This is a genomic window from Stenotrophomonas sp. GW821-FHT09E08 (assembly GCF_059416125.1).
The window spans coordinates 73,698-128,806 of record NZ_JBWKOO010000014.1 but is presented as its reverse complement, the minus strand read 5'-3'; the positions used below and the strand labels follow the sequence as shown (position 1 = coordinate 128,806).

Below are 55,109 nucleotides of genomic sequence, written 5' to 3'. Positions count from 1 at the left end.
GTTGGGCAGGACGCCCAACCCCGGTCTTGCCGTGTGCGCAGGACAGCGCACACGAGCAAGGCGCCATCGAGCCCCCAGGGGTGAGGGCGCTTTGCTTGCGAAGCACTGCTTCGCAAGCGCCCGAACGCACAGCCGCCAGCGGCTGGGCCGGACCCCGGAGGGGGATTCACGGCGTGTCCTGCCAACCCACACCGCCCCGCCCAACCCACAGAAACCCAGAGCCGCTTTGGCTTTGGCTTTGGCTTTGGCTTTGGCTTTGGCTTTGGCTTCTGCCCGCCGCAGGCGGACCACCGCGCGTCAGCGCGGCGCCTCCACATCCAACCCGATCGGGCAGCTCACGCCGGTACCGCCAATGCCGCAGTAGCCGTTCGGGTTCTTGGCCAGGTACTGCTGGTGATAGTCCTCGGCGTAGTAGTACGTCGGTGCCGGATACACGATCTCGGTGGTGATCGGGCCATACCCCGCTGCAGCCAGCTGCGCCTGGTAGGCCTCGCCACTGGCCAGCGCCGCGGCGTACTGGGCCTCGTCGGTGGCGTGGATCGCCGAACGGTACTGGGTGCCGGTGTCGTTGCCCTGGCGCATGCCCTGGGTCGGGTCGTGGCTCTCCCAGAACAGCTGCAGCAGGCGCTCCAGGCTGACAACCGCCGGGTCAAACACCACCTGCACCACCTCGGTGTGGCCGGTCAGGCCCGAGCAGACCTCTTCGTAGGTCGGGTTCGGGGTGATGCCACCGGCATAGCCCACGGAGGTGCTGTACACGCCCGGTTCGGTCCAGAACTTGCGCTCGGCGCCCCAGAAGCAGCCCAGCGCGAAACGGATCTGCTGCAGGCCGGCAAAACGGTCCTTCAGCGGATGGCTGTTCACGAAGTGCTGGTTGCTGTGCAGCGGCAACGGCTGCTCTCGGCCCGGCAGCGCCTCTTCCGCGCGCGGCAGGCGCTGCTTGAAGGCGCCGATGCCAAGGATGCCCTGTCCGATTCCCAACATGATGCGCTCCTACGCCGGAAGGCCGGCAATGTCGTCTGCATCTGAAATGGGGTCGTCCGGGGCGTGGCCCAAGTCCAGCGCGGCCACGATGTCCTCGGCCTGCGGCCGTGCCGCATCAGGGATGCCCACCCGCAGCACGCCGAACAGCGGCAGCTCGCCCATGCCGCCCAGCAACGACTCGCCGAACACAAAGGCCGGGATGCCGGCATCCTCCAGCGCGTGCTTGACCAGGTGGGCGTCGAACAGGTTGTCGGCCTTGTACACGATGTGCATGCGGCGGCTCCGTGGGACAGGATTCCAGCATACGCCCGGGGGCTGAATGGTGGTGGTGACGGCCCATGACCGTTCTGCCGGCCAGCGGCCGGCACTACCCATCTGTACGTCGATCCACATTTCGCCGGCCGCTGGCCGGCAACCCCGATCGCCACCGGGCAGCCCCGCCCCTTACGCGCTAAACTGTTGGTCTTTCTGCCTTTCTCTTCGCCGACTCATGTCCGAGCACACCCCCGCCAGCCCCGAGACCCCCGCCGACAGCCACGAAAAGCGCGATTTCATCCGCCAGATCGTGCGCGAGGACCTGGCCAGCGGAAAGCACCAGGCGATCAAGACCCGCTTCCCGCCAGAGCCCAACGGCTACCTGCACATCGGCCATGCCAAGTCGATCTGCCTGAACTTCGGCATCGCCGGCGAGTTCAGCGGCGTCTGCAACCTGCGCTTCGACGACACCAACCCGGCCAAGGAAGATCCGGAATACGTGGCCGCGATCCAGGACGACGTGCGCTGGCTGGGCTTCGAGTGGAACGAGCTGCGCCACGCCTCGGACTACTTCCAGACCTATTACCTGGCCGCCGAGAAGCTGATCGCCGACGGCAAGGCCTATGTCTGCGACCTGTCGGCCGAGGAAGTGCGCGCCTACCGCGGCACCCTGACCGAGCCGGGCCGCCCGTCGCCGTGGCGCGACCGCAGCGTCGAGGAAAACCTCGATCTGTTCCGTCGCATGCGTGCCGGCGAGTTCCCCGATGGCGCGCGCACCGTGCGCGCGAAGATCGACATGGCCAGCGGGAACATCAACCTGCGCGATCCGGCCCTCTACCGCATCAAGCACGTCGAGCACCAGAACACCGGCAACGTGTGGCCGATCTACCCGATGTACGACTTCGCGCACGCGCTGGGCGATTCGATCGAGGGCATCACCCACTCGCTGTGCACGCTGGAATTCGAAGACCACCGCCCGCTGTACGACTGGTGCGTGGACAACGTCGATTTCGCCCATGACGACGCGCTGACCCAGCCGCTGGTCGACGCCGGCCTGCCGCGCGAAGCGGCCAAGCCGCGCCAGATCGAGTTCTCGCGCCTGAACATCAACTACACGGTGATGAGCAAGCGCAAGCTGATGGCGCTGGTCACCGAACAGCTGGTGGACGGCTGGGAAGACCCGCGCATGCCGACCCTGCAGGGCCTGCGTCGCCGTGGTTATACCCCGGCCGCGATGCGCCTGTTCGCCGAGCGCGTGGGCATCAGCAAGCAGAATTCGCTGATCGACTTCAGCGTGCTGGAAGGCGCGCTGCGCGAAGACCTGGACAGCGCCGCACCGCGTCGCATGGCGGTGGTCGATCCGGTCAAGCTGGTACTGACCAACCTGCCGGAAGGCCATGAAGAGCAGCTGACCTTCAGCAACCACCCGAAGGACGAGAGCTTCGGCAGCCGCGAAGTGCCGTTCGCACGCGAGGTGTGGATCGACCGTGAGGACTTCGCCGAAGTGCCGCCGAAGGGCTGGAAGCGCCTGGTGCCGGGTGGCGAAGTGCGCCTGCGCGGCGCCGGCATCATCCGCTGCGACGAAGTGATCAAGGATACCGGCGGCACCATTACCGAGCTGCGCGGCTGGCTGGATCCGGAATCGCGTCCGGGCATGGAAGGCGCCAACCGCAAGGTCAAGGGAACCATCCATTGGGTCAGCGCCGTGCATGGCGTGCCGGCCGAGATCCGCCTGTACGACCGCCTGTTCTCGGTGCCGAACCCGGACGACGAATCGGAAGGCAAGACCTATCGCGACTACCTCAATCCGAAATCGCGCCACACTGTCACCGGCTATGTCGAGCCGGCCGCAGCCAGCGCCGCGCCGGAGCAGTCGTTCCAGTTCGAACGCACCGGCTACTTCGTCGCCGACCGCCGCGACCACACCGAAGCCAAGCCGGTGTTCAACCGCAGCGTGACCCTGCGCGACACCTGGTCGGCCTGAGGACCCGAGCGGGCGCCAGCACGGCGCCCGCACGCCCCCGACGATGATCACCGCCCTGTCCGCCCTGCTCTGGTTCATTTCGCAGCATCCGCTGCTGACGTTCTTTGCAGCGATGGTGCTGGCCGGGCTGGTCTCGTGGTGGCGGCGCTTTCCGGGCTACGCCATCGTGGTGTTCCCGCTGGCGATGCTCAACATCTTCCTCGGCCACTTCCTCAACGCCGCCTTCCTCAACGTGGTGGGCGAGCGCGGTGAAGCGGTGATCGTCAAGGCCGAGGAAACCAGCTCTACGCTCAACGAGCAGTACATCTGGCGTTACGAAGCGGTGCTGCGCACGGCCGAGGGCCGCGATGTGGAAGTGGTGTTCCACACCAACACCGCCTCGCTGTGGCCGCTGGAGAACGCGATCCGCATCCCGGCACCCGACCAGCCATTCGTGGTGAAGTACACGGCGGGCTTCCCGCGCAACTTCGTCATCCTCACCAACGAATCACCGCACGGCATCGCCCAGGCCCGGGCCAGCGCGCGCGAGCGGGTGGAAGTGGCGGCACGCAAGCTGCATTTCAGCCCGGACAACGCCGATTTCCGCGCGGACTATCGCCGCGAACTGGAAGCCTGGCTGCGCGACCACGGCAACGACCCGCAGCAGCAGCCCGATGCGCAGCGATATCGCGCCGAACTCGACGCGCTCGAGCGCTAGTTCCAGGCCCTGCCTGGATGTTCCGCCCCATCCACAGGCCTGACATGACCACGACCTCCACTGATCTCCTCCCGCTGCTGCAGCAGGTGCTGCAGGGCGCCGGCATCGCCAGCCGCGCCGACGGTGGCGCGCTGCTGCTGGACAGCGGCCTGCGCCTGACCCCGCATGCGATGGCCGCGCAGGAGCGCGACAACGGCGGCTGGCAGACCTCCACCGTCATCGAGAGCCAGCATCCGGTGCTGTTCGCCGACGGCCTGTTCGAGTACCAGCACGCCAACGGTGCCGATGAGCAGGCATCGCTGCTGTCCGGCTTCCAGACCTGGGTGCGGGTGGACCTGGCGACGCTGCAGACCGCGATCGGCGCCGAAGACGCGCAGGGCCTGCCGATGATGGGCCTGACCTATCCAGCCAGCGACGACGGCGAAGAGCACCACCGCACTGTCGTACTGGGGCCGCTGGCGCACTACCGCGCGCAGGAGGTGGATGCATCCACCTGCGGCGAGGACGACCACGGCTCCTGCCCCTGCTGCCTGTTCACCCGCAGCATGGACGCCTTCGACGCGCTGCTGAAGGCGCGCCAGTTCCTCGCCATCCGCCTGTTCGCCTCACGCGATGCCGACGGCCTGTGCGAGGCCGATTGCCGGGTCAACGGCCACGACTTCGGCGCCGCTCTGCCCCTGCTGCGCACCTACGCCGCCAGCTGGCCGCAGGCCGGACTGGAGTTCCGCAAGCAGTACGTGGTGATCCGCACCGGCTCGCCGGGCTGACCCACCGCCACACCCGATACAGGCCGGTGCAGCTACACTGCGCGCCGGTTTCCCAAGCAACCGCACCTTCTTCCATCCCATTACGAGGCACCCCCGCGATGCTGTACGCGCAAGTCCACCTGACCCTTCCCGCCTGGATCCACGACCAGATCGACCTGGATCGTCGATATCCGGGCGATGAGGCCAAGGTCGCGCTGGCGATCGAGCTGTCGCGGTTGAACGTCGAGCACGCCAGTGGCGGCCCGTTCGGTGCCGTGGTGTTTGGCCCTGAAGACAAGGTCATCGCCGCCGGCGTGAACCGGGTCATGCCGCACTCGACCTCGCTGGCGCATGCCGAGAACATGGCCTACATGCTGGCCCAGCAGCGCCTGCAGACCCCGCGCCTGAACGCGGTGCTGTCGCCGGTCACCCTGGCCACCAGTTCGCAGCCGTGCTGCCAGTGCTACGGCGCCACCGTGTGGGCCGGCATCGACCGCCTGCTGATCGGTGCCAACTCGGCCGACGTCGAAGAACTGACCCCATTCGATGAAGGCCCGCTGCCGGCCGACTGGGTCGGCGAACTCAACAAGCGCGGCATCGAAGTGGTGCAGGGCCTGAACCGCGACGCCGCACGCAGTGTGCTGCGTGCCTATGGGGAAAGCGATGGCGCCCGTTACTGAAACCGGCATCGGCCTGCTGTGCCTGTGCCGGCAGGGCTTCGAGCCCGAGCTGGCCGGCGAGCTGCAGTTCCGCGCCGGTGAAGCCGGTTTCGCCGGTTATGCGCGCACCCAGCGCAATGACGGCTACGTGTTGTTCATGTGCGACGAAGCTGCCGCGCTGGCACCACGGCTGCGCTGGCGCGAACTGATCTTCGCGCGGCAGAAGCTGGTGGTGCTGGCCGAACTGCCGCAGCTGGACCCGGCTGATCGCATCACCCCGATGCTGGAGGTGCTGGCCGATGCGCCGCGCTTCGGCGACCTGTGGGTGGAGCACCCCGATTCGGACGCCGGCAAGCCGCTGTCCGGGCTGGCCCGCGCCTTCGGCAATGCGTTGCGCCCGGCGCTGCGCAAGGCCGGCAAGCTCACTGACAAGCCAAACAATCGCCTGCCGCGCCTGCATGTGGTATTTGTCGACGGCACCCATGCCTTCGTCTGCGTGGCCGACCCGGCCGACAGCGCACCGTGGGCATTGGGCATCCCGCGCCTGAAGCTGCTGCCCGAAGCGCCGTCGCGTTCGGCGTTGAAGCTGGACGAAGCGCTGCTGACCCTGCTGACCCCGGAAGAACGCGAGGCACTGGCCAAGCCCGGCATGCGCGCGGCTGACCTGGGCGCCGCGCCGGGCGGCTGGACCTGGGTGCTGACCCGCCAGCACATGCACGTGCTGAGCATCGACAACGGCCCGCTGCGCCAGCACGTGCTGGACACCGGCCTGGTCGAGCACCTGCGCGCCGACGGCTTCCACTGGCACCCGGAACAGCCGCTGGACTGGATGGTCTGCGACATGGTCGAGCAGCCGCGCCGCGTGGCCGAACGCATGGCTACCTGGTTCCGCGAAGGATGGTGCAGGCACGCGATCTTCAATCTGAAGCTGCCGATGAAGAAGCGCTGGGACGAAACCCGCTTGTGTTTGGATCTGTTCCAGGAGCAGGCCGGCAAGCCATTGGTGGTGCGTGCCAAGCAGCTGTATCACGACCGTGAGGAGATCACGGTGTTGGCCTCGCCGCTGCGGTGAGGCCATCGCGCCCGCCGGGCGTGGCCCGGCGCTACCGAGGAATGGCAATCATGCGATACCGCTCGATTCCGATACTGATCGCGCTGCTTGCAACGGCGCCGGCCATTGCACAGCAGTTGCCGCCCATGCCGGCGCAGAGCCAGCCGCTGGGTCCGACCGGCGGAGCGATCCGCCAGCAACCGCTGGATGCCGGCCGGGTCAGTGGCAGCGTCGAGATTGCAAGGCCGGCCGGCGAGGCACAGGTAACCGTGCGCTCGCTGGAGCCCAGCAGCGTGGTCGGCCAGTACCGCATCCACTTCGCTGCGCTGGATGTGAACAGCGATGGTTTCATCAGCCGCGAAGAAGCGCAGGCGAATCCGGCGCTGGCCGATGAGTTCAATGCGTTGGACGTGAAGCGTCGCGGCAAGCTGGACCGTGCCGATCTGGCCGGTTGGCTGGTTGATTGATTCACCGGCGCGATCTTCATCCACGCATGGCGTGGAGCTACTGGATCAACGGCGGTAGCGGAGCCCGCTTCTGGTAGGTGCCAACCTTGGTTGGCACATCCATCAGGCATCCTGGACCCAGATGAGGCGAGGCTGTTTCCAGCCTTGTGCCAACCAAAGTTGGCACCTACCAGAGCGGCGTTGGCACGTACCAGAGCAGCCTGTATTCCGATCAGACCCCGGCAGCGCGCTTCCAGAACGCCTGCACCAGCGGCGGCCATTTGCCGACGCAGCCCAGCGCGCGGCCGCGGGCCAGGGTCAGGTGCATCTCGTCGTTGGAGAACAGCCGATTGATCGCATCGAAACTGTAGGCGGCGATCTGGTTGTCACTGCGCCGTTCCCGTGCCCACCGCTGCAGGCGCTGCGGCGACAGCCGTGGCTGTCCGCGACGTTCGGCCGACGGCGCCAGCCACTGCTGCAAGGCGGCCACGTCGCGCAGGCCCAGGTTCACGCCCTGCCCGGCCAGGGGATGCACCACATGCGCGGCATCACCCAATGCCAGCACGCGGCCGGCCACGTAGTGACGGGCCAGCTGCCGACGCAGCGGGAACGCCGCACGCGCTGATGCCAGCCGCAGTTCGCCCAGGCGCGCGGCGAACGCACGCGTCAGTTCGCGGTTGAAGGCGTCCTCGTCCAGCGCCAGCACGCGCGCTGCTTCATCCTCGGGCAGAGTCCAGACAATCGAACTGCGACGCTCGGCCACCGGCAGCAGCGCCAGCGGCCCGGTCGGCAGGAAGCGCTGCCATGCGGTGGCCTGGTTCGGCAGTTCGCTGTCCACATAGGCCACCACGCCACGCTGGTGGTAGTCATGCCGCTCCACCTCGATCCCGGCCAGCTGGCGCAGGGTCGACTCGGCGCCATCGGCCGCCACTGCCAGCGCTGCTTCCAAGCGGCGACCGTCGTCCAGGCGCAGGCGAACACCGTCATCATCCTGTTCCAGCGCTTCCACCCGTGCCGGGCAATGCAGCTGCACGCCCGCCGCTGGCAGTGCCGCCCACAGGCGGTCCTGCAACAAGCCGTTCTCGACGATGTAGCCCAGCTCGCGACGACCGAAGCGGTCGGCATCGAACAACAGATCCTCACCGCCGGCGGCATCCCACACCTGCATGCGCCGGTAAGGCCAGGCGCGGGCCTGCGCGATCACCGGCCACACGCCCAGGCGGTTCAACAGTTGTACGTTGTCAGCGGCGAAGGCGAACACGCGCAGGTCCGGCTGGGCGGCCTGCCACGGTGCCGGTTCACGGCCTTCCACCAGCGCAACCGACAGGCCGGCATCGGCCAGCGCCAACGCACACGCGGCACCGACCACGCCACCACCAACGATGGCCACATCAAGACGCATGCGCCGGCTCATGCAGCTTCTCCGCGGCATAGGCGCGGCACGTCGCCACGGAAGCCCATCGCGCCACCGACCAGCATCGACTGCACCGACGCGCGTTGTGCGGCCACCAAGCCGAGGCTGCGCAGCGGCCGCATCAACGGTGCCGGGTTGCTGGTCAGGCGCGCCAGGCCACCGGAGAACGCCACCGTCTGCCGGCGGTCTTCCTCGCGGCGCGCGACATAGGCCTGCAGCAATGCATCACTGCCGGCATCCTCATGCGCATCCTCCAGCAGTTCGGCCAGGGTCAGCGCATCGCGCAGGCCCAGGTTGAAGCCCTGTGCACCCAACGGATGGATGGTCTGCGCGGCATTGCCGAGCAACACCGTACGCTCACCGGCCAGCGCGCGCGCCAGCACCTGTATGAGCGGATAGGCGCTGCGCGGGCCGGACTCGAGCAGGCGGCCGGCACGCCAGCCGATCGCGCTCTGCAGGCGTTGCAGCCAGGCGGCATCGTCCAGCGCCATTACTGCATCGGCCTGATCGCGCGCTACGCCGTGCACGGTGCCGAAGTGACGATCGCCACGCGGCAGCAGGGCAGTCGGGCCGGTATCGGTGAACCGCTCCCAGGCGGTGCCGTCCGGCGCGCGCTGGCTGCGCACGCGGGCCACGAACAGGGTCTGCTGGAAATCATGGCGGTCGACCTCGATGCCCAGCGCGCCACGCACGCCGCTGGTGGTGCCATCGGCCCCCACCACCAGACGTGCCAGCAGCACGCGCTCGCCGGCCTCGTCAGCCACCCGCACCTGGCGGTAGCCGTCGACCACGTCGCCCAGCCCCAGGAACCGCATCGGCCGGTAACGGCGCAGGCGCGGAAGTTCCAGAAGCCGCGCTTCCAGCGCCTGGCCGAAATCCCGCGCGACTACTACCTGGCCAAACCACGGCCTGTCGTAATCGGCCGCTTCGAGCTGTACCCGTCCGAAGTCGCCGGCACGGCTGACATGGATGCGGCGGATCGGGCCGGGGCCCATCGACAGCTTCTGCATCACCCCCAGCGCGGTCAGCGCATTGACGGTGGCGGCGGCGAAACTGAGGTTGCGCTGGTCGAACACCGCCGGCAGCTCACCTGCCGGGCTGGCCTCGAGCAGGCCCACGTCGCGGCCCAGGCGGTCCAGGGCAATGGCCAGGCTGGCGCCGACCAGCCCGCCACCGACGATCAGCACGTCATGTCGTTCACTCATGGGCTCATGATACGCGCTCACCCCCACTGCAAGCCCAATGCATCCCGCCTGCGCCAACCCGCGCGGCGGGCTAGAATGAAACCTGAATCCGCTCCGGGCCCGCTGCCATGTCCGACACCGCCAACCGCGCCTTCGTCCTGTCAGTACTCGTACTGCTGCTGGCGGCGACCCGCGTCAACCACTTCGCGGCGATTCCCGATGCCTCCTGGGCCGTGTTCTTCATCGGCGGCTTCTATCTGGCGCGCTGGACGCGCTGGGCGTTCCCGCTGCTGATGCTGTTCGCGGTGCTGGTCGACTGGATCGTGATCCGCAGCAGCGGCCTGGACTTCTGGCAGCACTACTGCGTGTCGCCGGGCTACTGGCTGCTGCTGCCGGCGTACTTCTCGCTGTGGGCTGGCGGGATGCTGCTGGGCCGCAACTACCAGAGCGCGCGCTGGTCGGTGCTGGCCAAGGGGGCGCTGCTGCTGGTCGCCTCGGTGGCGGTCTGCCACTTGTTGGCGCAGGGCGGCTTCTACTGGAGCAGCCGCAACGTGGCCGAGCCGACCCTGGCCGGCTGGGCACAGAACTACGCGCAGTGGTTCGGGCCCTACCTGCGTACCACGGCGATCTATGTGGCGCTGGCCGCCGCCCTGCAGCTGGCCGTGGAGCAGATGTTGAAGCTCCAGCAGGCCCGCCGCGACATCCGCCACTGAGCCGCACCATGGGTCATCGCCTCTCGCGCATCTACACCCGCACCGGCGACGACGGCAGCACCGGCCTCGGTGACGGCCAGCGTGTGGCCAAGGATGACGCCCGCGTTGCCTCCTACGGCACCGTCGACGAAGCCAATGCCGCGCTCGGCCTGCTGCTGGCCGCCCCGTTGCCCGAGGACGTGCGCGCGCTGGTCGTGCATCTGCAACACCAGCTTTTCGACCTCGGCGCCGAGCTGTGCATCCCCGGCCATGCTGCGATCCACGCCGCCGATGTCTCCGCGCTGGAGCAGCAGCTGGACCACTACAACGCCGGCCTGCCAATGCTGAAGGAGTTCATCCTGCCGGCCGGCGGCGAGGCCGCTGCACGCTGCCACCTGGCGCGCACCATCGTCCGCCGCGCCGAGCGCGAGACGGTCACCCTGGCCCGCCACGAGGCTGTGCGCAGCGAGGCGCTGCAGTATCTCAACCGGTTGTCGGACCTGCTGTTCGTGCTGGCCCGGGTGCTGGCCCGTGCCGATGGCCACGGCGAAGCGCTGTGGCAACCACAGCAGCGCCAGCGCTGAGTCGGCACGATGCTGGTCTATACCCATCCGTCCTGCCTGCTGCATGACCCCGGCCCCGGCCATCCCGAGTGCCCGCAACGCCTGCAGCATGTACTGGACGCACTCCACGCTGCCTTCCCCGGCCAGCTGGACTGGCGCGAGGCGCCGCCAGCCAAGTTCGGTGAACTGACCCGGGTCCACGACAGCGCCCTGCTCGACTTCGTGCTGCAGCCGCAGACCGCGCCGCTGCGCCAGCTGGATATGGACACCTGGACCTCGCCGGGTTCGGCCAGCGCCGCCGTGCACGCCGCCGGTGCCGGCGTGGCCGCGGTCGATGCGGTGATGCTGGGCGAGGACCCGCTGGCCTTCTGCGCGGTACGCCCGCCGGGCCACCACGCCACCAGCAGCACGGCGATGGGCTTCTGCCTGCTGAACAACATCGCCATCGCCGCCGCCTATGCCCGCGACCGCCATGGCCTGGAGCGGATCGCGGTGGTCGATTTCGACGTGCACCACGGCAACGGCACCCAGGACATCTTCCAGCACGACGCCCGCGTCTCTTACTACAGTACCCACCAGGCCGGGCTGTTCCCCAACTCGGGCCTGCGCCGCGACCGCGGCGCGGGCAACCTGATGAACATCCTGCTGCCGCCGGGCAGTGGCGGCTTCCGCTTCCGCAACGTCTGGGCCGACGAGATGCTGCCAGCCATCGACGACTTCCGCCCGCAGCTGCTGCTGATCTCGGCGGGCTTCGATGCCCACCTGCGTGATCCGCAGGCGGACCTGATGCTGGAGACCGACGATTTCGCCTGGATCACCCGTGAACTGCATGCGCTGGCACGCCGTCACGCCGCCGGCCGGGTGGTCTCGATGCTGGAGGGAGGCTACGACCTGCAGGCCCTGGCGGAGTGCAGCGTGGCCCATGTCCAGGCCATGATCACCCCCTCTGCGGGTGCCTCCGCCGGATGAACCCGAACCGGCAGCCTCCCGCGCCCTTCATTGCCCCTATGCAAGGGATGGGGCAAGCTACCGTCCGTTTTCGCCCGAATCCGAACCGCGTGCGCCGAGCCCTCCGCCTGCTTCCCCTGCCTCTGAGCATCGCCATCAGCCTGCCGGCGATGGCCGATGATAAGCCGCTCAACTGGGGCCTGTGCCCGGCCACCGACGTCATTCCCGCGTTCACCGACGCCCCCACTCCGGTCCCCGCCCAGGACAAGGCTGCCGCCGCGGCCGCCCGCGAGAACCAGCCGACCGACATCGAAGGCGACCAGCTGCTGGGCACCACCACCGTGCCGCAGTACGAGGGCAACGTGGCGCTGCGCCGGGGTGACCAGTTCGTCGGGACCGACAAGCTCAGCTTCGACACCGAGACCGGCAACTACATCGCCGACGGCAATGTCCGCTACCAGGACGGGTCGATCCGGATGGTCGCCAAGCGCGCCGAAGGCAACCAGGAAAGCGACACCCACAAGATCTCCGACATCAAGTACCAGCTGGTGTCGCGCCGGGGCAACGGCGATGCCGAATCGGTCGACCTGCAGGGCGCGGTCGGCCAGATGCACCGCTCGACCTACACCACCTGCGACCCGTCGCAGCCGGTGTGGAAGCTGTCGGCGCCGCAGATCGAGGTGGACAACGACGAAGGCTTCGGCACGGCCCGCAACGCCGTACTGCGCATCGGCAAGGTGCCGGTGCTGTGGGCGCCCTACTTCAAGTTCCCGATCGATGACCGCCGCAAGACCGGCCTTCTGTTCCCGCAGCTGGGCATGTCCGGCCGCAACGGTGTCGACTACGCGCAGCCGATCTACTTCAATCTGGCGCCGAACTACGACGACACCCTGACCCCGCGCTACATGAGCCGGCGCGGCCTGCTGCTCGACAACGAGTTCCGCTACCTCTACAACGGCGGCCGTGGCGAGGTGCTGACCAGCTACATGCCCAACGACAAGCTCCGCGACCGCGACCGCGGCCGGGTCATGTTCGACGGCTACCACAACGTGAACAGCCACTGGCAGGCCCGCGCCAACCTGGCCTGGGTCAGCGACGAGCGCTATGTCGAGGACTTCGCCAATCGCCTGGTGGGCGTGACCGCCTCCAACCTGCAGAGCACCATCGGCCTGTACGGCACCGGCCAGAACTGGACGGCCGGCATCATGGCCGACCGCTGGCAGCTGACCGACTACACGCTCAACGAAAGCGCCCTGCCGTACAACCGCCAACCGCGCCTGTTCTTCAACTGGAACAAGCCGGTGCTGCCGTGGCTGGAGACCGGCGTCTACACCGAAGCCGTGCGCTTCACCCACGACGACATCAACTTCAAGTACGACACCAGTGCCGGCACCGACCTGCAGTACACCCGCACAGGTCAGGTCCAGCGCATGTACGGTGGTTCGCGCCTGGACGTGAAGCCCTACGTGTCATTCCCGATCAGCGGCGCAGCCTGGTACGTGACCCCGACCCTGGCCTACCGCTACACCGGTTATGAGCTGGATCGCGGCCTTGCCGACAGTGTCCGTCGTACCGTGCTGAGCTCGCAGGGCATCGACCCGAACACAGCCACGCCCGAGCAGCTGCGCGGCAACACCTCGCCCAGCCGCAGCCTGCCGATCGGCAGCATCGACGCCGGCCTGTTCTTCGATCGCGAGACATCGATCGGTGGCAAGTCTTTCCTGCAGACCCTGGAGCCGCGCCTGTTCTACCTGCGCACGCCCTACCGCAACCAGGACGAGCTGCCGATCTTCGATACCCGCGACTTCACCTTCAGCTGGGGCCAGCTGTTCCGCGACTCGCGCTATACCGGCGCCGACCGCCAGAACGATGCCAACCAGCTGACCCTGGCGCTGGGCACCCGCTTCATCGACCAGACCACCGGCAAGGAACGCTTCTCGGCCGCGATCGGCCAGATCCAGTACTTCGATGAATCGCGGGTCAGCACCACGCCGGGCGGGGCGCCGGTGGAGAAGGGCAAGTCGGCCTGGATCGCCGACGGCAACTACATGATCAACGACCGCTGGACGCTGGGTGCCACCTACCAGTGGGACCCGAAGTACAAGCGCGAGGACCTGGCCAGCGTCCGCGCCCGCTACCTGATGCCCAACGACGGCGTGGTCAACCTGAGCTACCGCTATCGCATCAATGCGGGCGCCCCGGCGACCGCCAACAAGCATGACCGGACCCTGCTGGAGCAGGCCGACCTGTCGTTCCTGTACCCGCTGAATGCGCGGTGGAGCCTGGTCGGCCGCTATTACTACTCGCTGCAGGACAAGGAACCGCTGGAAATCATCGCCGGCGTGCAGTGGGACAGCTGCTGCCTGGCCGTGCGCGCGGTGGCCCGTCGCTACGTGCGCAACCGCGAAGGCGACATGAACAACTCCATCCAGCTCGAGTTCGTGCTCAAGGGCTTGAGCTCCATCGGCCAGGACACGGACCGCACTCTGCGCCGTGCTATCCTCGGCTATAACCGCGACGACCTCTATCTCGTGCCGCCCAGCAACACCGGAGTGACCCGCGATGACTACGATCCGAATCTGATCCCATGACCAAGCGCTTCCCCGTTCTTCTCGCCTCGCTGCTGGCGGTGTCCAGCGTGTCCGCCCCCCTGCAGGTGCTTGCCCAGGAGGCGCAGCCGCTTGACCGCATCGCCGCCGTCGTCGATGAAGACGTGATCCTGCAGAGCGAACTCCAGCGTGCGATCGCCAACATCAAGGCGCAGTACGTCGGCCGTGAGGCCCAGCTGCCGCCGGAAGACGTGCTCAGCCGCCAGGTGCTTGAGCGCCTGGTGCTGGTCAAGCTGCAGGTGGCCCGCGCCCAGGGCAGCGGCATCCGGGTCAGCGACCAGGAGCTGAACCAGGCGATGAATGCCATCGCCCAGCAGAACGGTTCGAACCTGGACGCGCTGCGCCAGCGCCTGGCCCAGGACGGCATTGATTTCGCCGATTTCCGCGCCTCGGTGCGTGATGAGATCACCGTGCAGCGCCTGCGCCAGAGCTTCGCGCAGAGCCGCATCAGCGTCAGCGAGGGTGAAGTCGATGCCGCGCTGAAGCAGCAGGCCACGGTCGGCAACCAGTACCACCTGGCGCACATCCTGATCGCGGTGCCCGACGGTGCCAACGCCGACCAGATCGCCACCGGCCAGAAGAAGGCCGACGGCGTGAAGGCCCTGCTGGACAAGGGCGAGCTGGACTTCAATGCGGCTGCGGTGCGCTATTCGGACAGCCCCAACGCGCTGGAAGGCGGCGACCTGGGCTGGCGCAGCCTGGATGAAATCCCGGCCGCATTCGCACAGACGATGTCAAAGATGAAGGCCGGTGAAGTGGTCGGCCCGATCCGTGGCCCCAGCGGCTTCCAGCTGCTGAAGCTGGTGGAAGTGCGCGATGCCAGCGCCGCCGGTGCGGGTGAACATACGGTCACCGAATACCACGGCCGCCACATCCTGGTGCGCGTGGACGATCACCAGACCGACGCCGCTGCCAAGGCCAAGATCGATACCCTGCGCGCCCGCATTGCCGGTGGCGCCGAGTTCGAGGCCGTGGCCAGGGAGTCCTCCGAGGACAACAACACCAAGGGCCAGGGCGGTGATCTGGGCTGGTTCCCGGCCGATGCGTTCGGCCCGGCTTTCGGCCAGCAGGTGGAAGGCGTGCAGGATGGCGGCATCAGCCAGCCGTTCCGCACCGATGCGGGCTGGCACATCGTGCAGCGCGTGGCCACCCGCCAGACCGACGTGACCACCGACAACCAGCGTGCCCAGGTCCGCGAGACCATCGGCCGCCGCAAGCTGGAAGACGAGTACAACCGCTTCCTGCAGGAACTGCGTGGCGAAGCCTACGTCAGCTTCCGCAGCGGCGACCGCGCGGAAAATACCGCGACCCCGCCGCAGTCCTGACCGATGCGCCCCGAGCTCGCTCTGGTACCGGGCGAGCCCGCCGGGATCGGCCCGGAGCTGTGCGTCCGCCTTGTCCAGCAGCTGCGTGAAGATTGTCGGCTGCTGGCCTTCGCCGACCCGGACACCCTGCGCGCGGCCGCTGCCGCGCTGAATCTGCCGCTGCAGCTGCTGCCCGAAGACGCCGAAGCACGCGTCCCCGGCGATCTGCGCCTGCGCACCGTCCCCAATGCCGTAACCAGCCATTTCGGCCAAGCCGATCCGGCCAATGCCGGCGCGGTCATCAGCGCCCTGCTCGGTGCCGGCCAGGCCTGCCTGTCCGGCGAGCTGCATGGCGTGGTCACCGGCCCGGTGCACAAGGCGGTCATCAACGAGGGCGGCATCGCCTACAGCGGCACTACCGAACTGCTGGCCAACCAGGCCGGGGTAAAGGTGGTGATGATGCTGGCCAACCACATCGTCCGCGTGGCGCTGGTCACCACCCACCTGCCGCTGCGCGACGTGGCCGATGCGATCACCGCGCCCGGCCTGGAACGCACCCTGCGCACCGTGCATGCCGCGCTGCGCCGCGAGTTCGGCCTGGCCGCGCCACGCATCGCCGTACTCGGCCTGAACCCGCACGCCGGCGAAGACGGCCATCTGGGCCGCGAGGAGCTGGACCTGGTCATCCCCCTGCTGCAGCGCCTGCGCGCCGAGGGCATGGACCTGGTCGGGCCACTGCCGGCCGACACCGCCTTCCTGCCCGCCAAGCTGGCCGGCTTCGACACCGTGCTGGCGATGTACCACGACCAGGGCCTGCCGGTGCTGAAGTACTCCGGCTTCGAGCAGGCGGTGAACCTGACCCTGGGCCTGCCCTACCCGCGCGTGGCCGTGGACCATGGCACCGCGCTGGATCTTGCCGGCCGCGGCATCGCCGATCCCTCCAGCCTGCAGGCGGCAACGACGCTGTGTGCGCAGCTTGCGCGGCAACGTACACTGAGCGCATGAATTCCCCGCATTCCCCCTCCGGCCCGGTGTTCACCGCACCGGCCAAGAAGCAGCTTGGCCAGCATTTCCTGGCCGACCGCCACTACATCGACAAGATCGTGATGGCAGTCAACCCGAAAGACGGTGACCGCCTGGTCGAGATCGGCCCGGGTCAGGGTGCGATCACCCTGCCGCTGCTGCGCGTGCACCCGAAGCTGACGGTGATCGAGTTCGACCGCGACCTGATCGCGCCGCTGACCGCGGCCGCCGAGCCGCTGGGCGAGCTGACCATCGTCCACCGCGATGTGCTGCGCGTGGACTTCACCGAACTGGCCGACGGCCAGCCGATCCGCCTGGTCGGCAACCTGCCCTACAACATCTCCTCGCCGATCCTGTTCCATGCGCTGGAACATGCCGCAGTGATCCGCGACATGCACTTCATGCTGCAGAAGGAAGTGGTCGACCGCATGGCCGCCGGCCCCGGCAGCAAGGTGTTCGGCCGTCTCAGCGTGATGCTGCAGGCGTACTGCGAGGTGACCTCGCTGTTCGTGGTGCCGCCGGGCGCGTTCCGGCCGCCGCCGAAGGTCGATTCGGCCGTGGTGCGGCTGGTGCCTCGTGACCCGGCCACGATCAACATCCGCGATCACAAGCGTTTCGCCGAAGTGGTCAAGGCCGCCTTCGGGCAGCGCCGCAAGACCCTGCGCAATGCCCTGAACAACGTGGTGTCCGCCGAGCAGTTCGCTGCCGCCGGCGTGCGTCCCGATGCCCGTGCCGAACAGCTGGACGTGGCCGAATTCATCGCTTTGGCCAATGCCTCCTGATTACACTGCCGGTATGGAAGACGCTGACGTTTACGCCATCTCCGTCGAAGTCGCACCGCGCTTCCTCGACGATCAATCCGCGCCGGAAGACGGCCGCTATGCGTTCGCCTATACGATCCGCATCCACAACCAGGGGCAGGTCGCCGCGCGCCTGATCGCACGCCATTGGCGCATCACCGATGCCAACGGCCGCGTCGAGCACGTCGATGGCGATGGCGTGATCGGTGAGCAGCCACGCCTCCGCCCCGGTGAAGACTTCCGTTACACCTCCGGTGTCATGCTGGGGACCGATCACGGGACCATGCAGGGGCACTACGACATGGTTGCCGACGATGGCACCGAATTCGCTGCGGCGGTCGCACCTTTCGTGCTGGCCATCCCGCGCACCCTGCACTGACACGGAGGCCGAACGATGAGTGTGTGGGCGATCGGCGACCTGCAGGGCTGCTATGACGTCACCCAGCGATTGCTGGAGAAGATCCGCTTCGACCCCGCGCAGGACACCCTGTGGTTCTGTGGCGACCTGGTCAACCGCGGCGGCCAGTCGCTGGAAACGCTGCGGCTGGTGCACTCGCTGCGCGAGCACAGCGTGGTGGTGCTGGGCAACCATGATCTATCGCTGCTGGCCGTCGGTGCGCGCACCGAAGAGGAACAGCGCAAGGTCAATCCGGACCTGCTGCGCATCGTGCAGGCCGAGGACCGCGACGAACTGCTGGACTGGCTGCGCCTGCAGAAGCTGGTGCACGTGGACCGCGAGCTGGGCTGGATGATGGTGCATGCCGGCCTGGCGCCGAAGTGGACCACGCAGATGGCCGAGCGGCATGCCGCTGAAGTCGAGGTGCAGCTGCACGGCGCCGGCTACCGCAAGCTGTTCCGCAACATGTATGGCGACAAGCCGAGCTGGGCACCGAACCTGTCCGGCTACGACCGCTCGCGCGCGATCATCAACGTGCTCACCCGCATGCGCTACTGCACCCCGCGTGGGCGCATCGGCATCGAGGACAAGGGCACGCCGGGCACGCAGGAACAGGGGCTGTACCCCTGGTTCGAAGTGCCGGGCCGGGTCGAGCGCGACCTCAAGATTGTCTGTGGCCACTGGTCGGCGCTCGGCCTGACCATCACCCAGGGCGTGCACGCCATCGATACCGGTGCGGTGTGGGGCGGCAAGCTCACCGCGATCCAGCTCGACACCGAAGAACTGCGCGTGGTGCAGGTACCGGGCCGCGATGTGCCGGCACCGGTGCCGCATGCACGTCCGCCGGCGCGACCGGCGCACGAGCGGCCCGCCGCTGCGGCGCAGGGCAAGGAACAGGGCGGCGGCAACACGCCCGCTGCCAACCCGGGCAACCGTGGTCCGCGTCGACGTCGCCGTCGTGGCGGCGCTGGCGGTAGCGGCAACGGCGGTGGTGGCAACAACAACGGCGCACCACCGCAGGCATGACACGACCTGGCTGCGCACCATGGATGGTGCTGCTGCTGACGCTGGCTCTGGCCAGCGGCTGCCAGCCCGGCTCGCCGCCTGCTTCCACCGCTGCGGGCAGCGCTGAACGCGCACCGACGCAACCGCAGGCCGCTTCACCGCCACTGGTGGATGCGGCACGCGCGCAGGTCGGCGTCACCACCCGCTACGACCCTGCTTACCAGGTGCTGGCCTATCCCGGCGGCGACGTCCCGCTGGATCGCGGCGTCTGCACCGACGTGGTGGTGCGCGCTCTGCGCAGCCAGGGCCTGGACCTCCAGGCCCGCGTGCACGAAGACATGCGCGGCAACTTCAGCGCCTACCCATCGATCTGGGGCCTGTCACGGCCGGACCGCAACATCGATCATCGTCGCGTACCGAACCTGATGCGCTGGTTCGAGCGGCAGCGCTGGCAGCAGCCGATCAGCACCGCCGCCGCCGACTACGCAGCCGGCGACATCGTCGCCTGGAAGCTCAACGGCAACGGCCTGCTGCATGTGGGCATCGTCTCCGACCGGCGCTTGGCCGATGGCACGCCGCTGGTGCTGCACAACATCGCGCGCGGCACGCGGGAAGAGAACCTGCTGTTCCAACACACGATCATCGGGCATTACCGGATGCCGTAGCGACAGTCCCGGTAGAGTCGACTGTCAGTCGACTATCGCGAGCAGCGCGGGGGGTTCGGGGGACCGCTGAGAGCAGTCGACTAACAGTCGACTCTACCCCGTCGATATCCCCGTCAGTGTTTTCGTTGGTATTTCCGCTCTCAACGGCGCACGTAGTGCACGAAGCGGAACGCGTAGGCGTGGCGTTCGTCGGCCGCGTGCGGCTCGCTGCTCACTTCCCGCCAGTCACGCGCGTCCACCTCGGGGAAGTGGGTATCGGCAGGCACTTCGGCATCGACCCAGGTCAGGTACAGGTCGCTGGCCTGGCCCAGCAGCTGACGGAAGATCTCGCCGCCACCGATGATGCACAGTTCGCTGGCGCCCTCGCCTTCGGAAATCGCCTTCGCCTCGTCCAGCGACGCCACCGCGCGCATGCCCTCGAACGGCACCTGGCTGCTGCGGGTCAGCACCAGGTTGGTCCGCCCCGGCAGCACACGGCCGATCGATTCGGCGGTCTTGCGCCCCATCAGGATCGGCTTGCCCAGGGTGAGCGCCTTGAAGTGCTTGAAATCATCCGGCAGATGCCAGGGCATGGCATTGCCCTGGCCGATGCCACGGTTGCGGTCCAGCGCCACGATCATCGACAGCTTCATCAGTGCGATCTCCTCAGCTGGCGTCGATCTGCAGGCGTTCGCAGGCAGCGTTCGCGGCACTGGCGGCCCGCAATGCTGCAGCCAGCGCCGGACTCGACGTGGACTGCTCATCCAGGCCGCTGATGATCTTCTGCTTCTGCGCTTCCTCGATCTCCTTCAGGCCCGGCCCCGACAGGATCTCCGCCGACAACGCCGCATTGTCGGTGCCGGCACCACGCGCGAGGAACGCCTTCAGCTGGTCGCTGGAGTAGACGGTGGCCAGGCGCTGTTCAAGCTCACGCTGATAGGCCGGATCCTCGACACCCGCCTTCAGGTGCTCGGTCATCGCCGCGTACATGCCGGTTACCGCCTCACGCATCTGCGCCCGGCACCCTGCCGGCACATCCTGAGGCAGCATCGTGCTGCCGTTGAATGCTCCGGCGAACACCTGCACTTCCTCGCGCATGTGCTTGTGCACGATCTGCTCATTGACCTGCCTGGCCAGCGACAGTGTATCCGCCGCTGCGGCCTGGGCCATGCCCAGAGGGAGCGCAACGCACAGCGCCAACAGGCAGCGGGAAAGCATGCGCGCGCTCATACCGCCACCGGCGCCTTGATCGCCGGATGCGGATCGTAGCCGTCGATGCGGATGTCGTCGAACTGGAAGCCGAACAGATCGGTCACCTCCGGGTTCAACCACAGCGTCGGCAGCGCGCGCGGTTCACGCGACAGCTGCTCGCGGGCCTGCTCGAAGTGGTTCGAATACAGGTGCGCGTCGCCCAGCGTGTGCACGAAATCGCCCACGCCCAGGCCGGTGGCCTGCGCCACCATGTGGGTCAGCAGCGCGTAGCTGGCGATGTTGAACGGCACACCGAGGAAGATGTCGCCGCTGCGCTGGTACAGCTGGCAGCTGAGCTTGCCGTCCACCACGTAGAACTGGAACAGGTTGTGGCACGGCATCAGCGCCATCTGCGAGAGCTCGCCCACGTTCCAGGCGCTGACCACCAGCCGACGCGAATCCGGGTTGCGCTTGATCTCATCCACCAGCCACTGCATCTGGTCGATCTCACCGCCATCGGCAGTGGCCCAGCTGCGCCACTGCTTGCCGTAGACCGGGCCGAGGTCGCCGTTCTCGTCGGCCCACTCGTCCCAGATCCGTACCTGGTTGTCCTTCAGGTAGCCGATGTTGGTGTCGCCCTTCAGGAACCACAGCAGCTCGTGGATGATCGAGCGCAGGTGCAGCTTCTTGGTGGTGACCAGCGGGAAACCGTCTGCCAGGTTGAAGCGCATCTGCCAGCCGAACACGCTGCGGGTGCCGGTACCGGTGCGGTCGCTCTTCTCGGCGCCGTGCTCAAGCACGTGCAAGAGCAGGTCCAGGTAAGCCTTCATGCCTTGCCCTCGGCAGTCACCGGCAGCTGCGGCTGCAGCACCGGCGCGCGGCGCGACATCGCCAGCAGCACCAGGCCGAAGACGATCAGCGGCACGCACAGGATCTGGCCCTTGGTCAGCCAGCCGAAGGCCACGTAGACGCCGTTGTCCGGCATGCGCACGAATTCCACCGCGAAGCGGAAGACGCCGTACAGCAGTGCGAACAGGCCACCCACCAGGTAACGATGGCGCGGCTTGGCCGACACCGCCCACAGCACAACGAACATCACCAGGCCTTCCAGCAACGCTTCATACAGCTGCGAGGGATGGCGCGCGAACTGGTTCAGCGCACCGCTGGCGAACTGCGCCTGCAGGGTGGCGTGGTCGAGCTGGTTCAACGGGGCCGGCAGGCCGGACGGGAACACCACGCCCCAACTGCCGTCGGTGTACTTGCCCCACAGCTCGGCACCGATGAAGTTGCCGATGCGGCCGAAGCCCAGGCCCAGCGGCACCAGCGGCGCCATGAAGTCCATGGTGTCGAAGAAATGCAGGCGGTGCTTGCGCGACCACCACCAGCAGGCGGCGATCACGCCCAGCAGGCCACCGTGGAAGCTCATCCCGCCGTCCCACACCTTGAACAGCAGCAGCGGGTTGTGCAGGAAATCACCCAACGCGTAGAACAGCATGTAGCCGACGCGTCCGCCCAGCACCACGCCCAGCATGGCGTAGAACAGCAGGTCGGAGAAACCATTGGCATCGACGCCCGGCAGGCGTCCGTCGGCGATGCGCTTGCGGCCCAGCAGCCAGGCTGCGGTGAAGCCGAGCAGGTACATGATGCCGTACCAGTGCACCTTGATCGGTCCCAGCGAGAGGGCGATGGGGTCGATGTCGTGGAAATAGATCATGGAAGGTGCCTTGCGGTTGAACGTCTATTCTCGGGCCAGTGCCGCCCCGGCTCAACCAAGGATCTGTGGCGAGTTCGGCAACGCGTCATCGTTCGACCGCGTCGAGGCTGGAAAGTGCCCTTCCAGCAAGCTGGAGACCTCGTCGATCGCATCCTGCAGCGCTTCCACGGGATTGGACCCGCGCAGGCCCTCGCGCAGATGAGTGCAGACCCGCTGCCACTGCGCCGGGCTGACCCGGCCGTGCAGGCCGCGGTCGGCGACGATCTCGATCGCGTGATCGGCCAGCAGCAGGTAGATCAGCACGCCGTTGTTGTGGGCTGTGTCCCAGGTACGCAGGCGGGCGAAGGCGTGTTCGGCGGCCTGGCGCGGGGTCACTTTGTGCCACAACGCGGCCCACGGCAGGTCGGCTTCGACCGCGAACATCACCTGGCCACCGTGGCGCTGCTCACCGGCGGCGATGGCCTCGGTGATCGCCTGCAGCGTGGCCGGCGGGAACGCACGCCGCACTGACGGCGAAAACACGTGGCGACACAGACGTTGGATCATCACCAGCCTCCCGAAGCACCGCCGCCGCCGGAACGGCCACCACCACCGCCCCAGCCGCCGCCACCGAATCCACCGCCCCCGCCGAATCCGCCTCCGCCGCCCCAGCTGCCACCACCCCATCCTCCACCACCGGCAAAGCGCCCGGGATGGCCGGACAGCATGGCGACGATCAGGCCGACGATGCCCGCCAGGCCACTGGCCAGCAGGGTGGAGGTGAACAGGAACGCCGCCAGTGCGGCACCAGCACCGCCCAGCAGGCCACGCAGCGGGCGCGGCACGCGCGAGAACACGCCGCGCAGGATGCTGCCGGCGAATACACCGATGAACAGGGCCAGGAACCAGGTATCGCCGCCACCGTCGGGCTCGCGGGCCCGCTGGCCGCTGACCGGCGTGGGCAGTGCCTCGCCATCGACGATCTTCACCAGCACCGCGGTGGCATCGGTGATGCCACCGGCGTAGTCGCCCGCTCGGAAGCGCGGCACCAGGTATTCCTGGATGACCCGGTTGGCGATGGCATCGGGAATGGCACCTTCCAGGCCGTAGCCCGGTTCGATGCGTACGCGCCGGTCGTCCTTGGCCACCACCAGCAGCACGCCGTCATCCACGCCCTTGCGGCCGATCTGCCACTGGTCGAAGACCCGCGTGGTGTACTGGGCGATGTCTTCCGGCTGGGTGCTGGGCACCACCAGCACCTGCAGCTGGCTACCCTTGCGCTGCTGCAGGTCCAATGCCTGCTGCACCAGCGCCTGCTTCTGCGTGGCATCCAGCGTGCCGGTGGTATCGACCACCGGCGAGTCCAGCGCCGGAATAGGTGCCAGCTGCTGGGCCTGCGACGCCAACGGCAGCCACAGCAGCAGGGCCAGCAGCGCAGTGGCCAGGCGCATGGGTCAGTGGCCCGGCTGCGGAGCCGGCTGCTGCTGCGGCGCGCTGCCGAAATCCACCGCCGGCGCGTTGGAGATCTGCGCTTCGTTGTCCACGGTGAAGTTCGGCTTGGTCTTGTAGCCGAAGATCTTGGCGGTGATCACCTGCGGGAACGAGCGGATGTAGGTGTTGTAGTCCTGCACCTGCTGGATGTAGCGACCGCGGGCAACGGTGATGCGGTTCTCGGTACCTTCCAGCTGCGCCTGCAGATCGCGGAAGTTCTGGTCGGACTTGAGCACCGGGTAGTTCTCGGTGACCACCAGCAGCCGCGACAACGCACTGCCGAGTTCGCCCTGGGCCTGCTGGAACTGCTTGAGCGAGGCTTCGTCGTCGGCGTTGACGTTGATCTGGCCGACCCGCGAGCGGGCGTTGGTGACTTCGGTCAGCACGCGCTCTTCCTGGCTGGCAAAGCCTTTCACGGTCTGCACCAGGTTGGGTACCAGGTCGGCGCGGCGCTTGTACTGGTTGAGCACTTCGGACCAGCTGGCCTTGACCGCTTCATCCTTCTGCTGGATGGCGTTGTAGCCGCAGCCGGAGAGCAGGGAGGCCAGCAGCATCAAGGGCAGGACGCGGGTGAACAGGCGCATGGCGGAGGTTCCGGGTGGACTGAGCGCCGAGCATGCCACGGATGGGGTGAAAGATCGGCCATCGGGCGCCGCCCCCTCCGCGGTGGCCATGTCTGCTGGATATCGGGGTGGGCCGGGAGGGTGAGTGGGCTGGGGGACGCCGTGAATACGTCCTTGTAGGCTCGGGCGCGCCATCCATGGCGCTTACGCCCCCTGCCCACTCACCCTCCCGGCCACGGACGGTTTCCTGCGCACCGCGGGAAGATCAAAAAAGAGCAAAAGCGAAAGCCCATGCTCCAGGCATTCGTGCCGACCAACGGTCGGCACCCACCATCAGCAGCAGGTTCCAACAGATCGCAGGAACCTGTCGAAGGCGGGGTGGGTCAGCTTGCGGGGGCGTGAGCGCCATGGATGGCGCGACCGAGCTTACAGGGACGTACTTGCAGCGTCCCCCGCAAGCTGACCCACCCCGCCAACCCACGGAATGCAGGCTGTTGCTGTTGCTCTGGATTCTGCGGGTGCAGGGCTGCAAGCCCTGCCGGAACCCCACACCGTTCAACAGGCCTCAGCCACCGGGGCGCGCGCACGCCCCAGCCACGCCAGCAGCAGCGCCGACGCTGCCAGCAGGCCACCGGCCACCGGAATCGCCGCGTACCCCAGCCCCAGGCTGATCACCGCACCACCCAGTGCTGCACCGAGCGCATTGCCGAGGTTGAACGCACCGACGTTGATCGACGACGCCAGGCCCGGCGCCTCGCTGGCGGCCTGCATCACCCGGATCTGCAGCGGCGGCACGATCGCGAAGGTCGCGGCACCGAACAGCAGCACGCCCAGCGCCGCCGTGGCGTGATTCATGAAGGCCAGCGGCAGCACGAACATCAACACGGCCAGTACCGCGAGCAGGATGCGGGTGGCGCCATCCAGCGACCAGTCGGCCATGCGCCCGCCGATGCCGTTGCCGAAAGTGAATCCAATGCCGATCAGGGCCAGCGACATCGCGATGAAGGCGTTTGAGGCACCGGTCAGCTCGGTCAGCACCGGCGCCACGTAGGTGTAGAGGGTGAACATCGCGCCGGCGCCTAGCACTGTGGTGGCCATGGCCAGCAGCACCTGCGGCTGCAGGATCGCCTTCATCTCGCGGCGCACGTCCGGACGCGCATCAGGCGCGGATGCCGGCAGGGCCAGGCCCAGCGCGGTGATCGCCACCAGGCCCAGCACCGCAGTACCGGCGAAGGACAGGCGCCAGCCCAACTGCTGGCCCACCCAGGTTGCCAGCGGCACGCCACCGATGTTGGCGATGGTCAGGCCCATGAACATGGTCGCCACGGCGGCCGCCTGCTTTTCCTTCGGTACCAGGCTCGCGGCGACCACCGCACCGATGCCGAAGAAGGCACCGTGATTGAGGCTGGTGACCAGGCGCGACAACAACAGCAGGCCGTAGTTCGGGGCCAGTGCCGACAGCAGGTTGCCGACCACGAAGATCGACATCAGCAGCATCAGCGCAGTGCGCTTGCCGAAGCGTCCCATCAGCAGGGTCATCACCGGCGCGCCCAGCATGACGCCCACGGCATAGGCCGTGATCAGCATGCCGGCGGTGGGAATGTTCACGCCTACGCCGTCGGCAATGACAGGCAGCAGGCCCATCGGCGCGAATTCAGTGGTGCCGATGGCGAAGGCGCCGACGGCGAGGGCCAACAGAGCGGCTCTGGAGTTCATGAGGTCATCCTGCGTGGGGCAGGTCCTGGAAAAGAGCGCGTAGCCTGCGCGCTTTGTCGGCCCGGATTAAGCCTCGCCCCGGGAAAACACTGTTGATCTCAATTCACAGCTGGCGGGAACCTCCCCGCCGGGCCATGCCCGGCGAGCGCGGTGGGCCTCGCAACGCAGAACCCCCGGCGCTGGCCGGGGGTTCTGGGTGACACGCTTGCCTGTGATCTGCTTACCAGTCGCCGGCACCCGGCACGTGGTGTTCGCGCGCGCGGCGGCGCATCAGCAGGTTCAGCCACTCCACCAGCACCGAGAAGCCCATCGCGGCGTAGATGTAGGGCTTGGGCACGTGCACGTCCAGGCCATCCAGGATCAGCACCGCACCGATCAGCAGGATGAAGGCCAGGGCCAGCATCTTCACGGTCGGATTGGCATCGATGAAGCGGCCCAGCGGGTTGGCCGCCAGCAACATCACCGCCACCGACAGCAGGATCGCGGCGACCATCACCGGCACGTGGTCGGCGATGCCGACGGCAGTGATCACCGAGTCCAGCGAGAACACGATGTCGATGATCGCGATCTGCGCGATCACGTAGCCGAATACGGCCGAGGTCTTGGTCGTGCTCGGGTCCTCATCCTCGCCACCGGTGATCATTTCCTTGATCTCCATCCAGCCCTTGATGATCAGGAACAGGCCACCGACGATCAGCACCAGGTCGCGGATGGAAATGCCCATGCCGGCCACGGTGAACAGGTTCGCCTGCATGTGCGCCAGGTACGCCAGCGACACCAGCAGGCCGATACGGGTGATGCAGGCCACGGCGATGCCGAGCCGGCGCGCGAACGGGCGGCGGTGCTCGGGCAGCTTGCTGACCGCGATGGAAATGAATACCAGGTTGTCGATACCGAGCACGATTTCCAGCGCGCTCAGCGTGAACAAGGTCAACCAGACGTTCGGATCGGCGAGAAACTCAAGGGACATGGGAAGTCTTCAACAAGGGGGAGGAAGAAGGATCAGCCGGCGCTGGCCGGGAACAGGCGCGGCACCAGTACCAGGCCCCAGCACAGCAGCACGTTCATCATCAGCATGAACACCGCCGCCGAGCCCATGTCCTTGGCCCGGCCGGCCAGCTCATGGATCTCGCTGCCGTAGCGCTCGATCACCGCCTCGATGGCCGAATTGGCCAGCTCCATCGCCAGCACCAGCAGCATCGAGCCGATCAGCAGCGCGCGTTCGACCGGCGTCTGGCCCAGCCAGACCGCGAGCGGGGTCAGCAGCACCAGCAGGTAGACCTCCAGCCGGAACGAGGACTCGTGCAACCAGGCAGCGCGCAGGCCCTGCCAGGACCAGCGGGCGGCCTGGAAGATGCGACGCGGGCCGCGGGGCATGTGGCCGAACTGATCAGCCACGGGTGAGACATCCAGCAACAGGGGCGCGGCGCAGCGACCGCTCAGACGCACGGCAGGGAATCATGGGTGCACAGGGATAGGCAGATGGCCGCCATTTTGCCACAAGGCCGCCGGCCGCATCCCGGGCAGCGCTTGGCCAATGGCCTGCCAAGGGCAAGCCCGGGCCCGCCCCAGCTCCTATGATGGATGTCCCCTTCCCTGCTGGAGCGCCTGATGTCCCGTCGCCGTACCTGCCTGCTGATGCTGGGCCTGCTGACCGCCGCCCCCCTGGCCCAGGCGCTGAGCCCGACCAAGCCGCCGCGCGTGCCCGAGCAGGTCTCCAACGTGGCCTGGGCCGGCGACATGGCCCACTTCGCCAGCGCCGACCAGACCAGCCCGCCGCCGCGCGGCGGCATCGAATTCATCGGCAGCTCCTCCATCCGCATGTGGGACAGCCTGGCCACCGACTTCCCCGGCCAGCCGGTGTTCAACCGTGGCTTCGGCGGTTCGGAAGTGCGCGACAGCACCTGGTATGCCGGCCAGATCGTAGTGCCGTATGCGCCATGCAAGGTGTTCTTCTACGCCGGCGACAACGACCTCAACAGCGGCCGCAGCGCGGTGCAGGTGCGCGACGATGTGGTCGCCTTCGTGCAGCGCGTGCACCGCGACCTGCCGAAGACGAAGGTGGAGTACCTGTCGATCAAACCGAGCCCGTCGCGTGCGCACCTGCTGCCGGCGATCAACGAAGCCAACACGCTGATCAAGGTCGCCCTGGCCAGGCTGCCCAATACCGGCTTCACCGACGTCTACACGCCGATGCTCGGCGCCGATGGACAGCCGGACGCGGCGCTGTTCCGCGAGGACATGCTGCATATGACCCCAGCCGGCTATGCGATCTGGACCAAGGCGCTGGCGCCGAAGGTGAAGTGCGACTGAGGCGTGCGTTCGCCGACCAAGGTCGGCATCTACCGAGGCAGCTGGTGCCGCCTCAGCGGAAAATCACCGTGGCTTCGGTGCCCTTGCCAGGCTCACTGGCCAGGCTGACCTTCCAGCCGAAGCGGTCGCACAGCCGGCGCACGATCGACAGGCCCAGGCCGGTGCCCTGCGGACGGCTCGGCTCGGCGCGGTAGAACGGCTCGAACGCGCGCGACAGCGCCTCGGCGGACATGCCGATGCCGGTATCGCGCACCACCACGCGGTCGTTGTGCACATGCACGTCGATGCGCCCCTCATCGGTGTAGCTGCAGGCGTTGCGCACCAGGTTGCTGACCACCACCTGCAGCACCCGCGGCGGCGCATGCAGCTGCACCGGGCCATCGCTGTGCAGGTGCACCGATACCGAGCGCGTACCCAGCAGCTCGTTGGCGTTGTCCACCTCGTAGCGGACGATGTCGTTGACGTCGAACAGCTCGATCTGCGGCTCGACATCGGCCTCGCGGGCCAGGATCAGGAACGCATCGATCACCGCCTCCATGTCACGCCCGGCGCGCTGGATACGCTGCAGGCTGCGGCGCAGGCGCGGCTCCAGGCTGTCATCGCCCAGCGCCATGTCGCTGGCCACCCGGATCACGGTCAGCGGTGTGCGCAGCTCATGGCTGGCATCGCGGGTGAAGTTGCGCTCACGGGCCACGTGCGCGCTGACCCGGTTGGCCAGTGAATGCAGTGCGGCAGCCAGCTGCCGGGTCTCGCCCTGCATGTCCGCCGGCAGCTTGTTCGGCTCGAGGTCGGCCGCCTCGGGATGGCCCGGGTCCCAGCGCGAGACGCGGCGCGCCAGCCAGTTCACCGGCGACACCAGCCGCTTGGAGGCGCGATAGGTCACCCAGCTGGCGCCATAAACCGCCAGCAGGGTCAGCAGCACCGGCACGATGCCGAACCAGAACGCCAGCATCTCCGCGCGCGAACGCAGGAACACCAGGTACAGGCGACCGGCCGGGCGTACATCGACCAGTACCAGCTGGTCATCCTTGCGCAGTTCGTGGAAGCCCGGCTCCAGATTGCGCAGGTTGGCCGGCAACGACAACGCCGACTGCCCGCTTTCCAGCAGGTAGCCGCGGATGTTCTGGGTGTTGGGCGGCGGCTGCACCGGCGAGGCCTCGTGCAAGGTCCAGAAGTACGCCGCTTCCTCGCGCAGGGCCGCGCCGACCAGGCTGTGCTTGATCACCAGCGATACCAGCCAGGCACCGAGCAGGATGCCCAGGCTGGCCAGCACTGCCTGCAGGATGAAAGCGATACGGATCTTGCGCGGCAGGCCGTGCGGCATTGCGGGGTCCCGGTCGGAGCGCTGCGATTATAGGCAGCGCACCGCGCCGTAGTCGTGCATGGGCGCTGACCGGCGGTACTGCCTGCCGGTCATGCCCTGCCCTGGTGCGTGGCCGTTGCCCGGCCGGGCTTGCTGCTGCACCGGCGATGGCCCTGCTCAGGCCATCGGCTGGGCGATATCGGCAATGCGGTAACCGGCGCTCTGTACGGTGTGCAGCAGCGGGCGGTCGAACGGCTTGTCGATGATCTTGCGCAGGTTGTACAGATGGCTGCGCAGGGTGTCCGAATCCGGCAGCCCGTTGCCCCAGATCTCGCGTTCGATCTCCTGGCGGGTGACCACGCGCGGCGATTCGCGCATCAGGATGGTCAGCAGGCGCAGGCCGATCGGCGACAGCTGCAGCTCGGTGCCGGCACGGGTGGCGCGCATGCTGACCGGATCGAGCACCAGGTCGGCGACCTTGAGCACTTCCGAACCGACCTGGCGGCGTTCGCGACGGATCAGCGCGCGCAGGCGTGCTTCCAGCTCCTGGATCGCGAACGGCTTGGTCAGATAGTCATCGGCGCCGAAACCGAGGCCGGTGAGCTTGTCATCCAGCGTGTCGCGTGCCGTGAGCATCAGCACCGGGGTGGACTTGCGCGCATCGTTGCGCAGGCGACGGCACACTTCGATGCCATCCAGGCGCGGCAACATCAAGTCGAGCACCACGACGTCATAGCTGTTCTCCGCCGCAAGGCGGTAGCCATCCAGGCCGTCCTGTGCATAGTCGACTTCGAAGCCGCGACCTTCCAGGTATTCCCCGATCATCTCGGAGATGTTGCGGTTGTCTTCGACCACCAGCACCAAGCCGGAGGTCTCCTTCGTCTGACGCATGTGATTCCCTCTAACTTCAGCTTTGTGAAACATGCCGGATCGACGGTGGACGCGATGTGAAGTTCCGTCAAGAGGGATGTAAATCGTTCAGAGCAGGGGCCGCAGCAATGGCCAGACGTTGTCCAGCACCTTCGGCTGCGCCTGCGCGGTCGGGTGCAGGCCATCAGCCTGCATCAGCCCCGGCTGCAGTGCCACGCCCTCCAGCAGGAACGGCAGCAGCGGTACCTTGTACTGCGTGGCCAGTGCCTTGTAGGCCGCCGCCAGCCGCTGGCGATAACCCGCCCCATAGTTGGGCGGCACATCGATGCCGAGCAGCAACACCTTGGCACCGGCCTTCTGGCTGGCCTGCACCATCTTTTCCAGGTTGCCCTGCACCTGCGCCGGGGTCAGCCCGCGCAGTGCGTCATTGCCGCCTAGGGCAATCACCACTACGGTGGGTTTTTCCTTGGCCAGCAGGCCCGGCAGGCGGGTCAGCGCGCCGGCGGTGGTCTCACCGCTCATGCTGGCATTGACGATGCGCGCCGGTGTTTTCGACTGCTGCCTGACCCGCTGCTGCAGCAGGCTGACCCAGCCGGCGTCGGCGGGGATATTGTGGGCAGCACTGAGGCTGTCGCCGAGCACCAGCACCGTGCCGGCCGGACCTTCGGCAGAGGCCAGCCCAGACAGCAGCAGGAACCCCAGCAACAGCACCATCATCGCGCCGGCTCGCCGGCTCCATCCCGTCTTGCACATTGGAGTCTCCTCATCGACAGCCTGTCCCCCCGCAGCGCGCCCGTCGCCATCGCCGTCGACCAGGTCGGCAAATCCGTGCAGGGCCCGGAGGGTGAAGTCCACATACTGGACAACATCACCCTGACCGTCCATGAAGGCACCAGCGTGGCCATCGTCGGCGCGTCCGGTTCCGGCAAGACCACCCTGCTCGGCCTGCTGGCCGGCCTTGACCTGCCCAGCCGCGGCAGCATCGCGCTGGCCGGCCAGGATCTGGCGGCGCTGGACGAGGAAGCCCGCGCCCAGCTGCGCGCACGCGAGATCGGCTTCGTGTTCCAGAGCTTCCACCTGCTGCCGGCGCTGACCGCCGCCGAGAACGTCGCGCTGCCGCTGGAGCTGGCCGGGCGCGAGGACCGCGCACGCGTCGAGGAGGTACTGGCGCAGGTCGGCCTGGGCCATCGCGCACGCCACTACCCGCGCCAGTTGTCCGGTGGCGAGCAGCAACGCGTGGCGCTGGCCCGGGCTTTCGTCACCCGCCCGCGCATCCTGTTCGCCGATGAACCCACCGGTTCGCTGGACCAGGCTACCGGCCAGCACATCAGCGACCTGCTGTTCGAACTCAACGCCGGCAGCGGCACGACGCTTGTGCTGGTCACCCACGACCTGCGCCTGGCGCAGCGCTGCCAGTACATCCAGCGCATCGACAACGGCCGCCTGCTGCCGGTCGAGCACGGGGCCGACGCATGAACCTGCTGCGCCATGCATGGCGCGCGCTGCGTCGCGAGGCGCTGGCCGGCGATCTGCTGACCGTATTCGCCGCGTTGGTGCTGGGCGTGGCGGTGATGACGGCGGTGGGCACGCTGGTGAACCGGGTCAACCTGGCGCTGACCGGCAGCGCAGCCGAGATGCTCGGCGGTGACCTCGGCATCGCCGGGCGCGACGACCCACCGGCAGCCTTCGCCGAAGAAGCGCAGCGACGCAGTCTGGCGCATACCCGCATCGCCAGCTTCGGCAGCGTGCTGTTCCATGGCGAGGCCAGCCAGATGGCCAGCATCAAGGCCGTGGAAGCCGGCTATCCGCTGCGCGGCACGCTGCGGGTGCGGGCCTCGCCCGGGGGCGCCCTGATCGACAACGCCGGCATGCCGGCCAAAGGCCAGGCCTATGCCGACCCGCGCCTGCTGCAGGGCCTGGGACTGAAAGCCGGTGACGACCTTGAATTCGGCGCTGGCACGCTGCGCATCGCCGGCATCATCGAGGCCGAACCGGATACCGGCGGCGACCTGCTTACGCTTTCCCCCACCCTGCTGGTCAACCGCGCCGATGTGGAAGGCACCGGCCTGCTCGGTCCGGGCAGCCGCATCAACTACCGGCTGATGTTCGCCGGGCAGGCCGACCAGATTGCCGCGCTGCGCCAGTGGTTGCTGCCGCAGGTCAAGGGCCTGCGTCTGCTGAGCGTGGACGACACCCAGCGTGGCGTGCGCCAGGCGTTCGACCTGGCCGGGCGCTTCCTCGGCCTCAGCGCGCTGCTGGCGGTATTGCTGGCCGGTGTTGCCACGGCGCTGGCGGCGAACCGCTTCGCCCTGCGCCGCATCGACCAGGTGGCGATCCTGCGCTGCCTGGGCGCGCGCCAGCGCGACATCCTGTTCGGCCTGGCACTGCAGCTGCTGATGCTGGCGGTTCCGGCCTGCGCACTCGGCATCGCTCTCGGCATGGCTGCGCAGGAAGGCCTGGTGCAGGTGCTGGGCAGCCTGGTGCCACAACGCCTGCCCCTGCCGGAAGCGATGCCTGCACTGACCGGCGCCGGCATCGGCCTGTTGCTGCTGTTCGGCTTCGGCCTGCCGCCGCTTCTGCGCCTGCGCGGGGTGCCGCCGATGCGCGTGCTCAACCGTTCCTTCGCCGCCCTGCCACCGGCCTCGCTGCTGGCCTACGTGGCTGCCTTGGCCGCCAGTCTGCTGCTGGCGGTGCAGGTCACCGGTGATCTCAAGCTGGCGCTGTGGGTGCTGGGCGGGTTGGCCGCGCTGGCGGTGGCGGCCGGCGTGCTCGGCTTCGTGCTGCTGCAGCTGCTGCGCGGCCTGCAGCACCGCCTGCATGGCAACTGGCGACTGGGCCTGGCCGCACTGACCCGGCGCCGGATGCTGGCGGTGATGCAGCTGGTGGGGCTGTCGCTGTCGCTGTGCGCGCTGTTGCTGCTGGCGGTGACCGGCCCCGGTCTGCTGCAGCAGTGGCGCGAGCGGCTGCCGGCGGATACGCCGAACTACTTCCTGATCAACATCCAGCCCGAGCAGCGCGACAGTGTGTTGGCCGCGCTGCGTGGACTGGGCGCCCACGACGCCAGCATCGAACCGATGGCCACCGGCCGCCTGATTGCAATCAACGGCAAACCACCGCTGCGGGTCGACCGCACGCCGGCCGAGGACAATCAGCCGCAGGGTGAAGGACAGCGCGACGACGATGACGAGAACCGGCCGCTGAACTTCAGCTGGCGCAGCACGTTCCCGCCGGCAAATACGCTGGTCAACGGCACGTTCTGGAAGCCGGACAGCACCGCTGCCGAGGCATCCGTGGAGATCGGCTGGGCCAAGCGCTACGGCGTGTACCCCGGTGACCGCATCACCATTGCGGTGGGCGAGCAGGAACGCGAGTTCACTGTCACCAGCGTGCGAAAGGCGGACTGGAACACCTTCCGCCCGAACTTCTTCGTGCTGCTGAACCCGAATGCAGTCGGCGATACCCCGCACAACCTGCTGTCGGCGTTCCACCTGCCGGCCGGCAAGGCAGCCGGACTGGGCGAGCTGGTGCGCGCGCAGCCCAACCTGTCGCTGCTGGACGTGGATGCGGTGATCTCGCAGGTGCGCGATGTGATGGAGCGGGTGGCGCAGGCGGTGCAGCTGGTGATGGTGTTCAGCCTGCTGGCGGGCGTGCTGGTGCTGCTGGCCGCACTGCAGGCCACCGCCGGCGAGCGTCGCTACGACAGCGCGGTGCTGCGCACGCTGGGCGCGACCCGGCGCCAGTTGCGCGGCGCGGTGCTGGTGGAATTCGGTGCGCTGGGCACACTGGCGGCGTTGCTGGCGGTAGGCGCAGCTGCTGCCATCGGCGTGGCGGTCTCACAGAAGGTGTTCGAGCTGCCGCTGCTGCCACCGTGGGCGGGCCTGCTGTTCGGCGGTCTGGTCGGCATCGGGTTGAGCCTGCTGGCCGGCTGGTGGGGCACGCGCGCAATCCTGCACACCCCACCAGCAATGGCACTGCGCGAGGCGTGATGCGGTTGCGACACACACGGGTGGGGCGGGCGGTATGCTGCGCGCCCCACTCGATCAGATCGTCCGGAAGCGCTGAACGTTGCTCCCCCGCTCCCGAGGTTCAAGGAATGAAGATGAAATACGGCCTCTGTCTGCGCATCCTTCTGGCCAGTTCCCAGCTGCTCACCGCGGTGCTACCCGCAGGCGCCCGCGCGGCGGAGGGCTATGTTCCTGACGCGGTGCAGGCCTTCGTGCTGGAAACGGTGCTGGCCGATGAAGCACAAGCCTTCCACGAGGGCCACCCGACCTATCTGGTTCCGGCCAGCGTGTCACGCACGCGCAGCGATGCCGACGTAGTGGCCGACCTGCGTGCTGAGTTCGACCGGTTCTACCGGGGCCAACCGAAGCCGAGAAAGGAAGTGGCGCACATGGCGATCCTCGTCGCACAGACCGCGCTGCTGCTGCCGGACCGGAGCGCCTGCAGCACGGATCGAGTGCGTTGCCACCAAGCTGTCATGGGCGTCCGCACCCGCGATGACGAGGCGAGCCTGCAGGCCACCCTGCGTGCCTTCCAGAACGCGGGACTGGACCTGACCACGCTGGGTGGGCCGGCGTCCTGAGTGCATCGCACCCCGCGCTTGCGATCAACGCCGAGAGCGTGCCGAGCAAGCTCGGTACCTATACCAAAGCGAAGGTACGCTCAGTAGATCCACGCCGTGGGTGGATGCGGTGCCAGGCACGCCCGGCACCCACCAGCGAGACAGCAATCAGCCTTCCTTCGGTGCCTTTTCCACGTACTTGGCGAACACTTCGTCGATCTGCTTGTCCTTCACCTTCTTGCCGGCCTGGATCTCTTCGGCCTGGGTGAACATCGGGATGATCATCGCCATGCCGTCGATCTTGGTCTTCAGGTGCACGCCCGGCGCCTGGCCGAGGAAGCCGTCCCAGCGCTGGCGCACCTTGGCCCAGTAACCGGCAGTTGCCTTCCAATAGTTGCGCGCGGGGGTGAAATCGACCTCGGTGGTCTTCACGTAGTCGTTGAAGCCAAACTCGCGTGCGATCTCCACCTGGCTGCCGTCGGCGTTGCGCTGCACCTTGGTGTTGAACTGCTCGTGGGTCCAGCCGTTCGGGGTCAGCGTGTGGCGGTTGATCACGGCCAGCGCGTTGTAATCGCTGCGCTTGGTGTACTCACGGCGCGGCAGCGGACGCCAGCTCAGGTCGCTGCTCCAGCTCGGCACGTTGTTGGTGTAGGTCCACTTGCCGGTGCCGCAGTAGCGCGGCGCGTCACTCACTTCGTAGACGCACTGGGTCCAGGCCCCCTGGTTCACCGCCGCCGGAATGCTGCGCACCTGCCAGGTCTGGTCGGCACTGAATTCGAAGCGTTTCGGCGCTTCGTAGACCCAGTCCTGGCGCCAGTGCTTGGTGATGTGGCCGCTCTTCTCGTCCAGCAGCAAATGCTGCAGCACGATGCGCTTCGGAGTGTCTTCGACCACGATGACCACTTCGTTGCCGCCACTGCGCATCGCCGGTGCGCGCTCGTAGCCCGGCTTCAGCAGCACGGTCTCGTCAAAGGCGAAGTCCACGGTGTACTCACCCTGCATGGCAAGGATGCTGTCGTGGTCGCGGGCGATGTCGGAGGGCTGCGCGCTGGCCACGCCGCTGGCGGCGAGCAGCAGCATGACGCTGGCTGTCTGGAGTTTCATCGGGTCTTCCTTCGGGGTTGCAGATTCGTTGAGAGGCCGTCCGTGGCCGACAGGCGTTCCATCAGCAATGGGTCACAGGCGGATCAGCGGCAGATCGCCGGGAACCCGCGGGGTCGGTCGCCGTGCGGCATCGGCACAGCAGCAGTCGTCGATCGCCAGCTCACCCTCGGCGCTCTCCAGGCGCGCAATGCGACGCGCGGTGGCAGCGCCCAGCGAAGACAGGGTCGACAGGCTGGCGGCCAAGGTGCGGCCATCGTCGGCGGCATGCAGGCGCAGCGCGCACAGGCGCCAGCGCTGGCCACCCAGATGGCCGGCCAGGCGCCGCCACAGGCGTTCGCCGACGCTGGCATCGCTGTCGTGTTCCGGGCCCGGCGGCAGCGCGGCCACCAGCCGGTCCCAGGCCAGGAAGTCACTGTCCGGCAGCAGGTACAGGCGCCACACGCAGCGGCCGCGGCCATCGAGGAAGCACAGGCTTTCGCGCAGGCCCTCGCTGTCCACGCCCTGGCAGGCATGTACACGCACCGCCTGGCGCCAGCCACCCAGCTCATTGCCGTCGGCGTGGTACAGGCACAACACGGTGCCGAGCGTGGCCAGCTGTGCCGGGGTCGGCCAGGCCGCGCTGTTCGGCACGGCGATGGAGTCATTCCTGCGGGCGGACAGTGCTCGGCTCATGAGGTCACCAGGAAACGGCAAGGCTGGCGGAGAAGGTACGGCCCGGGCTGCTGAAGCGATCGCTCAGCGTGCGATCGGTGATCAGGCTCGGGGTGATCGACGACCATTCGATGTAGCGCTTGTCGGCCAGGTTGAACACGCCGACATTGAAGGTGGCACCCGGTGCGAAGTTCCAGTGCGCCATCAGGTCCAGTACGCTGTAGCCAGCCGGCTGGTAGACGAACGGCGCCGGTGCATTCGGGTTGGTCTGCGCGGCCGGCGGCGGCAGATGCTTCTTGCGCTGCACGAAGGTGCCGGCCAGCTCGACACCCCAGGTGTCGGTATCGTACATCAGGCCCAGCGTGCCACGCAGCGGATCGACCGAGGCCAGCGGTTCGTCGTCGGTCTTGTTGTCGCCACGCGACCACGCCAGTGCGCTGCGCAGCGCCCAACCCTTCAGCGCCGGGCTGAGTTCACCGAATTCGATGCCGGCCTTCATTTCCGCACCGTAGATGCGCGCGTCGGCGATGTTCTGCGACTGGAACACCATCAGGCCCTGTGCGTTGCGGCCGGTGTTGACGTTGGACTCGATGAAGTCCTTGTAGTCGTTGTAGTAGCCACTGACGCTGACGTACGCGGCCGGTGCGATGAAGCGCAGGCCCAGCTCGTAACCGTCGCTGGTTTCCGGCTTCAGGTCCGGGTTGGCGATGGCGGTGTATCCGAAGGCGACGTTGGTCAGGCCGATGTTGACGTCGTTGTACGGCGGCGACCGGAAGCCGCGTGCATAGCCGGCGAACAGCGACCACTGGTCAGTGAAGCGCCAGACCATGCCCAGCTTCGGCGACACGCTGGTCTTCTTCAGTTGCGCAACCGCCGTGGTCGGATTGTCTTCGGCAAAGATGCCGTCCACCTCCGGCTTCAGCTCGTAACGGTCAACGCGCACGCCCGGCACCAGCGACAGCCTGCCGTCGGCCAGGCGCATTTCGTCCTGTGCATACAGGCCCAGCTCGGTGGTCTTGCTGATCGGGAAGTCCCGCACCGGGAACACATCGGGGACGATGGCATTGCTGACCACACCAGCGCGGTTGACCTGGTAGCCGTCGCGCTTCTGGCGGATCTCGGTACGCGTGCCCTCGAAGCCGTAGGTCAACGCATGTTCGATCGTGCCGGTGCTGAAGGCCTTGTTGAACTGCGCCTGCAGGCCATAGGCATGCTGGTCGAAGGAGAACACGCGATGGCGGCGACTGCCGTCGGTGCGTGTCTCGTCGGTCTGCTGCCGGGTTTCGCTGTTCTGCGCATACACCTGCCAATGCAGGCTGTCGGCGAACGGCTGGTCCAGAGCATCCATCTCGTGGGCGAAGGAGACGCGGGTGCGCTTCTGCGTGTCATGCCCCTTCATGCCGGTGGCCGAACTGACACCCACCGACGACAGCACGTTGGTATCGGTGGTGTCTTCGTTGCCTTCCACCGTCAGGCGGAAGCGCTGGTCCTCGCTGGGCGCATAGACCAGCTTGCTGAGCAGGCTGCGGCCGTCGCGGTCCTGCGGGTTGGCCGCAGTGCGCGTGCGATCGTCGCTGCGCACCGTACCCTTGTTGTCCGTCTCCTGGCCCTGGTGATGGTTCACATTGACCAGGCCGCTCCAGTGCTCGCCACCGAAGGCAGCGGTGGCACCGCCAAGCAGGCCCTTCCACTCGCCGTCGTAGCCGAACTTCAGTCCAAAGTAGCTGTCCTTGCCGTCCTTGAGGTAGTCGGCCGGGTCCTTGGTGACGAACGCGACCACGCCGCCCAGTGCATCGGAGCCGTACAGCGAACTGGCCGGGCCACGCACGATCTCCACGCGCTTGAGCGTGTCCAGGTCGGTGTAGTTGCGGTTGGAACTGGCGAACGAACCGATGTCGAACCGGGTCGGCATGACGATGCCGTCGGTCTGGATGCGCACGCGGTTGCCATCCAGGCCACGGATGCGGAAACCATCCAGGCCGAAGCGGGTGGCGCTGCGGGTGACCGACAGGCCGGGCTCGTAACGCACCAGATCCTTGATGTCCTGTACCAGGTGCCGGTCCATCTGCTCGCGGTCGATGACGTCGACGGTGGCCGCAACGTCGCTCACGGCCCGTTCGGTGCGGGTAGCGGTGACCTGCACCCGGTCAAATTCGCGCGCATCGGGCGCGGCGGCAGCAGCAGCGTGGGCGGACAGCGGCAAGGCCATCCAGACGGCGAGACTCAGGGCGGTATGGCGGGTCATCGGGTTCATTCGGTCAGGCAAGGGAACCCCCGGTTACCGGCACACCCGGAAGATGCACGCGGTAGACCGAGGGGGAGAGAGCGGGAGCGGACGGGTCGCCCACCCTGTCGGCGCTGCCGGCAGGAGGGAGGGAGGCGGGCGACCAGGCCGCGATTACTTGGTCAGGATCAGCTTGTCGTTGCTGGTGTGGCGCAGGCGATAGAAGCGGTCGCCGTGCTGGATCAGGATTTCACGACGGCCCTTGAGCAGGGCTTCGCTGTCGATGACCTCTTCCGGCGGAACGACGCGGACCGGACGATCGCGGAGGGTCAGCGTTTCGGGGCGCAGCAGTACAGGTTGAGCATTCATGAGCATCTGGACTCGTGCGAGGGACGAGTTAAATGATAATGATTCTCAGTTGACAATCAACAACCATTCTCAATTTCATTGATGAGATTAATGATCGAATCCGGAAATTCGATAGGGATCATCAATTGAAAGATGGGACGGGCGGCTTTTGTAGAGTCGAGCCGTGCTCGACTGCTCTTCGAGTCCGGCCAGGTGAAACCCGCGCTGCGCGCAGAGTCGAGCACGGCTCGACTCTACATGGCGCTGCTGCCGGTCAGCCGAAGACGGCTTCGAGCTGGGCCCAGCCGGCGGCATCGACCTGCTCCAGTACGTCCAGCGCCTGCAGGTTCTGCAGCAGCTGGCTGACCCGGCTGGCGCCCAGGATCACGCTGGAGACGTTCGGGTTGCGCAGGCACCAGGCAATCGCCAGCGTCGCCGGGGCATGGCCAAGCGCGCGTGCGACCTCGCTGAAACGGCGCACCTGTGCCAGGCGAGCCTCGGCGTCAGCACCCAGCACCAGGTCCTGCAGCCATTCCATGCCCTCGCGGCCCAGCCGTGCATCGGCCGGGATGCCCTGGTCGTACTTGCCGCTCAACAGGCCTGACGCCAACGGCGAGAAGATCGTGGTGCCCAGGCCGGCGCCGGCATACAGCGGCGCGTACTCGACCTCGACACGCTCGCGGTGCAGCAGGTTGTACTGTGGCTGCTCCATCGACGGGCCCTGCAGGTTGTGCGCCTCGGCGATGTCCAGCGCATGCTGGATCTGCGCCGCCGACCACTCCGAGGTACCCCAGTAAAGGATCTTGCCTTGCCGCACCAGGGTGTCCATGGCGTGCACGGTCTCGGCGATCGGTGCGTCTGGATCCGGGCGGTGGCAGTAATAGAGGTCGAGGTAATCCACCCGCAGGCGCTTGAGCGCGGCGTGGCAAGCGTCGGTCACGTGCTTGCGCGACAGCCCGCGCTGGGTTGGTCGCGGATCTTTGGCGCTGCCGAAGAACACCTTGCTGGAGACACAGAAGCCATCGCGCGGCAGGCGCAGGTCGGTGATCACATCGCCCATCACCTGTTCGGCGCGACCGTTGGCGTAGCCCTCGGCATTGTCGAAGAAGTTGACGCCATAATCCCACGCCGCGGCCACCAGGTTGCGGGCCTCGTCGCGCGGGATCTGGTCGCCGAAGGTCACCCAGGCGCCGAAGGACAGGGCGGAAATCGGCAGGCCGGTGGAGCCCAGGCGACGGTATTGCATGCGAATCTCCTGCTGCGGGCCCGCATCCGGGCCGGGATCGAACCGCCATTCTACCTGCCCCTGCCGGCCGCAACCCCTTGCCGTTGCTGGCCTGATCGGTACCGATGGCCGCGCGCACGCTGCTTTTCCTTGCCCCGGCCCCTGCCCTGCACTAGGCTTCCCGTTTTTCGCGACGCCCCAGGGGAGTCACTCACATGGTCGAAGGTTTGGGCAGGATCGGCTTCGGCCTGTTCGGGTTGGCGGTGCTGATCGGCATCACCTGGTTGTTTTCCAACAACAAGCGTGCGGTTGACTGGAAGCTGGTTGCCACCGGTATCACCCTGCAGATCGCATTCGCGGCGCTGGTGATCCTGGTGCCGGGCGGCCGCGACGTGTTCGATGCGCTGGGCCACGGCTTCGTGAAGGTGCTGAGCTTCGTCAACGAAGGTTCGAAGTTCATCTTCGGCTCGTTGATGGACGTCAAGAACTACGGCTTCATCTTCGCCTTCCAGGTGCTGCCGACCATCATCTTCTTCTCGGCGCTGATGGGGGTGATGTACCACCTCAACGTCATGCAGGGCATCGTGCGCGTGATGGCCTGGTCGATCACCAAGGTGATGCGCGTGTCCGGTGCGGAAACCACCAGCGTCTGCGCCAGCGTCTTCATCGGCCAGACCGAGGCGCCGCTGACGGTGCGCCCGTACATCGCCAAGATGACCCAGTCCGAGCTGCTGACCATGATGATCGGCGGCATGGCCCACATCGCCGGCGGCGTGCTGGCGGCCTACGTGGGCATGCTCGGCGGCGGCGACCCGGTACAGCAGGCCTTCTACGCCAAGCACCTGCTGGCGGCGAGCATCATGGCCGCGCCGGCCACGCTGGTCGTGGCCAAGCTGCTGATTCCGGAAACCGGGACCCCGCTCACCCGCGGCACGGTGAAGATGGAAGTGGAGAAGACCTCCAGCAACATCATCGATGCCGCAGCCGCTGGCGCCGGTGACGGCCTGAAGCTGGCGCTGAACATCGGCGCGATGCTGCTGGCCTTCATCGCACTGATCGCGCTGCTGAACGCCCCGCTGACCTGGATCGGTGAAGTGACCGGGCTGGCCGCGCAGATCGGCAAGCCGACCAACCTGTCGACCATCTTCGGCTACGTGCTGGCACCGATCGCCTGGGTGATCGGCACGCCGTGGGCCGATGCCACCACCGTCGGTTCGCTGATCGGCCAGAAGGTCGTGATCAACGAATTCGTCGCCTATACCGAGTTGTCGCAGATCGTGAACGGCCAGGTGGCGGGCGTGAGCCTGTCTGACGAAGGTCGCCTGATCGCCACCTACGCGCTGTGCGGCTTTGCCAACTTCAGCTCGATCGCGATCCAGATCGGCGGCATCGGCGGCCTGGCCCCGGAACGTCGCCACGATCTGGCCAAGTTCGGCCTGCGCGCGGTGCTGGGCGGTACCATTGCCACCTTCATGACGGCGACCATCGCCGGCGTGCTGACGCACTTCAGTTGAACCCTTGGTTGAGAAAAGATTCCCTATGAGCAGCAGTGTCGTTGTCGTCGGTTCCTTCAATGTCGATCACGTGTGGCGGTGCGAGTCGCTGCCGGCACCGGGTGCGACCATTGCCGGCCGCTACAGCACCGGCCCCGGTGGCAAGGGCTTCAACCAGGCCGTGGCGGCCTGCCGCGCCGGTGCCGACACCCACTTCGTGTGCGCGTTGGGCGATGACGCCGGTGGCGCCACCGCCCGCGAGCTGGCCGCACAGGATGGCTTCGGGCTGATCGCCGAAGCCAGCAGCGAACCGACCGGCACTGCTGGTATCTACGTGGATGCCCGCGGCCGCAACACCATCGTGATCGGCCCGGGTGCCAACGCCGCACTGAGCACCGACTTCCTGCAACAGCAGCAGGCGCTGCTGACCGGCGCCAAGGTGGTGCTGGTGCAGCTGGAATCGCCGGTGCCGACCATCGAAGCAGCGTTGGCCAGCGCCCGCGAGGCCGGTGTCACCACCGTGCTCAACACCGCGCCGGCCGATGCCCCCTCCACCATCGGCCTGCTCAAGCTGGCCGATGTGATCACCCCGAACGAGACCGAGTTCGCCGCCCTGCTTGGCCGTCATGTCGGCGAGCGCGTGGATGCCAACGACGTCGCTGCGCTGGATGGCGCCAGCCTGCATGCGCTGTGCCGCAAGCTGGTCGGCAACGGTACGGTGGTGGTGACCCTGGGTTCGGTGGGTGTGTTCGTGTCGCATGCCGACGAGAACCTGCGCGGCGATACCCAGCCGTACTATCGCGTGGGTGCCGAACAGGTGCAGGCAATCGACACCACCGGTGCCGGCGACGCCTTCAACGGTGCGCTGGCCGCGTCGCTGGCGCAGGTGGCCGACGCCCCGTTCGCCCGCCACGTGCGCTTCGCCAACCAGTTCGCCGGCCGTTCGACCGAGAAGGAAGGCGCCGCTGCGGCGATGCCACGCTTCACCCCGGCTGATTCCGAAGCAAAGTAGATCCACGTCATGCGTGGATGAACGAGCCCGGGCATGCAGATGCCCGGGCTTTTTTTATGGTTCTTCCGCATGTCGCAACAGCTGCCCCGCTGCAATCGCCAGCAGCGCCACCGCGGCGGCCGCCATGCCCAGCGAGCCCAGGCCCCAGCGTTCGATGGCCCCGCCACCGAGCAACGCGCCCAGGCCGATACCGGCATTGGCGGCCGACACATTCAAGGTGCCGGCCAGCGCCTGTGCCTGCGGCGCCGCGCGCATCACCCGCACCTGGCACAGCGGGAACAGCGCGGCATGCGCAACACCCCACAACGCCAGTGCGATGACCGCCCCCCCTCCCTGCCCGGCCAGCCAGACGCTGGCCAGCACGCCCAGCGCCAGCACCGTGCAGAACGCCAGCGTCGCGGCCAGCGGTGCACGATCCACCCAACGCCCGCCCAGTGCATTGCCAAGCAACCCGACCGCACCGAAGCCCATCAGCCACCAACCCACCTGCGCGGCGGGAACCTGCAACAGGCGCTCGAGCACGTCGGCCAGATAGGTGTAGGCGGTGAACATGGCGGTGAACACCAGCACCGACAGCAGCACGTTGCCCAGCAACCACGGCTGCCGCAGCACGCGCGCCTGTTCGCCCAGCGCGCGCCGTGACTCTACTGCGGTGCCCGGCATCCACAGTGCGAGTGCGCCCGCCATCAGCAGTGACAGCACCGACAGCAGCCAGAAGCTGCCGCGCCAACCGACGGCCTCGGCGGCCAGCGTACCCAGCGGGATGCCGAACAGCATCGCGGCGGTGATGCCCAGATAGACCCGTGCCACCGCACGCCCGCCCTGCCCCGCCGGTGCCAGCTGCGCGGCAGTCTCGCTGGCCGTGCCCCAGAACACCGGCAGCGCCAACGCAGGCAACACCCGCGCCAGGGCCAGCAACCACGGCAGCGTGGCCACCGCCGCGAGCGCGTTGGAGGCCGCAAACAGCAGCAGGATGGCCACGAACAGGCGACGCCGGTCGAGATGCGTCAGCAGTGCGGTCAGCGGTGGTCCGGCCAGCATCACGGTGAACGCGAACAAGGTGACCAGCTGCCCGGCGCGTGCGATGCCCAGGCCGAGATCGCGCGCCAGCGCCGGCAGCAAGCCGACGATCAGGAATTCGGTGGTGACGATGACGAACGCGGAGACCGCCAACAGTGCAACGGACAAGCGGGCACGGGCAGCACGGTGACCGGTGGCAACGGAACAATCGAGGGAAGACATGCAGGACCGCCAGGGACAAGGGCCGCCCAGCCTATTTCCTCCCCTGATTCCGATTACTGCTATGTTTTCCATCCATTCCGGACAGATATTCGCCCATGCTTCCCAACGAACGGCTGCGCGGCATCGAGGCCTTCGTCGCCACCGCCGACGCTGGCAGCTTCACCGCCGCCGCGGAGCGGCTGCATCTGACCAGTTCGGCGGTCGGCAAGACCGTTGCCCGGCTGGAAGCGCGCCTGGGCGCGCGGTTGTTCGAACGCAGCACCCGCCGCCTGCGCCTGACCGAGGCCGGTGAGGGCTTTTACCGCACGTGCGTGCGCGTGCTTGGCGAACTGGCCGATGCCGAATCGGTGCTGGCCGCGCATGCCGATGCCGCGGTGGGCCGCCTGCGGGTGGACGCACCGGCCACCTTCGGGCGATTGAAAGTCTGGCCGCTGCTGCTGCAGCTGGCCGCCGAGTTTCCCCGGCTGCGGCCACAAGTGACCTTCAGCGACCGCTTCATTGACCTGGCCGAGGACGGTATCGATCTGGCCGTGCGCATCGGCGGCCCGGAACCGTTGCCGGCCACCCTCGGCAGCCGCCTGCTCGGTTACGAATGCCTGCGCTTCTGTGCATCACCGGCCTACCTGCAGCAGCACGGCCTGCCGACCTCCGGGGCGGAGCTGGCCGACCACGATGGCGTGCTGTTCGGCCGTGCCGACGGCAGTATCGGGCCGTGGCAGGTGGCCGATGGCGGGCAGCGCAGCGCACCGCTGCAGGCCCGCGCACGGCTGGTGGTCGGCAGTGCCGAAGCACAGGTGGCGGCCGTCGAGGCGGGCTTCGGCATTGCCCAGCTGGCCACCTGGCTGGTCGATGACGCGCTGGCGCGCGGCAGCCTGGTGTCGATCCTGCCGGCGCTGGACTGCCGTGGCCTGCCGTTGCGGCTGTTGTGGCCGCAGGGCCGGCAACGGCTGCCGCGCGTGGATGTGGCATTGGACCGTCTCGGCGCCGGATTGCGGATCGACCCTCCGCACTGATCCCTGCTGCGACCGCCCGTCGCATTGCCGGCACCGTGGCCCTCGCCCACCATCCGCGCAGCTTCCTTGCATGGGCAGGACATGGACGGATTCCCCTGGCTGCTGGTCGCAGCCGCTGGCAGTGCCATCGCAGCGCTGCTGCACATCGGCTGCATCGCCTTCGGCGCGCCGTGGTACCAGCGTTTCGGCGCTGGCTCGCGTATGGTGCGGCTGGCCCGGGCCGGCCACTGGTGGCCACCACTGATGACCGCCGCCATCACCGCTGTGCTGGTGGCCTGGACGCTGTACGCAGTGGCCGCCGCCGGCTGGCATTCGCCGCTGCCGGCCAGCCGTCTGGTTCTGCCCGCCATCGCCGCATTGTTGCTGCTGCGCGCGGCGATAGGCCTCAGCCTGGCGCTGTTCCGCCCCGGCTACAACGGCGTGCGCTTCTGGGCGGTCAGTTCGCTCATCTGCCTGTGCCTGGGGCTGGCCTTCGCCGTGGGGACCCGACAGGCCTGGCAGAGCCTAGGTTAGCCGGCCACGATCACCCGCCCTTGGGGGCGGCGGAAGCAACCGTCAAGCATCTACTGATGCCGGTACGGCATGAGATCGGTGCCGATCGGCCTGAACCGGACCGCGCCCGACACGGCCGTACCGCCGCCCGCGCCCTACAATGGGAGCATGCAGATCGGCCCGTACACCATTGCCCCCAACGTCGTGCTGGCGCCCATGGCCGGCGTCACCGACAAGCCCTTCCGCCTGCTGTGCAAACGGCTGGGTGCGGGCTTGGCCGCCTCGGAAATGACCATCAGCGACCCGCGCTTCTGGAACACGCGCAAGTCGATCCACCGCATGGACCACGACGGCGAACCGGCACCGATCAGCGTGCAGATCGCAGGCACCGAGCCGCAGCAGCTGGCCGAGGCCGCGCGCTACAACGTCGACCACGGCGCGCAGATCATCGACATCAACATGGGCTGCCCGGCCAAGAAGGTGTGCAACGCCTGGGCCGGTTCGGCACTGATGCGCGACGAGCAGCTGGTGGCGCGCATCCTCGAAGCCGTGGTCAACGCGGTGGACGTGCCGGTCACCCTGAAGATCCGCACCGGCTGGGACTGCGACCATCGCAACGGCCCGCTGATCGCGCGCATTGCCGAGGACAGCGGCATTGCTGCGCTGGCCGTGCACGGCCGCACCCGCGACCAGCACTACACCGGCCAGGCCGAGTACGCCACCATCGGCGAGATCAAGGCCGCGCTGCGCATACCGGTCATCGCCAATGGCGATATCGATTCGCCGCAGAAGGCCGCCTTTGTGTTGAAGCAGACCGGCGTGGATGCAGTGATGATCGGTCGCTCGGCGCAGGGACGGCCGTGGATCTTCCGCGAGGTGGCGCATTACCTGGCCACCGGCGAGGAACTGCCGCCGCCGTCGCTGGCCGAAGTACGCGACATCCTGCTCGGCCATCTGCACGCACTGCACGCGTTCTACGGCGAGCCACAGGGCGTGCGCATCGCACGCAAGCACCTGGGCTGGTACGCCAAGGACCGGCCGGAAAACGCGGCGTTCCGTGCGGTGGTCAACCGTGCCGAGGATCCGGCCAGCCAGATCGCACTGACCACCGACTACTTCGACCGCCTGATCGCTGGGGAACCAGCGCTGTCTTCGGCGGCCTGAGCCGCCCGCCCCGCGTTTCCGAACAGTCGAGCCAGCTCGACGCTACAAGAGCCCGCCGTCATGACTCCGCCGATCTCCTCCCCGACCTACCTGCACGGATTCTCCGGCACCGAGCAGCAGCGCCTGATGACCCAGGCCCGCCTGCTGGAATCGAGCATCTTCGGCCAGATCGACTACAGCGGCGCGCGGCGCCTGCTGGAAGTCGGCAGCGGCGTCGGCGCACAGACCGAGATCCTGCTGCGCCGCTTCCCGGAGCTGCACGTGACCGGTGTGGACCTGAGCGAAACGCAGCTGGCCACCGCACGCGAGAACCTGGCGCGCACGCCGTGGTGCAGCGACCGTTACACCCTGCAGCAGGCCGATGCCGGCGAACTGCCGTTCGAGGCCCGCAGCTTTGATTCGGCGTTCCTGTGCTGGGTGCTGGAGCACGTGCCGTCACCGGCGCGCGTGTTGAGCGAAGTGCGCCGGGTGCTGGCCCCGGGCTCGCCGGTGTACATCACCGAGGTGATGAACGCCTCGTTCCTGCTCGACCCGTACTCACCGCACATCTGGCGCTACTGGATGGCCTTCAACGACTTCCAGTACGACCACGGCGGCGACCCGTTCGTCGGCGCCAAGCTGGGCAACCTGCTGCTGGCCGGCGGCTTCCGCGATGTGCAGACCGAGATCAAGACCATCCACCTGGACAACCGCGAACCGGCCCGTCGCAAGACGATGATCGCGTTCTGGGAACAGCTGCTGCTGTCGGCGGCCGACCAGCTGCTGCAGGCCGGCTCGGTGGACGAGGAAACCGTGGAAGGCATGCGCCGCGAGTTCCGGCTGGTGCAGAACGACCCGAACGCGGTGTTCTTCTACTCGTTCGTACAGGGCCGCGCGACGGTGTATTGAACGCAACCTCGCCGTGGCGAGGGCAACCCGCTAGAATTTCGCCAACATGGCATGCACAAGGTGCATGCCGCGTCCCATGCTGCCAGCCGGATTCCGGACGGCATGCGCGCCACACCGGCGGCACCTGATCTGTGAGCGAAAGATGACCGACAGCGGACGACCGCCAACGCCTGCGCACGATGCGGGCCTGCCAGGTGGATGGAGTACAAATCAGGCAAGGCTCTTGCTGGGCCTTCTGGCCGCGTTCTGCATCCTGTATGTTGCTTTTGCGTTGACTCCTTCGTCCTACGCGCTGGCATTCGAGCGTATGGGCCTGGAACCTTTGCAGCCGTTGCTCGGCTCTGCCCGGTCTATCCGCTCGGATGAGTGGATGGTTTACACGCCCTACGTACAGATCGCCGTCGCTAACGATTTCGGCCAGATGAATGCGCACTCACCCTATCGTGAGTCGCTGCGCACCTTTCAGGCGCTTCCGCTGCTTGACTGGGGTCTATTGTTCAAGCCTTACCACTGGGCGTTCTTCATTCTGCCTCCGGCAAACGCCTATTCGTTCTTCTTCGTTTTCATGGCCGTGGCATTCCTGTCCGGCTGGACAACGTTCCTGCGTCAACTTCGATTACCTCCGCTTCCCGCACTGCTGATCGCCAGCATCCTGTTCTTCTCGCCGTTCGTGCAGGTCTGGTGGTCCAGCAACGCTGGTGCGTTCGCCCTTGCACCCTGGTGCGCAGTCGCCTGGCTCGGCATCGGCAACCGCTGGCTGCGCATACTGGCCAGCGCATATGCACTGTCTGCCTGGCTGGTGGCAGCAACCTATCCCCCGTTCACCATCGGCTCGCTGCTGACGATGGGTTTACTGGTTCTGGCATTTCGCCGTGAGACGTTGTCGCTTCCCCGGTTGCTCGATGCAGTTGCCGCCGGTCTGCTTTCGTTGGCGGTGTTCTTCGGCTACTTCCACGAGATCATCCAGATCGCCCGCGACACGGTCTACCCTGGGCAGCGTGTGAGTGCAGGAGGTGGGGTAAGCCCGGTGTCCCTGCTGGCGCATGTATTTCCCAACCTGATGACTTACAAGTTCGTGCCGTTGCCGTCCTTCACGACATCCAACGAATGCGAGATCGCAGTACTGGGCAGCCTGTTGCCGCTATTCACGCTGGTGCTGATCGACGGGAGCCGGTTCCGTTGCTGGGTGCGCAACAACCGCCGCGCGCTGTCGATCCTGGTCGCAGGCCTGCTTTTGGTGGCGTGCTGGATGTTTCTGCCGGTTCCGGCACTGATCGGCAAGCTCACCGGCCTGTCGCTGGTACCACCTATCCGTGCCCTGCTTGCCTTTGGCCTGCTGCTCAACATCGCCTGCGCCATTATCCTCATCCAGTGCGGCGCGCTTCTTCAACGCGGGCGCCTACTGCTGCTAGCAGGTCTACTGGCCATCGGCAGCCTGGCCAAGTACCCGCTCGGTAACGATGGTTTCCACCATTTGTATAGCGCCTACGACATAGTTCCTTATCTCTGCCTTGCCGCTCTCGCAGTTGCTGCCAGCCGCCCTCAGTGGTCGAAGAATGCACCCACGCTGGTACTGGCCGCCGCCGCATTGACCAATCTGCTGGGCAACGGCCTGTTCAATCCGGTGCAGCCGGCGGGGCCCATCTTTTCGATTGATCGCCAGGCGGTGCTGCAGGCACAGCAGGCGCGCGGCGCGCGCATCAATGCGGATGGCGTGCTGGTCGCGACGGGCAGCTTGGGTGGTCTACTTCCCGGCGCTGGCATTCCGGCAGTAAACCACGTGTTGTATCTGCCGCAGATGGGTTACTTCCGAAGGTACTTCCCGACGATGCCGGAACGAGATTTCAACTTCATCTTCAACCGCTATCATCATGTCAGCGTGAACCCAAGCAGCGATATCCCTCGCCTGTTGCAGGCAGATCTGGTGGAAGTCCCAGCGAAGGTAATGCTGGCTCCGCCCACCGAACGCTGAGCATCTGCCGCAACCGCCAATCACCGCGCGATCAATGCACAGCAGTGTCATCCCCCCGGGGCTGCACTGCCGGCTCCTGCCAGATCCGCTGCCACATCGCTGCCAGCCGGCGCCCGGCATCGGCACGCGCGGCCGGGCTGCTGTAGTCCACCCGGAGCTGTTCGGGCGTGATCGCCCGCCACTGGCCATCAACCTGTTCGGCCACCGCGAAGTTGAAGGTGTAGTCCGGTTCCAGGCCCATGCGTAGATCACTCAGCACCAGCCGGCCGTCAACCACCTGCGCACGCATGAAGCCGCGGTTGAACCACTGCAGCTGCTGCACCGCAGGAATGCCCTGCGCTTCGCGCAATGCCTGCACGTTGGACGCATACCCTTCGAACTGCATCGGCCCATGGTCGGCCACCAGCGAGCGGTCGCCCACCACGTAGCCGTTCGGGGTCATCGCCACCACCCGCCACAGCAGGGTGTTGAACGGCATCGGCACCGAGAAGCGCGGCGCATCGCCCAGGCCCATTGCAGCCAGGCTCTGCTGGGCAGCGTGATCGACCTGCGACTTGGCGATCAGGCCCCAAGCCAGGTAGCCACTACTGATCAGCAGCGCCGTACCCAGCACCTTGCCAGTCCAAGGACGGGCGCGGCCAAACCAGGCCAGCACGCAGCCCAGCAGCAGCCACACCGTGTAGCCAGGATCGATGATGAAGACGCTGGAACCCATGGTCGGGTGTGGCCGCAACGGCCACCACAGTTGGGTGCCGTAGACGGTGAACGCATCCAGCACGGGATGGGTGACCAGCGCCAGCTGGATCGCCCAGAACCAGCGCACCGGTGACTGCGCGACGCGGCCATTGCCGAAGCGCTTGAACAACCACCAGATCAGCGCGGCCACCCACGGCAGCACCAGCAACGAATGGCTGAAGCTGCGGTGCTCCACCATGTTCGCCACCGGGTCTGCGGCAGTGAAGCCCAACCACAGAGCATCGAGGTCCGGCAGGGTGCCAAGTGCGGCACCGGCCAGCAGGGCCGCGCGGCGATGGCCGGGCGGAGCGATGACAGCGGCGACGGCGCCACCGAGCACGATCTGGGTCAGGGAATCCATGGGCCGATGCTAGCGGCTTGCGCGCGGTGTATGTAGAGCCGAGCCGCGCCACCATTGATCAAGGGCGCCAGTCCGTAGGGCGCATCGCAATGCGCGGGGAAGCATCCGCCCCGCTCGTGCCCTTGTGGAGTCGAGCCATGCTCGACTGTTTTTCGGTTCGCCCCCCGTCGCGCCACGTCCGCAGAGCATGGGCTCGGCTCTACAGGAGGACAGACGCGCGTTACGCCGCCTGCGACAGCCGCGCGCCCGGCAGTTCCACCAGGGTCTGCCCGTTGTGGTCGAGCAGGCGCAGCGCGCCATCGTGGTCTTCGACCAGCGCGGTCAGGCTCTCCACCCAGTCGCCATCGTTGGCGTAGACCAGGCCATCGCGCTCGATCAGCGCGGCGCGGTGGATGTGGCCACAGACGATGCCATCCAGGCCGCGCCGGCGCACGTCGTCCAGCCCGGCCTGCACGAAGCGCTCGATGTAGCGCTCGGCTGCACCACTACGCTTTTTCAGGAATTCAGACAGCGACCAGTAGCGCATGCCCAGCACGCGCCGCACCGCGTTCAATGCCTGGTTGCCGGTGAGGATCCGGTAGTACAGCCAGTCGCCGAACTTCTCCTGCAGCCCCCCGAAGTGGGTCACGCCATCGTAGTCGTCGCCATGCACGACCAGCAGCCGGCGGCCGTCAGCAGTGGTATGGATCGCACGGCGGCGCACCTGCATCGCCGGCAGCATCAGCCCGCACACCTGGCGCAGCGAGGCGTCGTGGTTGCCGGGAATGTAGATGATCTCGGTGCCAGCACGGCGCAGCGCATGCAGGGCCTGGATGACTTCACTGTGCGACTGCCGCCAGTTGGCGCGGCGGTGGGCCATCCACCACAGGTCGATGATGTCACCGACCAGGTACAGCCGCTCGCAGCGCAACTGCGAGAGGAACCGGGCCAGCTCGGCGGCGTGGCAGTGGCGCGAGCCCAGGTGCACGTCGGAGACGAACACTGCGCGCCGGTGTGGCGACAGGTTCGCCAGCGTGCTCATGCCGGAATCCCCGCATCGCGCAGGTAGCGTTTGCGCTTGTTGGGCCGTATCGCACACAGGTCCACTTCGATCAGGCCATCGATCGAATCGCTGAAATCCGGATCGACACCGAAGGCAAGGAAGCGGGCGCCGCCGGGTTCGCACAGGTCGGTGTACTGGCGGTACAGCGTCGGTACGCCGGTGCCGAGTGCGGCCAGGTTGGCCTTCAGCACATCGAATGCGGCGCCGGCATCCAGCTCGCCGAAACTCGGTGGGGCCGCGAAGTACTGGAACGGCCGGTTCGATTCAACCAGGCCGGCGCTACCGCTGTAATAGCGCTGGTAGTACGCCACCAGCTGCTCGCGCGCATCACGCGGCAGTGCCGCGCTGATCGACACTGCGCCGAACAGGTAGCGGATGCCCGGCCGGCACTGCAGGTAGGCACCGATGCCCTGCCACAGGTAGTCCAGGCTGCGGCTGCCCCAGTAATCGGGCACCACGAAGCTGCGCCCCAGTTCCAGGCCCTCGGCGATGTGAGTGATGGCGTCGTCGGAATAACGGAACAACGACGCGCTGTAGAGCCCGGAAAGACCATGCCGGGCCAGCGCATGGGCACCGCGCATGATGCGGTAGGCGCCGGCGATGCGCTGCGCGGCCGCGTCCCATATCACGATGTGCTCGTACTGCGGATCGAAGGCGTCCAGGTCGCGGCTGCGGCCGGTGCCCTCGCCGACCTGGCGGAAGGTCAGCTCGCGCAGGCGGCCCAGTTCCAGTAGCAGCGGCGAATCGGCCGCGCAGGTGGCCAGCAGGATCTGCTTGCCGTCGGCGGTCTGGCCCAGCTGGGTAGCGGCCGCGATACCCGCGGCGACCTGCGAGGGCGGCACCGGCGCGGCCAGCGGCTCGGGACCTGCGCAGACAGCGGCATCTGCGGCCGCGCCATTGCGACCCAGCGCGTAAAGCGCGCGACGCACCGCGAGCAGCTGTGCGCCCGGGTCACCGCCCTTGCCCAGCTGCATCGGCTCACCGATGCACAGCCGCAGCGGGCGCCCACGACGGGTGAACATCTCGCGCGCCAGCAGCGCGGTACCGGCCGGCTTGAACAGGGTCGAGGCGCCGTAGAACAGCGCCGAGTTGCGCGCTTCCACCCGCACCGGCAACACCGGCGCACCGGCAGCGCGGGCGAAGCAGACAAAACCGCGCTGCCAGCGGCCATCGCGGATGCCGCGCAGCGACAACCGCGAGACCTCACCGGCCGGGAACACGATCACGCACTGCTCGGCGGCCAGCGCTTCTTCGACCGCATGCAGGCTGCCACGTTGGGCCTTGCCACCGAGAATGCGCACCGGCAGCAGCAGGTCCTGCAATGGCGCGATCGCACCTAAAAGGTCGTTGGCCACGATCCGTACGTCGCGGCGGATGCGGCCGACCGCGTCCAGCAGGGCCAGCGCGTCCAGCGCCCCGGACGGATGGTTGGCGACGATCAGCAGGCGGCCGGTGGCGGGAATCTTCGCCAGCGCGGCTGGATCCACCTGGTACTGGCCATCGATGGACTCCAGGCCGGCGGCGACGAAGCCGAATCCGCGCAATCCTGCACTGCGCTGCAGGAACGCTTCGATCTGGTCCAGGCGCGACCAGCGTCCGACGCTGCGCAGCAAGGGCCGGGCCAGTTGGCCACGACGACCATGGAACCAATCGGGGAAGCGTTGCTGGAGACGCTGTTCGAGTTCCTGCATGGCGTGTTCGCTCGTGCCCGGCGGCCGGATTGGCCGACAGCCTGCGCCCGGCAGGCGGCAGCCAGATGGCGGTTTCGGGGCAGAACGATGACGGCCGGGTGCCCCGGAGCGGGGTCGCGGACTGCGCGGCCGGGGCCAGGCAGGACCCGCACCGTTGTCACGCTGGTGGAACACTGGGCGTCGAGGCTGGGCCTCAATCCCGCTGCAGCGGGCCCGGCGGGCCTACATGGGCTTAACCACCGGCAACCGGTACAGGTTCACAATGCACAGGCGGCGCACCCCGTGTATCATTCGCGCCCATCTTTCCATCCGAATCAAAGGATATTAAGCCTGATGTCCAGCTACCTCTTCACCTCCGAGTCGGTCTCTGAAGGCCATCCGGACAAGGTTGCCGACCAGATCTCCGATGCGGTGCTGGACGCGATCCTGACCCAGGACCAGCGCGCCCGCGTGGCCTGCGAGACCATGGTCAAGACCGGCGTTGCCATCGTGGCCGGTGAAATCACCACCAGCGCCTGGATCGACCTGGAAGCGCTGACCCGCAAGGTCATCGTGGACATCGGCTATGACAGCTCCGACGTCGGCTTCGACGGCGCCACCTGCGGCGTGCTGAACCTGATCGGCAAGCAGTCGCCGCACATCGCCCAGGGCGTGGACCGCAAGAAGCCCGAAGAAATGGGCGCTGGCGACCAGGGCCTGATGTTCGGCTATGCCACCAACGAGACCGACAGCTACATGCCGGCCGCGATCCACCTGTCGCACCGCCTGGTCGAGCAGCAGGCCAAGATCCGCAAGAAGAAGAACTCGCCGCTGTCGTGGCTGCGCCCGGACGCCAAGAGCCAGGTCACCCTGCGCTATGAAAACGGCGTGGTCTCGGCCATCGACGCGGTGGTCCTGTCGACCCAGCACGCCCCGGGCATCAAGCAGAAGGACCTCATCGAGGCCGTCCGCGAAGAGATCATCAAGCCGGTGCTGCCGGCCAAGTGGCTGCACAAGGGCACCAAGTTCCACATCAACCCGACCGGCAAGTTCGAGATCGGCGGCCCGGTGGGCGACTGCGGCCTGACCGGCCGCAAGATCATCGTCGACACCTACGGCGGCTGGGCCCGTCACGGTGGTGGCGCGTTCTCCGGCAAGGACCCGTCCAAGGTCGACCGTTCGGCTGCCTACGCGGCCCGCTACGTCGCCAAGAACGTGGTTGCCGCCGGCCTGGCCGACCGTTGCGAAGTGCAGGTCTCCTACGCCATCGGCGTGGCTGAGCCGACCTCGATCTCGGTCACCACCTTCGGCACCGGCAAGATCAGCGACGACAAGATCGAGAAGCTGATCCGCAAGCACTTCGA

General features: G+C 67.4%; 54 protein-coding genes (1 of these 54 only partly in view). 28 read left to right on the top strand and 26 right to left on the bottom strand.

The window, feature by feature from the left end:
- Positions 1–297 precede the first annotated feature (297 nt).
- Both msrA and AC07M7_RS16685 read right to left on the bottom strand, forming a co-directional pair.
- Positions 298–963 carry a peptide-methionine (S)-S-oxide reductase MsrA gene (gene msrA / locus AC07M7_RS16690; protein ID WP_495207888.1) on the bottom strand — a complete coding sequence of 222 codons (666 nt, stop codon included), beginning with the start codon at positions 961–963 and terminating at the stop codon, positions 298–300.
- A 30-nt stretch (positions 964–993) separates the two neighbouring features.
- Positions 994–1,257 (bottom strand): putative signal transducing protein, encoded by a 264-nt coding sequence (locus AC07M7_RS16685; protein WP_046987838.1) that lies wholly within the window; start codon positions 1,255–1,257, stop codon positions 994–996.
- A gap of 217 nt (positions 1,258–1,474) precedes the next feature.
- On the opposite strand from AC07M7_RS16685, the gene AC07M7_RS16680 reads away from it, so the two are divergent.
- The 6 genes from AC07M7_RS16680 to AC07M7_RS16655 all read left to right on the top strand — a co-directional run bounded on the left by AC07M7_RS16680 (position 1,475) and on the right by AC07M7_RS16655 (position 6,843).
- Positions 1,475–3,223: a glutamine--tRNA ligase/YqeY domain fusion protein gene (locus tag AC07M7_RS16680; protein WP_495207887.1), complete on the top strand. Its 1,749-nt coding sequence runs from the start codon at positions 1,475–1,477 to the stop codon at positions 3,221–3,223.
- A 43-nt stretch (positions 3,224–3,266) separates the two neighbouring features.
- On the top strand, positions 3,267–3,920 hold the full coding sequence (locus AC07M7_RS16675; protein ID WP_428710326.1) for a hypothetical protein: 654 nt from the start codon (positions 3,267–3,269) through the stop codon (positions 3,918–3,920).
- 44 nt (positions 3,921–3,964) lie between these two features.
- Positions 3,965–4,687 (top strand): DUF6348 family protein, encoded by a 723-nt coding sequence (locus AC07M7_RS16670; protein WP_495207886.1) that lies wholly within the window; start codon positions 3,965–3,967, stop codon positions 4,685–4,687.
- A 98-nt stretch (positions 4,688–4,785) separates the two neighbouring features.
- Positions 4,786–5,346 carry a nucleoside deaminase gene (locus tag AC07M7_RS16665; RefSeq protein ID WP_012510109.1) on the top strand — a complete coding sequence of 187 codons (561 nt, stop codon included), beginning with the start codon at positions 4,786–4,788 and terminating at the stop codon, positions 5,344–5,346.
- Positions 5,330–6,397 carry a 23S rRNA (cytidine(2498)-2'-O)-methyltransferase RlmM gene (rlmM, locus tag AC07M7_RS16660; protein WP_136639917.1) on the top strand — a complete coding sequence of 356 codons (1,068 nt, stop codon included), beginning with the start codon at positions 5,330–5,332 and terminating at the stop codon, positions 6,395–6,397. Before AC07M7_RS16665 ends, rlmM begins: the two co-directional genes overlap by 17 nt.
- Before the next feature lie 50 nt (positions 6,398–6,447).
- Positions 6,448–6,843: an EF-hand domain-containing protein gene (locus tag AC07M7_RS16655; RefSeq protein ID WP_046984896.1), complete on the top strand. Its 396-nt coding sequence runs from the start codon at positions 6,448–6,450 to the stop codon at positions 6,841–6,843.
- Between the two features lie 211 nt (positions 6,844–7,054).
- Here AC07M7_RS16655 and AC07M7_RS16650 read toward each other — a convergent pair whose 3' ends face one another.
- Positions 7,055–8,236 (bottom strand): UbiH/UbiF family hydroxylase, encoded by a 1,182-nt coding sequence (locus tag AC07M7_RS16650; protein WP_426354300.1) that lies wholly within the window; start codon positions 8,234–8,236, stop codon positions 7,055–7,057.
- The gene (gene ubiH, locus AC07M7_RS16645; RefSeq protein WP_495207885.1) at positions 8,233–9,441 is read right to left on the bottom strand and encodes a 2-octaprenyl-6-methoxyphenyl hydroxylase; all 1,209 of its coding nucleotides are present in this window, start codon (positions 9,439–9,441) and stop codon (positions 8,233–8,235) included. The genes AC07M7_RS16650 and ubiH overlap by 4 nt, the downstream gene beginning before the upstream one ends.
- 107 nt (positions 9,442–9,548) lie before the next feature.
- Between ubiH and AC07M7_RS16640 the strand changes: the two genes are divergently transcribed.
- The 10 genes from AC07M7_RS16640 to AC07M7_RS16595 all read left to right on the top strand — a co-directional run bounded on the left by AC07M7_RS16640 (position 9,549) and on the right by AC07M7_RS16595 (position 19,426).
- A complete protein-coding gene (locus AC07M7_RS16640; protein ID WP_046984893.1) occupies positions 9,549–10,133 on the top strand; it encodes a hypothetical protein in 585 nt (194 codons plus the stop codon).
- A gap of 8 nt (positions 10,134–10,141) precedes the next feature.
- On the top strand, positions 10,142–10,696 hold the full coding sequence (locus AC07M7_RS16635; protein ID WP_004144563.1) for a cob(I)yrinic acid a,c-diamide adenosyltransferase: 555 nt from the start codon (positions 10,142–10,144) through the stop codon (positions 10,694–10,696).
- 9 nt (positions 10,697–10,705) lie between these two features.
- Complete coding sequence (locus AC07M7_RS16630) at positions 10,706–11,644, top strand: histone deacetylase family protein (protein WP_046984892.1); 939 nt, start codon at positions 10,706–10,708, stop codon at positions 11,642–11,644.
- A gap of 89 nt (positions 11,645–11,733) precedes the next feature.
- On the top strand, positions 11,734–14,214 hold the full coding sequence (gene lptD, locus AC07M7_RS16625) for an LPS-assembly protein LptD (protein WP_495207884.1): 2,481 nt from the start codon (positions 11,734–11,736) through the stop codon (positions 14,212–14,214).
- Positions 14,211–15,557, top strand: a complete 1,347-nt coding sequence (locus tag AC07M7_RS16620; protein WP_253079223.1) for a peptidylprolyl isomerase — start codon at positions 14,211–14,213, stop codon at positions 15,555–15,557. The genes lptD and AC07M7_RS16620 overlap by 4 nt, the downstream gene beginning before the upstream one ends.
- 3 nt (positions 15,558–15,560) lie before the next feature.
- Positions 15,561–16,541: a 4-hydroxythreonine-4-phosphate dehydrogenase PdxA gene (gene pdxA, locus AC07M7_RS16615; protein WP_495207883.1), complete on the top strand. Its 981-nt coding sequence runs from the start codon at positions 15,561–15,563 to the stop codon at positions 16,539–16,541.
- Positions 16,538–17,341 carry a 16S rRNA (adenine(1518)-N(6)/adenine(1519)-N(6))-dimethyltransferase RsmA gene (gene rsmA, locus AC07M7_RS16610; protein ID WP_012510102.1) on the top strand — a complete coding sequence of 268 codons (804 nt, stop codon included), beginning with the start codon at positions 16,538–16,540 and terminating at the stop codon, positions 17,339–17,341. The genes pdxA and rsmA overlap by 4 nt, the downstream gene beginning before the upstream one ends.
- 13 nt (positions 17,342–17,354) lie before the next feature.
- Entirely contained in the window at positions 17,355–17,738 is a 384-nt protein-coding gene (gene apaG / locus AC07M7_RS16605; RefSeq protein ID WP_032968744.1) for a Co2+/Mg2+ efflux facilitator ApaG/CorD, read from the top strand.
- A gap of 15 nt (positions 17,739–17,753) precedes the next feature.
- Positions 17,754–18,782 (top strand): symmetrical bis(5'-nucleosyl)-tetraphosphatase, encoded by a 1,029-nt coding sequence (locus tag AC07M7_RS16600; RefSeq protein WP_046984887.1) that lies wholly within the window; start codon positions 17,754–17,756, stop codon positions 18,780–18,782.
- Positions 18,779–19,426 (top strand): DUF1287 domain-containing protein, encoded by a 648-nt coding sequence (locus AC07M7_RS16595; RefSeq protein WP_337302514.1) that lies wholly within the window; start codon positions 18,779–18,781, stop codon positions 19,424–19,426. Before AC07M7_RS16600 ends, AC07M7_RS16595 begins: the two co-directional genes overlap by 4 nt.
- A 140-nt stretch (positions 19,427–19,566) precedes the next feature.
- Here AC07M7_RS16595 and AC07M7_RS16590 read toward each other — a convergent pair whose 3' ends face one another.
- From AC07M7_RS16590 to AC07M7_RS16545, 10 genes are all read right to left on the bottom strand, one after another.
- Entirely contained in the window at positions 19,567–20,058 is a 492-nt protein-coding gene (locus tag AC07M7_RS16590; protein ID WP_495207882.1) for a dihydrofolate reductase, read from the bottom strand.
- A gap of 13 nt (positions 20,059–20,071) precedes the next feature.
- On the bottom strand, positions 20,072–20,623 hold the full coding sequence (locus AC07M7_RS16585; protein WP_495207881.1) for a hypothetical protein: 552 nt from the start codon (positions 20,621–20,623) through the stop codon (positions 20,072–20,074).
- Positions 20,624–20,631: 8 nt separating this feature from the next.
- Positions 20,632–21,426: a thymidylate synthase gene (locus tag AC07M7_RS16580; protein ID WP_495207880.1), complete on the bottom strand. Its 795-nt coding sequence runs from the start codon at positions 21,424–21,426 to the stop codon at positions 20,632–20,634.
- Complete coding sequence (gene lgt, locus AC07M7_RS16575) at positions 21,423–22,310, bottom strand: prolipoprotein diacylglyceryl transferase (protein ID WP_136639924.1); 888 nt, start codon at positions 22,308–22,310, stop codon at positions 21,423–21,425. Before lgt ends, AC07M7_RS16580 begins: the two co-directional genes overlap by 4 nt.
- 51 nt (positions 22,311–22,361) lie before the next feature.
- Positions 22,362–22,856 (bottom strand): TPM domain-containing protein, encoded by a 495-nt coding sequence (locus AC07M7_RS16570; RefSeq protein WP_136639925.1) that lies wholly within the window; start codon positions 22,854–22,856, stop codon positions 22,362–22,364.
- Entirely contained in the window at positions 22,856–23,740 is an 885-nt protein-coding gene (locus AC07M7_RS16565; RefSeq protein ID WP_428710316.1) for a TPM domain-containing protein, read from the bottom strand. Before AC07M7_RS16565 ends, AC07M7_RS16570 begins: the two co-directional genes overlap by 1 nt.
- Before the next feature lie 3 nt (positions 23,741–23,743).
- Entirely contained in the window at positions 23,744–24,364 is a 621-nt protein-coding gene (locus tag AC07M7_RS16560; RefSeq protein WP_012510094.1) for a LemA family protein, read from the bottom strand.
- 534 nt (positions 24,365–24,898) lie between these two features.
- Positions 24,899–26,059, bottom strand: coding sequence for an MFS transporter (locus AC07M7_RS16555; protein WP_136638881.1), 1,161 nt, complete (start codon positions 26,057–26,059; stop codon positions 24,899–24,901).
- A gap of 220 nt (positions 26,060–26,279) precedes the next feature.
- The gene (locus AC07M7_RS16550; RefSeq protein WP_012510092.1) at positions 26,280–27,029 is read right to left on the bottom strand and encodes a TerC family protein; all 750 of its coding nucleotides are present in this window, start codon (positions 27,027–27,029) and stop codon (positions 26,280–26,282) included.
- A 32-nt stretch (positions 27,030–27,061) separates the two neighbouring features.
- Positions 27,062–27,457, bottom strand: coding sequence for a diacylglycerol kinase (locus AC07M7_RS16545; protein ID WP_088480332.1), 396 nt, complete (start codon positions 27,455–27,457; stop codon positions 27,062–27,064).
- Positions 27,458–27,670: 213 nt separating this feature from the next.
- Here AC07M7_RS16545 and AC07M7_RS16540 point away from each other — a divergent pair, with 213 nt between their 5' ends.
- Complete coding sequence (locus AC07M7_RS16540) at positions 27,671–28,372, top strand: SGNH/GDSL hydrolase family protein (RefSeq protein ID WP_136638880.1); 702 nt, start codon at positions 27,671–27,673, stop codon at positions 28,370–28,372.
- A 52-nt stretch (positions 28,373–28,424) separates the two neighbouring features.
- Here AC07M7_RS16540 and AC07M7_RS16535 read toward each other — a convergent pair whose 3' ends face one another.
- The 3 genes from AC07M7_RS16535 to AC07M7_RS16525 form a co-directional block, all read right to left on the bottom strand.
- A complete protein-coding gene (locus tag AC07M7_RS16535; protein WP_046982735.1) occupies positions 28,425–29,696 on the bottom strand; it encodes a sensor histidine kinase in 1,272 nt (423 codons plus the stop codon).
- A gap of 156 nt (positions 29,697–29,852) precedes the next feature.
- Positions 29,853–30,566, bottom strand: a complete 714-nt coding sequence (locus AC07M7_RS16530; protein WP_002811889.1) for a response regulator transcription factor — start codon at positions 30,564–30,566, stop codon at positions 29,853–29,855.
- Positions 30,567–30,653: 87 nt separating this feature from the next.
- Positions 30,654–31,298, bottom strand: a complete 645-nt coding sequence (locus AC07M7_RS16525) for an arylesterase (protein ID WP_495207879.1) — start codon at positions 31,296–31,298, stop codon at positions 30,654–30,656.
- A gap of 75 nt (positions 31,299–31,373) precedes the next feature.
- Here AC07M7_RS16525 and AC07M7_RS16520 point away from each other — a divergent pair, with 75 nt between their 5' ends.
- The 3 genes from AC07M7_RS16520 to AC07M7_RS16510 all read left to right on the top strand — a co-directional run bounded on the left by AC07M7_RS16520 (position 31,374) and on the right by AC07M7_RS16510 (position 35,130).
- A complete protein-coding gene (locus AC07M7_RS16520; protein WP_253079231.1) occupies positions 31,374–32,021 on the top strand; it encodes an ABC transporter ATP-binding protein in 648 nt (215 codons plus the stop codon).
- A complete protein-coding gene (locus AC07M7_RS16515; protein WP_495207878.1) occupies positions 32,018–34,531 on the top strand; it encodes an ABC transporter permease in 2,514 nt (837 codons plus the stop codon). Before AC07M7_RS16520 ends, AC07M7_RS16515 begins: the two co-directional genes overlap by 4 nt.
- Before the next feature lie 113 nt (positions 34,532–34,644).
- The gene (locus tag AC07M7_RS16510; RefSeq protein WP_495207877.1) at positions 34,645–35,130 is read left to right on the top strand and encodes a hypothetical protein; all 486 of its coding nucleotides are present in this window, start codon (positions 34,645–34,647) and stop codon (positions 35,128–35,130) included.
- A gap of 147 nt (positions 35,131–35,277) precedes the next feature.
- Here the strand turns inward: AC07M7_RS16510 and AC07M7_RS16505 are convergent, their stop codons facing one another.
- From AC07M7_RS16505 to AC07M7_RS16485, 5 genes are all read right to left on the bottom strand, one after another.
- Positions 35,278–36,213 carry a DUF6607 family protein gene (locus AC07M7_RS16505; protein ID WP_495207876.1) on the bottom strand — a complete coding sequence of 312 codons (936 nt, stop codon included), beginning with the start codon at positions 36,211–36,213 and terminating at the stop codon, positions 35,278–35,280.
- 72 nt (positions 36,214–36,285) lie between these two features.
- Positions 36,286–36,885 carry a ChuX/HutX family heme-like substrate-binding protein gene (locus tag AC07M7_RS16500; protein ID WP_004144366.1) on the bottom strand — a complete coding sequence of 200 codons (600 nt, stop codon included), beginning with the start codon at positions 36,883–36,885 and terminating at the stop codon, positions 36,286–36,288.
- A gap of 4 nt (positions 36,886–36,889) precedes the next feature.
- Positions 36,890–39,109 carry a TonB-dependent hemoglobin/transferrin/lactoferrin family receptor gene (locus tag AC07M7_RS16495; protein ID WP_495207875.1) on the bottom strand — a complete coding sequence of 740 codons (2,220 nt, stop codon included), beginning with the start codon at positions 39,107–39,109 and terminating at the stop codon, positions 36,890–36,892.
- Positions 39,110–39,262: 153 nt separating this feature from the next.
- Positions 39,263–39,457: a hemin uptake protein HemP gene (gene hemP / locus AC07M7_RS16490; RefSeq protein ID WP_005412278.1), complete on the bottom strand. Its 195-nt coding sequence runs from the start codon at positions 39,455–39,457 to the stop codon at positions 39,263–39,265.
- Positions 39,458–39,710: 253 nt separating this feature from the next.
- On the bottom strand, positions 39,711–40,682 hold the full coding sequence (locus AC07M7_RS16485; protein WP_495207874.1) for an aldo/keto reductase: 972 nt from the start codon (positions 40,680–40,682) through the stop codon (positions 39,711–39,713).
- Between the two features lie 194 nt (positions 40,683–40,876).
- On the opposite strand from AC07M7_RS16485, the gene AC07M7_RS16480 reads away from it, so the two are divergent.
- Together AC07M7_RS16480 and AC07M7_RS16475 are read left to right on the top strand one after the other, a co-directional pair.
- Positions 40,877–42,175, top strand: a complete 1,299-nt coding sequence (locus AC07M7_RS16480) for a NupC/NupG family nucleoside CNT transporter (protein WP_004144334.1) — start codon at positions 40,877–40,879, stop codon at positions 42,173–42,175.
- 25 nt (positions 42,176–42,200) lie between these two features.
- Positions 42,201–43,166, top strand: coding sequence for a ribokinase (locus AC07M7_RS16475; protein ID WP_046982727.1), 966 nt, complete (start codon positions 42,201–42,203; stop codon positions 43,164–43,166).
- A gap of 54 nt (positions 43,167–43,220) precedes the next feature.
- On the opposite strand, the gene AC07M7_RS16470 is transcribed toward AC07M7_RS16475, so the two are convergent.
- Positions 43,221–44,408, bottom strand: a complete 1,188-nt coding sequence (locus AC07M7_RS16470; protein WP_495207873.1) for an MFS transporter — start codon at positions 44,406–44,408, stop codon at positions 43,221–43,223.
- A 95-nt stretch (positions 44,409–44,503) separates the two neighbouring features.
- Here AC07M7_RS16470 and AC07M7_RS16465 point away from each other — a divergent pair, with 95 nt between their 5' ends.
- The 5 genes from AC07M7_RS16465 (at position 44,504) to AC07M7_RS16445 (ending at position 49,937) form a co-directional block, all read left to right on the top strand.
- Positions 44,504–45,421 carry a LysR family transcriptional regulator gene (locus AC07M7_RS16465; RefSeq protein WP_495207872.1) on the top strand — a complete coding sequence of 306 codons (918 nt, stop codon included), beginning with the start codon at positions 44,504–44,506 and terminating at the stop codon, positions 45,419–45,421.
- A gap of 81 nt (positions 45,422–45,502) precedes the next feature.
- Positions 45,503–45,934 (top strand): hypothetical protein, encoded by a 432-nt coding sequence (locus tag AC07M7_RS16460; protein WP_495207871.1) that lies wholly within the window; start codon positions 45,503–45,505, stop codon positions 45,932–45,934.
- Positions 45,935–46,081: 147 nt separating this feature from the next.
- On the top strand, positions 46,082–47,077 hold the full coding sequence (gene dusB / locus AC07M7_RS16455) for a tRNA dihydrouridine synthase DusB (RefSeq protein WP_495207870.1): 996 nt from the start codon (positions 46,082–46,084) through the stop codon (positions 47,075–47,077).
- A 60-nt stretch (positions 47,078–47,137) separates the two neighbouring features.
- Entirely contained in the window at positions 47,138–47,965 is an 828-nt protein-coding gene (locus tag AC07M7_RS16450; RefSeq protein ID WP_046982724.1) for a class I SAM-dependent methyltransferase, read from the top strand.
- A 142-nt stretch (positions 47,966–48,107) separates the two neighbouring features.
- The gene (locus AC07M7_RS16445; RefSeq protein WP_495207869.1) at positions 48,108–49,937 is read left to right on the top strand and encodes a DUF7657 domain-containing protein; all 1,830 of its coding nucleotides are present in this window, start codon (positions 48,108–48,110) and stop codon (positions 49,935–49,937) included.
- Positions 49,938–49,968: 31 nt separating this feature from the next.
- On the opposite strand, the gene AC07M7_RS16440 is transcribed toward AC07M7_RS16445, so the two are convergent.
- The 3 genes from AC07M7_RS16440 to olsF all read right to left on the bottom strand — a co-directional run bounded on the left by AC07M7_RS16440 (position 49,969) and on the right by olsF (position 53,766).
- On the bottom strand, positions 49,969–51,033 hold the full coding sequence (locus AC07M7_RS16440; RefSeq protein WP_495207868.1) for a metal-dependent hydrolase: 1,065 nt from the start codon (positions 51,031–51,033) through the stop codon (positions 49,969–49,971).
- A gap of 220 nt (positions 51,034–51,253) precedes the next feature.
- On the bottom strand, positions 51,254–52,054 hold the full coding sequence (locus AC07M7_RS16435) for a UDP-2,3-diacylglucosamine diphosphatase (RefSeq protein WP_046982721.1): 801 nt from the start codon (positions 52,052–52,054) through the stop codon (positions 51,254–51,256).
- Positions 52,051–53,766 carry a bifunctional ornithine lipid synthase OlsF gene (gene olsF / locus AC07M7_RS16430; protein WP_495207867.1) on the bottom strand — a complete coding sequence of 572 codons (1,716 nt, stop codon included), beginning with the start codon at positions 53,764–53,766 and terminating at the stop codon, positions 52,051–52,053. Before olsF ends, AC07M7_RS16435 begins: the two co-directional genes overlap by 4 nt.
- 333 nt (positions 53,767–54,099) lie before the next feature.
- Between olsF and metK the strand changes: the two genes are divergently transcribed.
- Positions 54,100–55,109, top strand: the 5' portion of a protein-coding gene (metK, locus tag AC07M7_RS16425) for a methionine adenosyltransferase (RefSeq protein WP_012510070.1). 202 nt of this gene lie beyond the right edge of the window; only the first 1,010 of its 1,212 coding nucleotides appear in the window; the start codon lies at positions 54,100–54,102; its stop codon lies beyond the right edge, outside the window.

Excerpts from the sequence above, each read along its gene's own strand:
- hemP (WP_005412278.1), bottom strand. The coding sequence starts at position 39,457 with ATGAATGCTCAACCTGTACTGCTGCGCCCCGAAACGCTGACCCTCCGC.
- AC07M7_RS16440 (WP_495207868.1), bottom strand. The coding sequence starts at position 51,033 with ATGGATTCCCTGACCCAGATCGTGCTCGGTGGCGCCGTCGCCGCTGTC.
- AC07M7_RS16445 (WP_495207869.1), top strand. The coding sequence starts at position 48,108 with ATGACCGACAGCGGACGACCGCCAACGCCTGCGCACGATGCGGGCCTG.
- AC07M7_RS16680 (WP_495207887.1), top strand. The coding sequence starts at position 1,475 with ATGTCCGAGCACACCCCCGCCAGCCCCGAGACCCCCGCCGACAGCCAC.
- AC07M7_RS16570 (WP_136639925.1), bottom strand. The coding sequence starts at position 22,856 with ATGATCCAACGTCTGTGTCGCCACGTGTTTTCGCCGTCAGTGCGGCGT.
- olsF (WP_495207867.1), bottom strand. The coding sequence starts at position 53,766 with ATGCAGGAACTCGAACAGCGTCTCCAGCAACGCTTCCCCGATTGGTTC.
- AC07M7_RS16550 (WP_012510092.1), bottom strand. The coding sequence starts at position 27,029 with ATGTCCCTTGAGTTTCTCGCCGATCCGAACGTCTGGTTGACCTTGTTC.
- AC07M7_RS16655 (WP_046984896.1), top strand. The coding sequence starts at position 6,448 with ATGCGATACCGCTCGATTCCGATACTGATCGCGCTGCTTGCAACGGCG.
- AC07M7_RS16635 (WP_004144563.1), top strand. The coding sequence starts at position 10,142 with ATGGGTCATCGCCTCTCGCGCATCTACACCCGCACCGGCGACGACGGC.
- AC07M7_RS16460 (WP_495207871.1), top strand. The coding sequence starts at position 45,503 with ATGGACGGATTCCCCTGGCTGCTGGTCGCAGCCGCTGGCAGTGCCATC.
- AC07M7_RS16630 (WP_046984892.1), top strand. The coding sequence starts at position 10,706 with ATGCTGGTCTATACCCATCCGTCCTGCCTGCTGCATGACCCCGGCCCC.
- AC07M7_RS16510 (WP_495207877.1), top strand. The coding sequence starts at position 34,645 with ATGAAATACGGCCTCTGTCTGCGCATCCTTCTGGCCAGTTCCCAGCTG.
- pdxA (WP_495207883.1), top strand. The coding sequence starts at position 15,561 with ATGCGCCCCGAGCTCGCTCTGGTACCGGGCGAGCCCGCCGGGATCGGC.
- AC07M7_RS16515 (WP_495207878.1), top strand. The coding sequence starts at position 32,018 with ATGAACCTGCTGCGCCATGCATGGCGCGCGCTGCGTCGCGAGGCGCTG.
- AC07M7_RS16580 (WP_495207880.1), bottom strand. The coding sequence starts at position 21,426 with ATGAAGGCTTACCTGGACCTGCTCTTGCACGTGCTTGAGCACGGCGCC.
- AC07M7_RS16475 (WP_046982727.1), top strand. The coding sequence starts at position 42,201 with ATGAGCAGCAGTGTCGTTGTCGTCGGTTCCTTCAATGTCGATCACGTG.
- AC07M7_RS16565 (WP_428710316.1), bottom strand. The coding sequence starts at position 23,740 with ATGCGCCTGGCCACTGCGCTGCTGGCCCTGCTGCTGTGGCTGCCGTTG.
- AC07M7_RS16540 (WP_136638880.1), top strand. The coding sequence starts at position 27,671 with ATGTCCCGTCGCCGTACCTGCCTGCTGATGCTGGGCCTGCTGACCGCC.
- AC07M7_RS16495 (WP_495207875.1), bottom strand. The coding sequence starts at position 39,109 with ATGACCCGCCATACCGCCCTGAGTCTCGCCGTCTGGATGGCCTTGCCG.
- AC07M7_RS16590 (WP_495207882.1), bottom strand. The coding sequence starts at position 20,058 with ATGAAGCTGTCGATGATCGTGGCGCTGGACCGCAACCGTGGCATCGGC.
- AC07M7_RS16500 (WP_004144366.1), bottom strand. The coding sequence starts at position 36,885 with ATGAGCCGAGCACTGTCCGCCCGCAGGAATGACTCCATCGCCGTGCCG.
- AC07M7_RS16585 (WP_495207881.1), bottom strand. The coding sequence starts at position 20,623 with ATGCTTTCCCGCTGCCTGTTGGCGCTGTGCGTTGCGCTCCCTCTGGGC.
- AC07M7_RS16650 (WP_426354300.1), bottom strand. The coding sequence starts at position 8,236 with ATGAGCCGGCGCATGCGTCTTGATGTGGCCATCGTTGGTGGTGGCGTG.
- AC07M7_RS16465 (WP_495207872.1), top strand. The coding sequence starts at position 44,504 with ATGCTTCCCAACGAACGGCTGCGCGGCATCGAGGCCTTCGTCGCCACC.
- AC07M7_RS16670 (WP_495207886.1), top strand. The coding sequence starts at position 3,965 with ATGACCACGACCTCCACTGATCTCCTCCCGCTGCTGCAGCAGGTGCTG.
- AC07M7_RS16505 (WP_495207876.1), bottom strand. The coding sequence starts at position 36,213 with ATGAAACTCCAGACAGCCAGCGTCATGCTGCTGCTCGCCGCCAGCGGC.
- lgt (WP_136639924.1), bottom strand. The coding sequence starts at position 22,310 with ATGATCTATTTCCACGACATCGACCCCATCGCCCTCTCGCTGGGACCG.
- AC07M7_RS16560 (WP_012510094.1), bottom strand. The coding sequence starts at position 24,364 with ATGCGCCTGTTCACCCGCGTCCTGCCCTTGATGCTGCTGGCCTCCCTG.
- AC07M7_RS16595 (WP_337302514.1), top strand. The coding sequence starts at position 18,779 with ATGACACGACCTGGCTGCGCACCATGGATGGTGCTGCTGCTGACGCTG.
- AC07M7_RS16600 (WP_046984887.1), top strand. The coding sequence starts at position 17,754 with ATGAGTGTGTGGGCGATCGGCGACCTGCAGGGCTGCTATGACGTCACC.
- AC07M7_RS16620 (WP_253079223.1), top strand. The coding sequence starts at position 14,211 with ATGACCAAGCGCTTCCCCGTTCTTCTCGCCTCGCTGCTGGCGGTGTCC.
- dusB (WP_495207870.1), top strand. The coding sequence starts at position 46,082 with ATGCAGATCGGCCCGTACACCATTGCCCCCAACGTCGTGCTGGCGCCC.
- AC07M7_RS16470 (WP_495207873.1), bottom strand. The coding sequence starts at position 44,408 with ATGTCTTCCCTCGATTGTTCCGTTGCCACCGGTCACCGTGCTGCCCGT.
- AC07M7_RS16675 (WP_428710326.1), top strand. The coding sequence starts at position 3,267 with ATGATCACCGCCCTGTCCGCCCTGCTCTGGTTCATTTCGCAGCATCCG.
- AC07M7_RS16530 (WP_002811889.1), bottom strand. The coding sequence starts at position 30,566 with ATGCGTCAGACGAAGGAGACCTCCGGCTTGGTGCTGGTGGTCGAAGAC.
- AC07M7_RS16555 (WP_136638881.1), bottom strand. The coding sequence starts at position 26,059 with ATGAACTCCAGAGCCGCTCTGTTGGCCCTCGCCGTCGGCGCCTTCGCC.
- AC07M7_RS16685 (WP_046987838.1), bottom strand. The coding sequence starts at position 1,257 with ATGCACATCGTGTACAAGGCCGACAACCTGTTCGACGCCCACCTGGTC.
- AC07M7_RS16665 (WP_012510109.1), top strand. The coding sequence starts at position 4,786 with ATGCTGTACGCGCAAGTCCACCTGACCCTTCCCGCCTGGATCCACGAC.
- AC07M7_RS16535 (WP_046982735.1), bottom strand. The coding sequence starts at position 29,696 with ATGCCGCACGGCCTGCCGCGCAAGATCCGTATCGCTTTCATCCTGCAG.
- apaG (WP_032968744.1), top strand. The coding sequence starts at position 17,355 with ATGGAAGACGCTGACGTTTACGCCATCTCCGTCGAAGTCGCACCGCGC.
- AC07M7_RS16525 (WP_495207879.1), bottom strand. The coding sequence starts at position 31,298 with ATGTGCAAGACGGGATGGAGCCGGCGAGCCGGCGCGATGATGGTGCTG.
- AC07M7_RS16435 (WP_046982721.1), bottom strand. The coding sequence starts at position 52,054 with ATGAGCACGCTGGCGAACCTGTCGCCACACCGGCGCGCAGTGTTCGTC.
- rsmA (WP_012510102.1), top strand. The coding sequence starts at position 16,538 with ATGAATTCCCCGCATTCCCCCTCCGGCCCGGTGTTCACCGCACCGGCC.
- AC07M7_RS16485 (WP_495207874.1), bottom strand. The coding sequence starts at position 40,682 with ATGCAATACCGTCGCCTGGGCTCCACCGGCCTGCCGATTTCCGCCCTG.
- AC07M7_RS16640 (WP_046984893.1), top strand. The coding sequence starts at position 9,549 with ATGTCCGACACCGCCAACCGCGCCTTCGTCCTGTCAGTACTCGTACTG.
- ubiH (WP_495207885.1), bottom strand. The coding sequence starts at position 9,441 with ATGAGTGAACGACATGACGTGCTGATCGTCGGTGGCGGGCTGGTCGGC.
- rlmM (WP_136639917.1), top strand. The coding sequence starts at position 5,330 with ATGGCGCCCGTTACTGAAACCGGCATCGGCCTGCTGTGCCTGTGCCGG.
- AC07M7_RS16480 (WP_004144334.1), top strand. The coding sequence starts at position 40,877 with ATGGTCGAAGGTTTGGGCAGGATCGGCTTCGGCCTGTTCGGGTTGGCG.
- AC07M7_RS16450 (WP_046982724.1), top strand. The coding sequence starts at position 47,138 with ATGACTCCGCCGATCTCCTCCCCGACCTACCTGCACGGATTCTCCGGC.